We start from the raw sequence: 57,671 nt of genomic DNA on the forward strand, positions 1-57,671 counted from the left end.
CGAGTGCGATCGCCACGTTGGTTAGTAGTTCCATATTAATTGGCTGGCTGCTCGATGTAGAACTTCTCAAAATATTTTTTTGGGGTAGTTCAGGGATCATGACACCGAATACAGCATTATGCTTCGCACTCTGCGGTATTTCTGTATGGCTTTTAGTAACGAAACCGTTGGGGGTATCACATTCCAGACAGAGCCACAAGCTTTACAAAAAACTGTCTAGAGCTTTTAGTTTCTCTAATACCATTATTGCTGCGCTGGCAATTTGCGAATATTTGTGTGGCTGGGAATCGGGAATTGACAAACTGTTTTTGGGTGGTGTGTTTACTACCATCAACACACCACATATGGGGTTGAATACAGCAATTAATTTTCTCCTCATAGGTATAGCTTTAGAACTGCTGAGTTATCCCCGAAATAATCGCAGCTATTGGTATGCTCAGATTCTCACTCTCTTTACCACCGTGATTTCCTTAGAGGTGTTTGTCTGCTATGCCTACAAAGTGAATTTTTTTTACACAATTAACCCGAACTTTACCTCGATGTCTTTGCAGACAGCATTATTATTTATAGTGCTGTGTATTGGCATTTTGTCTGGACAATCAGAAAAAGGGCTAATGAAGATAGTGTTTAGCGATAGCTATGGGGGTTTAATTGCACGTCGCTTATTACTAGCAGCGATTACCGTACCTTTGTTCTTGGGGTGGTTAATCCTCGAAGGACAAAGAGCCGGCAGATACGGCCCAGACTTTGCCGTTTCAGTCTTTGCGGTTATCTTAATTGTCATTTTTGTGATCATCATTTGGCAAAATGCAGTAGTCATCGAACTTTTGAGCCAACAACGCGATCGCGCTCAAGAAAGTTTGAAAGCTTATGAGGAAAAACTGAAAAGCCTTGTCAATGCCAATATTATTGGCATTGCTTTCGCAGATATTTACGGTGGTATTCAACAAGCCAACGAAGCATTTTTGATGATGGTTGGTTATTCTCAGGAAGACTTACTTACAGGCAGACTCAATTGGAAAAATCTCACACCACCAGAATATTTCTACTTAGATGAGCAAGGTATTGCGGAAGCTCAAGCCAACCCCAAAGGAGCTTGTACAACTTATGAAAAAGAGTACATTCGCCAAGATGGTAGCCGCATTCCCGTATTAATTGGTTATGTATTGCTAGGAGAAAAGCGCGAAGAATCCGTTGCCTTTATTTTAGACTTAAGCGAACGCCAACAAGCACAACAGAAAATACTCCAACTTAATAAAGATTTACAGCGTCGCGTCGTCGAATTACAAACTTTATTAGACATGATACCTATTGGCATTGGCATAGCAGAAGATGCAGAATGTCAAAATATTAAAATTAATCCAGCTTTTGCCAAGCAATTGCAACTTTCCACAGATGTAAATGCCTCCCTCAGCGCTCCCCCAAATCAAAGACCAACCACATTTAAAATATTTCACGAAGGTAGAGAGCTTTTACCAGCAGAACTTCCCATGCAGTACTCTGCGGTTCACGGTGTAGAAGTATTAGATTATGAAGTTGATGTAGTTCATGACAATGGCGAAATCATCAAATTGCTAGAGTACGTCGCCCCACTGTTTGATGAAGATGGCAAAATTAGAGGCTGTATTGGTGCATTTGTAGATATTACACAACGCAAGCAAGCAGAAGAATTGCTGCGAAATGAGCAAAAATGGCTAGAAGATGTGTTGAATCTGATGCCAAGACCATTGCTGTTTATTGAACCAGAAACAGCACGCGTCACCTTTGCCAATCGGGCAGCTGATGAATTAGCTGGTGGTCAATTTCCCAGAGGAGTACCAGCCGAAGAGTATCACACTGTATATCATTTCACAGATATCAATGGTAATCCCATACCCAATGAGCAGATGCCTGGAGTACGGGTTGCTAGAGGAGAACGTCTAGAAGGATTAGAGTTAGACTGGCATACCAACAATGAAGTACTATCTTTACTCATATTTGCTGATACCTTGCCAGCCATGCACGGTTATCCAGCTACCTGTGTAGTAGTATTACAAGATGTAACTCAGATCAAGCAGGCAGAAAAAGCTCTATCCTTGGGTTATCAACGGCTAAAACTACTATTTAGTACAGCTAATGACCTGTTATCAAGTCAGGAACCAGTAGCACTGATTGATAGTTGCTTCCAGAAACTGGCACAGCAAATTGGACTGGATGTTTATTTCAACTACCTAGTAGAAGACAATTCTCAGTCCATACGTTTAGCTTCTTATCACGGCATTTGTCCCCAACTGGCTCAAGAAATCAAGTTTTTAGAGTTTGGGGAAGCCATCTGTGGTACAACTGCTCAGGAACGTCGTTCCATCGCTTTAGAGAACGTCCAGCAGTCAACTGACCATAAAACCCAGCTAATCCGCTCTATGGGGATTCATGCTTATTACAGTTATCCATTGATTGCTCAAGGCAGACTTTTGGGGACACTCTCCTTTGGCAGTCGTAGCCGTGCCAGCTTCACCGATAATCAAAAAGGGATGATGCAGGCGGTTTGCGACCAAATTGCGATCGCTATGGAACGAATGGAACTGATTAATTCCTTGCAACGGCAGACAGAACAATTAACAGAAGCCAATCGCATGAAAGATGAGTTTTTGGCTATCTTATCCCATGAATTGCGATCGCCTCTTAACGCCATTCTTGGCTGGGCGCAATTATTACAAGCCCGTAGGCTAAGTGAAGCGCAAACCGCCAAAGGCTTAGAAACCATCGAGCGCAACGCCAAAGCTCAAACCCAACTAATTGAAGACTTACTAGATATTTCGCGGATGATTAGAGGTAAGTTACGTCTCAACGTCGGCACTTGTAACCTGATTCCCATCATTGAAACAACCATCGATAATATTAACCTCGCCGCCCAAGCTAAAGAAATCGATTTAACATTTTTCTTAGAAAATCCAGCTACCGAAAACTTACCATTCCAGGTTTCCGGTGATCCAGAACGCTTACAGCAGGTGATCTGGAATTTACTCACAAATGCCATTAAATTCACACCCTCCGGCGGCAAAGTAGAAGTGAGACTCACCAAAAATCCTGGTTGTGAACAAAATGAACTCATCACTAATAGCTACGCACAAATCCAAGTCATCGATACAGGTATAGGTATTAATTCCAGCTTTCTACCTTACGTATTTGACCGCTTTCGCCAAGCTGACAGTTCCATCACCAGATCCCACGGAGGTTTGGGATTAGGTTTAGCGATTGTTCGCCATCTAGTAGAGTTACATGGCGGTACAGTTCATGTATATAGTCCTGGTGAAGAACAAGGTTCTACATTTACAGTCAAATTACCCCTCCTCTCGGAAAATAAAGCAACTGCTATCGAGCCAATTAGCCCAAGAGGAGAACATCTCACCCCCTTACCTTTATGTCCTTCGCTATTAGGGGTGCGGGTGTTAGTAGTAGATGACGAGTCAGATTCTCGTGATTTCGTCAGCACAGTATTAGAGCAATGTCAAGCTCAAGTCAGATCAGTGGCGACAGCAAAAGAGGCATTACAGATAATTTCCCAATGGAAACCAGATGTTTTGGTCAGTGATATCGGAATGCCAGAAGAAGACGGCTACTCTCTAATTCGCAAACTACGCTCCTTACCGCCAGAACAAGGGGGAAATATTCCCGCCACCGCCTTAACAGCCTACGCCAGAGCCGAGGACAGAACACGAGCCATTCAAGAAGGATTCCAACTACATTTACCAAAACCCATTGAACCCACAGAATTGGCTACAGTCGTCGCCAGTTTAATTAAGCGTGGTCAGAGACGCGATTAATCGCGTCTGTACAATCATCAATCCCCAATCCCTCACTTATCCCCACACAGCAACCCAAACCGAATTAACCCCCGCTCATAACCGCGACGCATTAAGCCTAGTGATAAGGCTCCTTGGATGGTAGTCCAACCGGCGCGGAGTAAGCCGAATATTGCTTGGGGGGTAAAGGCGGAATCGATGACGATGTTCCAAAATTGGGCGACGGATTGCGACCAGTCGGCGGTGCGGAGATTGTTTAATGGTAGTTGACGTGCGATCGCCTCATACTCTGGCAACGAAATTACATAAGGCAAACAATACACCCGATAAATATCTTCTAGGTGCTTTTGTTCATCAGCCGTCAGTGGTGTTTCATCCGTAGGACGATGACACCATGTCACCATGATTAACTTACCACCCGGTTTGAGGACTCGGTAACACTCCTGCAAAAACTTGGTTTTATCTGGCATATGTTCGCCACTTTCCAGCGACCACACCAAGTCAAAAGAATTATCATCAAAAGGCATTGCTTGAGCATTTGCCACTAAAAACTGACTTCTACCACTCAAACCAGCTTCCTTGGCTCTTTCTGTGGCTCTAGCGGCTTGCACTGGACTCAGGGTAATTCCTGTAGCTTTAGCATTCAACTTTCCTGCCAAATATAGAGAACTACCACCAATACCACAACCCACATCTAGTATATTTTCTGCTGTTTGTACCCCTGCCCAAGTGAGTAATTCTTCAATTAAATCAATTTGCGCTTGACGACGGTTTTTTTGTTCAGTACCATCTGCACCATAATAGCCGTGGTGCATATGTTCGCCCCAAATCTCTTCCCACAGCCCAGAGGAAGCGTCGTAAAATTGCTGGATTTGTTGGTATAGTGTTGCACTCATAAAAAAGCAGTGTTAATACAAAACAGAAATTAAAAAAAACATATTCGTAGGCTACCATGTGTGTTTTTAATTAAATAAGAAAGTTTTTGTTTCGTTTCCAGGATCAACCTTATGGCTCTTATTAGGAATAACTTATAAGTCCATCCTTTTAAACCAACCTCCATGAGCTAAAGGATTTGATGATTTTGACCGTTAAATATTGAATTTTTAATTGCTTATGACCGTTTCGCGCACAGTTTGCTTGGGATTTCTAGCTGTCATCGCAGTGGGAACTATCTTGTTGATGATGCCTTTCTCCACTAGCAATGGTAATTGGAATGATCTGATTGTGGCTTTGTTTACATCAACATCAGCAGTTTGCGTCACTGGTTTATCAGTGGTTGACCCTGGTACTTATTTTTCCTTTTGGGGACAGTTGTTCATTGCTTTGTTGGCGCAAATTGGTGGGTTAGGTTATATGACAACTACCACCTTTTTGATTCTGCTGATTGGGCGCAAATTTGACCTACGGCAAAAAATTGCTATTCAACAAGCTTTAGACCGCCCCGGAATGAGTGGTAGCACTCAAGTTATTCGCTCAATTATTGCCACAACGCTAATTTTTGAAATTACAGGTGTCTTTTTATTATTACCAGCTTTTGTCCCTGATTATGGCTGGAATCAAGGACTATGGTTAGCTATATTTCATAGTGTTAATGCCTGGAATAATGCTGGCTTTAGTCTGTTTAAAGATAATCTAATTGGTTATCAATCCTCATTTTTAGTAGTTTTCACAGTTACAGGATTAATTATCTTTGGTGGAATTGGTTATCAGGTAATTTTAGAAACTTACATTTGGTTACGCGATCGCATCCTCAAGAAAAAGGAAACTTTGGTATTTTCATTAGACTTTAAAGTCGCCACTAGCACAACACTAATACTTTTATTTCTAGGCACAATCGCCTTTTTCTGCATAGAAGTAAGAAACCCAGCAACCTTTGGTTCACTTAATTTACGCGATCAATTTTTAGTAGCTTGGTTTCAGTCAGTTACTCCTAGAACTGCTGGCTTTAACACCATTGACATTGGCAAAATGACAACTGCGGGTCTATTTATCACCATTGCCCTGATGTTTATCGGTGCAAGTCCAGGCGGTACCGGAGGAGGAATGAAAACCACCACACTGAGAGTTTTAACTAGCTGTACTAAAACGATTCTTCAAGGTAAAGAAGAAGTTTTATTATATGAACGTAAAATAGCAGTTGCTCTCATCTTAAAAGCAGTTGGTGTTTTAGTTGGTTCTATAGCAACCGTCATTTTAGCCACAATCGTCATATCTCTTACAGACCCACAACTAGATTTTATTCAAATTCTATTTGAAGTAGTATCAGCCTTCGCCACTGTAGGTCTTTCAACTGGTATCACAGCTAGCGTCTCCCCAGCAGCAAAACTCGTTTTAATTATCACCATGTATGTAGGTAGAGTAGGAGTTTTACTACTAATGTCTGCTATATTAGGAGATCCGCGACCGACAAGGATTCACTACCCTGAAGAAAACTTACTTGTAGGGTAACTGAAAAAGACAAGAAGCAGGGGAAGTCAGTAAAAATTATTGGCAACTGACAACTGACAACTGACAACTAACAACTGATAAAATTTGAAAGAATAAGCAAAAGAAAGCTTTGAATTAATTTAGTCTAAGAGTTTTTGCTTTCAATACAGGGATTAATAATAAGGATTTCAACTGTGAATCTGTCATCGCTAGGTTTTTTTCGCAGTTTACGCAAAGATAATAACCAATTTGCTGTAATTGGCTTGGGTCGTTTTGGTCGTTCTGTCTGTTCAACACTGCATAAGTTAGGCTATCAAGTGCTAGCAACAGATATAGATGAAAAACGAGTGTCAGCAGCGTTGACGGAAGAAATAGTTGGTCATGCTTTACAACTAGATTCAACCGAAACAGCCGCCCTTAGGGAAGCGGGTATTCTGGAATTTGATACAGTAATTGTGGCAATTGGTAACTATGTTCAAGAAAGCGTAATCACCACTTTAAATGTGAAGGAAGCTGGAGTCCCTCATGTTGTTGCTAAAGCTTCCAGTGAAGTCCATTACAAGCTATTAAAGCGGGTTGGTGCAGATCATGTTGTTTTTCCTGAATATGAGGCGGGTTGTGCCTTAGCACGGACACTGACGAAGCCATCAATTCTTGATAGATTCGACCTTGATCCAGATAACAGTATTGTAGAGTTAATTGTGCCAGATGAATTCCACGGGAGAACTATCGCAGAATTGCAGTTACGCAATCGTTACGGGTTGAATTTATTAGCTGTGAGTCAAGATGGTAAATTTCAAATTAACCCTAACCCCGGTAAACGTTTAGAACGTGGTACGGCAATGGTGGTTATAGGTTGTGATAGAGATATTAATCGCTTGCCGATTTAAAGCCAAAAAATATGACGGGCAAAATGCTCGTCATACAAAAATTTTATAAGATTATGCAGTTTCCAGCTTCCCCTTTTAACGCAGAGTAGTGCGGAGGTTAGCGCGGAGGCACACAGAGGTTTTCTGGTGATAGCTCGCTAGTGATAAAATAATTGAGCGTTTCTTTATCGAGAATTGGTATTAGGAAATATTGGTGGAAACTGCTTTTGTTCATCCGAGACAGTTACTGCACCAGAATTAGCTGGTTGTTCTTTTGGTGCTGTTAGTTGAGTTAGTTTTTCTAAGAGGTTGTTTGTAGCGTTGTCTGTCGGCTTGGGTGTGGATGCTTGTCTTTGTTGCAGCTTTTGCTCCTCGATTTTCTGAGCAACTTGCTGCATTAACTGTTCCGTCTTCTCTGTTTGCTCCAGGTTCCCTTGTTGGCTGTATTCTTCCTGAGCGCGTTTGAAGGCGTTACTAGCTTTTTGCAGGTCGCCCTGGTTATATAAAGTTATCCCCAAGTTATAGTAAGCTAGGGCATTTTTGGGGTCTTGGCGAACAGCTTGGGTATAAGCGGCTATGGCTTCCTCTGGTCGTCCTTGCATCGCCATTAAGCTACCTAAATTACTGTAAGCTGCCGCATTTTGAGGATCTAACTTCAAAACTTCTCTATAGGCGACGATCGCCTCTTCTATTTTACCTGTTTGTTGCAGGGCGATCGCTAAATTGTGATGAGCGTTGACTTTACTGGGTTCGAGATTAACTGCATCTTGGTAAGCGGCGATCGCTTCCTGCAATAATCCTTGTTCGTATAATACCAAACCCAAGTTATAATGAGCCTCCACCCTTCTTGGGTCTATCACTAAAGCTTGGCGATAAGCTGTAATAGCACCTTCTTTTTTTCCCTGTTGTTGCAATGCTAAACCCAGGTTGTAATAAGTTTCTCCCAAATTTGGGTTAAGTCTAATCGCTTCCCCATATTCCTGAACCGCCACATCTAGACGGTTTTGCATCAGGTAAATATTTCCTAGATAAGCTCTAGCCATTGCCAAATTGGGTTCTCGCTGCAACGCTTGGCGAAAAGCGTTTTCTGCACCTTGCCAGTCACTACGGTTGTAGCGTGTAACACCCTGTTGGTAAAGACTAGCTGTTTCCAAATCCCGCGAGATGGGAGTTTGTGCCAACAACTTGCTTCCTGGTAAATTCACAATCGGTGCAGCCAACACCAAAAAAGCTGATGCAGCACAGAGAACACCCAAATGCGGCTTTTGCCAATCCGAAATATGCGGACAGGTGATTGACGATAAACCGCAAAACCACTGTTTAATTTGCTGTTGTTTATACATAGTGGTATCTCTGTACTTATGGTTAAGATCCTTACAAGTAAGAGTACCCACTACAACATGAAAAATTAAAAGTTCAAAATTAAAAAATTTTGGAGACAGCAATCAAAACTAATGACAGTTGACTCCTCTAGCTTCCGGTAGAATCAACATGGCATCGCCAAAAGAGTAGAACCGATATTGAGAGGCGATCGCTTCCTGGTATATATTTAACAAGCGTTCTCTGCCAATTAGCGCACTTACTAGCATTAATAAACTAGAGCGTGGCAAGTGAAAATTGGTAATTAAACCTTCCACAACTTGCCATTTATAGCCAGGATAGATAAATAAGTTGGTTTTTCCACAAAATTCTTGTAAATCACCAGATGAGGCTGCTCCCTCTAAGGCGCGGACTACTGTAGTTCCTACAGCAATAATTCTACCGCCAGCTGCTTTGGTGGCTTTGATTTGTTCTACTGTAGCGGCGGGGACTTCAATCCATTCCTCGTGCATTTGATGAGTGGCTACATCTTCCACTTCCACAGGGCGAAAGGTTCCCACACCAACGTGGAGGGTAATAAAAGCTTGATTGATATTGCGATCGCGTAACTTCTCTAGTAACTCTGGAGTAAAGTGTAACCCAGCCGTAGGCGCTGCGATCGCTCCTGGTTGCTCAGCATACACAGTTTGATACTGTTCATCTGCCGCTTGAGATGCAGTGATATAAGGTGGTAGGGGTATTTCCCCGAATTTATCTAAAAGTTGCACCAAAGATTGCCCCTCTGGTAAATCAAACTGTAATAAACGCCCTCCTGTGGCTTTGTCGGTTTCTAAAACAGTAGCGGTTAGCTGGTGGGGATTGGGGAAGGTGGGGCCCCCTTTGGGGATAAGGGGTAATGGGGATTGGGGACTATTTCCTGTTTCCAGATTCCTCACACCTAGTCCTTCAAAAATAATCTGCGTGCCTTTTTTAAAGCGTTTTCCTGGTTTAACTAAAGCCAACCAACAGTTAAACTTGCGTTCTTCTAGCAATAAAATTTCTACTTCTGCACCAGAACTTTTACGCCCGTATAATCTTGCGGGGATGACCTTCGTATTATTCATGATTAATAAATCACCAGGACGCAAAATATCCGGTAAATCACGAAAAATTTGATGTAGAGGTGGTGTTTCTTTACCTGTTGTTTGAGAATTGACGACTAGTAGACGGGAACTGTCTCTGGGAACTGCTGGATTTTGGGCAATTCTTTCTGGCGGTAGTACGTAATCATACCCAGCCAACGAACAATCTAAATTTGTATCCTCTGCTGCTGCACTAGAAGTTTGTTCAAGGTTTAATTGTAATGTCTGTCTCTTCATTGAAATTCCCGATGCTTGGAATAAGTTTGTTTACATTTTTTTGACAAAAGTAGTCAATTTTAGACCTAAATTATAAGATTGACATTATGACGTAACACTTAAGCAATTTGATAATAAATGGGTAAACTCCCCCATGCAAAGACGGGGGCATTTACCCTACCGGGATACCAATCAATTGAGGAAGATAGAGATGTAAGATTGGATTTGATCCCAAACACCATGATGGAATACCTATACTATCTGGCAAATGCCAGTTTAACTCTGAGGGTCGTTCAATATCTACACGGTAGACCCCAGTTACCCGTTTCGTTCGTTACCGTGATTCATCAAATAGATGGTTGGGTGGTTAGGATCAAACTTAAAAATCCCGTCTCGTCCCAAGAAGATGGTGATTTTCGAGCCTTCCTAAATGAACTGGGAATTAGCTATGAGCCTCCTATGCGTGTGCAAATGGCACTGTGGAGTTTAGAAGCGGGACAATGTCCTGTAGATGTTATGCGCCGCTATCAAGTTGCGATCGTTTCACATGGTAGCCCAGAAAGGGAAGAAATAGAAGCTTTCCGTCAACAGTTTGTTAGAGGGCTGGGTTACTGTCCAGAAACACTCGCGTAAAATCGATGGTCATAAACTGTGTATTTGCTCATTGGTAATTGGTAATTGGTGGTAGCAAAATATCATTCACAACCAGTTACCAATGTCATGAAAAGATTCATTTTCTGGTAGCAAATATCAAAATAATTATTTTAATAATTAATAATACTAGAGATTTCCAGATAAAAAGATATTTAAAAAGTAGGGTGCGTCAGTATAAATAATTTCAGGGTATAACTATAAGACTCATACTTGATTTTTGAAATTGGGCATTGCCCACCCTACAGATACTGGGAATTTTATGTGCAAGCGCAGGCTACGTCAACAGAAATCACATCGGATTCCTATAGGTCTTATCGCACTGACGCACCCGACCAAACTACCTTTAACTTTGAATTGATTCATTTTTTGTATTCCCTTAATCAATGTAGACAGTCAAAAGCTGCGGGAATATATTCTTGTAACTGAAATTTATATTCTCCCACTGAAGAACTAGTGGCAGATTCCTGAGTTATGGATAACCCATGCTCCTGTTTGGAAATTATCTGACAAGAAACAATCGCTACATCAAAGCGACAGATATACTCAGCTTTATCAGGATATTTGGCTAAAAATATTCTTGCCGTCCGCTCAATTTTTGCTTGTTTTTTCAGTGTAATTGCACCTCGCCCCCCATCATCCCAATTACCTGGACTACGAGTTTTAACTTCGACAAATGCTAGTATGGGTTCTTGATTATTTCTTGTATGTTGGGCAATGATATCAATTTCGCCCCAACGGCAGGAAAATTGGCGATTTAAAATCATCCAACCCGTAGATTGTAACCATTGGGCTACAAAGTCTTCGCCTAAGTTGGCAATATTTAAATGTGACATAAAATAATTGAGTAATCTAGAGTTTTTCTACCAAGTTGCAGTCTAAGATAGTCACTTGGGCTGGAAGTAGGGAGTAGGTAATTAGAACTGCTGCTATATGGCGAAAAAGATTAGTTTTTTGAAAGGATATTTTGCCAGCTTGATTGAGCCGAAGTTTGTGCCAACTGCGTTGAAAGTTGCGTTTGTTGTTGGCTCTATTTTATTTATGATCAATCATGGTAGCGCTTTATTACAAGGAAATATGGGGCGCGATCGCTGGATTTCTGCCGGCATAACTTATCTAGTACCATACTTTGTTAATATTCATGGCCAATATATTAGTATTCATCGCCATAAATCACTGTAAAGTAATCAACTTGTCTAAATTGTAGGGTGGGCAATTCCCACCGTATATCTTCTTGATGGGCATTGCCGACTCTACTAATCATTTGTTTAATTTTTGAATTTTTAAAGCCATTGTCCGCCGCGAAAACGCCAACGAGGAAATATAATTCGCATAATGCTTTGGGATGCAATAAAAACTGCTAACCAAACTATGCTGTAGTGCATTAAAAAAGTATCTGGTGGCAGTTCTTCTTTGGGAATAGGTAATGGTAAAAAGCCAAAAAGTTTAGCTCCACAAAAAACAAATATTAATTCCCAAATACCAGCAATGAATTGATAAGCAGCAGGCCAATCCCTATCCCAACGGAACTTTTGGAGATAGTCATAAAGCACATCCCACCCTAAACCAAAAATGGCGACATAAGCTAGTATCCAAAAATAAACAGAATTAGCACCGGGGCCAATTAAACCCATTGCAAAAGGCAAGGATACTAATACACCGACGGTAGCAAGTAATAACAGTCTAGTTTGCCAACGACCAAATAAAGTTGGAGTCATAGGAGTAATGAGTGCTAATTTCCTAGTAGGTAGGCGCGAATATATATAACTATGTAAAGACAAGTTAAATTAAGGGTAGGGTGTGTTGTCACGCAACGCACCGTGCATAATCCAAGGTGCTTCAACTTGTGGCATAACACACCCACCCTAGAGATAATTTATATTTTATTCATATAAATTGAATTTTTCTCGCCCACTTACTAATTAGTAATAATGAATTTTATGCACAATTTTACTACGGCTTCATTTCTAATAATTCGGGAACTGTCACGAATTTATAACCTTGCTGTTTCAGTCCACTAATAATTTGTGGTAGAGCTTTTACTGTTCTTTGACGATCGCCTCCACCATCGTGCATCAAAACTATATAACCAGGTTTTGCACCTTTGACAACGTTTTTCACAAATACTTCAGGTTTAGCGCGGGGGTCTGTGTCGGCTGAAGTCAAAGACCACATGACCACAGCATTTTTCTGGCTTTTCGCATAAGCGGCTAATCCATTGTTTAAAACTCCTCCAGGAGGACGGAATAAATGAGTTTTTACCCCGGTAGTTTTGTAGATTAGGTCAGATGTGCGTTCAATTTCGCTCTTGGCTGTGGCTTCATTCATGCGTCTATACCAATGATGCCAAGTATGATTACCAATAGCGTGACCTTCAGCTACCACTCGTTTAGCTATGTCGGGATTTGCTTGTATAGCTTGTCCTACCCAAAAGAATGTCGCTTTAATTTGATTTTGTTTGAGAATCTCCAAAATTTCTGGCGTGGTTTTTTGCCAAGGCCCATCATCAAAGGTAAGAGAAATCACTTTCTCATTACTATTGGTTTGTACCTTATAAACTGTTTTCCCTTGGTATGGAATTGGTACAGTAAAGGTCAGCTTGTCTAATTTAGGTGGTGGCGGCGATTGGGGTTGATTGGGGGTAACTGGTAAATCTTGGGTGACGATTACAGGTTGGTTTTTGGGGAAAGTTACAAGAGTACCCACTGTAATAGAACAAGTTACCAAAAAAGTGGCGATCGCCATCACGCCAAGAGATTTTTCTGTTTTCAGGTGGTTGTTGGTCATGTCAAGATTCCCAAAACTCACCCTATGATAGGCGAATATTTTTTATCTGGAGAAAATTGACCTTAGCCCTCTTCTGTCACTTTAGCTGATAGTCCGGTCGGGTATGATAACCAGCTAAGGGTTCCCAATGAATCACATCTTCCAATAAGGATTGATAACCCAGGGTATTGGGGTGGAGACCATCTTCAGTTAAACGTTTATTGCGCCAAGTGTCACCCCGTGCCATCCATTGGTCGAAAATATCTAAATAGGGAATTTGCCGTTGATTGCAAGCAATACGAGTTGCTTCTTTGTAGCGGTATTGATCGGCATGATTAAAATAAAAGCAATTTAAAAAAGGCATTTTGGCTTCATCTACGGGCACCATCCCCACAAACAGCACAGGACAAAGTTGCTGCGCTTGGTCGAGTAGGGAGGCGATTTCCGATTCAAATAAAGCAAAATCCGTACAATTACGTCCATTGAGACGAGTTAACCGCGCTGAATCGTTAACGCCGACAGAAAGGATAATTAAGTCAGGAACACGATTTCGCAATTCGCCACGATGCCGAAATTCTACCTCTAACCTTTGTGCTACTTGCTGGGTGCGATCGCCTCTGACTCCCAAATTGTACAGTACATGACCAGAACTATCAGGCAACATCCACCAGCGCCGCAACTGCTCTACCCAACCCCCCTTTTCTGGGTCACCGAAGCCGTATACTAAACTATCCCCCAGTGCGATAATCTTCAAAGGCTGACATTGAGTTGGTGATAAGGACAGCTGCATTGAGGAATAAGCGGGAAATGTTTGCATCTTAAAAAGACTATATTTTATATCTTTACAAGATTCTATACATTTCTACACCATTACGGGGTATATTTTACTTCTTTTGTCCCGAAAAGCTCCCTACCCCATTAACAGTCTCTAATCCCCTGTATAAACTTTTTTCTAGAAGCGATCGCACAATTACTGCCAAATGTAACGGATTGCAAAGTATAATGAGAACGGCAAAACCATTAAGAAATATTGAAGAACAGTAGGTTTAAATGCGAGTAGCGATCGCTGGCGCTGGTCTAGCAGGACTTTCCTGCGCGAAATATCTCACGGACGCAGGTCACACTCCCATAGTCTTAGAGCGTCGGGACGTATTGGGTGGCCTTGTGGCGGCGTGGAAAGACTCTGACGGCGACTGGTACGAAACCGGGTTACACGCCTTCTTTGGGGCATATCCCAATATGCTGCAATTACTGAAGGAGTTGGGCATTGAAGACCGACTCCAGTGGAAAGAACATACACTGATTTTTAATCAACCAGATAAACCCGGAACACTCTCACGTTTTGATGTTCCTGATATCCCCTCTCCCTTTAACATCATTGCCTCGATCCTTCGCAACAACGATATGTTGACTTGGGAACAGAAGATTAGGTTCGCCATTGGACTGCTTCCAGCAATAGTTCGAGGCCAGAAGTATGTTGAGGAGATGGACAAGTACAGCTTCTCCGATTGGTTGAAAAGGCAAGGTGTGGGTGAGCGGGTAGCAAGTGACGTGTTCATTGCTGCATCTAAAGCCTTAACCTTTATTAATCCCGATGAAGTTTCCTCCACAATTCTATTAACAGCCCTAAATCGCTTTCTGCAAGAGCGATATGGCTCCAAAATAGCCTTTTTGGATGGTTCTCCCACAGAACGACTGTGCCAACCAATCGTTGATTACATCACCGAACGAGGTGGAGAAGTCAGGCTCAACGCCCCACTAAAAGAGATTTTGCTCAATCCGGATGGTACAGTAAAAGGGTTCTTGCTGCGCGGGTTAAATGGAGAACCAGATGAAGTGATTACGGCAGACTTTTACGTGTCAGCTATGGCAGTTGACCCATTAAAAGTCATGTTGCCACAACCTTGGCAGCAAATGGAGTTTTTCCAGAAGCTAGAAGGTTTAGAAGGCGTGCCAGTAATTAACCTCCATCTGTGGTTTGATCGGAAATTAACAGACATTGATCACCTGTTGTTCTCGCGATCGCCCCTCCTCAGCGTTTATGCTGATATGAGTAACACTTGTCGTGAATATGCTAATCCTGACCGCTCAATGCTGGAATTAGTTCTAGCTCCCGCCAAAGATTGGATTAGTAAATCCGACGAGGAAATCGTCTCTGCTACTATGGTCGAATTGGAAAAACTCTTCCCCGACCACTTTAAGGGCGATAATCCAGCAAAATTGCTGAAATCTCACGTCGTAAAAACGCCGCGTTCAGTTTACAAAGCGACTCCTGGTCGTCAACAGTACCGTCCAGCCCAAAAAACCCCCATTGCCAATTTCTTTTTAAGTGGGAGTTACACCATGCAACGCTATTTAGGCAGTATGGAAGGGGCCGTACTTTCTGGTAAGCTAACAGCGCAGGCGATTTGTGAATCGCTGCCAGAGGACAACACCTCAAACCTGCAAACGCTAACCCGACCGCCTGCAACGAATGCTGCAACTGCCTGATTCCCCCCCGCGCATGAAAACGCTGGTCTCTGTAGACGAGTCATATAAACTTTGTCGGCATCTCACAGCCAAGTATGCCAAAACTTTTTATTTGGGTACATTGCTGATGAGTCCGGCAAAGCGCCAAGCCATCTGGGCAATTTACGCCTGGTGTCGCCGTACAGATGAATTAGTGGACGGGCCCGCATCCGCCATTACTACGCCAGAAACCCTAGACCTATGGGAGCAGCATCTGGAAGCGATGTTTGCGGGACACCCCAAAGAAAATTACGACGTAGCCTTGGTGGACGCAATCCAACGCTTTAATCTAGACATTCAACCCTTTCGGGACATGATTGCTGGACAGCGCATGGACTTACATCGTAGCCGCTACCAAACCTTTGAGGAGTTATACCTCTACTGTTACCGCGTCGCTGGGACTGTAGGGTTAATGTCAACAGCCGTGATGGAGGTAGACAAAACCACCAACACAGCACCTTGGCATCAAAGCAAGCCACTATATATTCCCACACAAGAAGCGATCGCCTTAGGTATTGCCAATCAACTTACCAACATTCTGCGGGATGTTGGTGAAGATGCCCGACGAGGACGAATTTACATTCCTCTGGAAGATTTAGCACGATTTAACTACACCGAGCAAGACTTCTGCAACGGCGTTGTAGATGAGCGCTGGCGCTCCCTCATGCGCTTTCAAATAGAGAGAGCGCGGCAATTCTACACCGAAGCAGAAAAGGGCATTACTCACCTGGCCCCCGATGCCCGTTGGCCTGTCTGGGCGGCTTCTATGTTATACGGTCAAATTTTAGATGTGATTGAACGCAACGATTACGATGTCTTCAGTCAACGCGCTTACGTCCCCCAATGGAAAAAGTTACGCACCTTACCCATAGCTTGGATGCGATCGCAAGTTCTCTAAACATTAGTCAATAGTCCGTAGTCAACAGTCCACAGTAAAAACCACTAACAACTGACTACTGACTACTGACTACCAACAAAAACTATTTGACATCAACAAAAATAGCTGCTAGTATTTATTCTTGTCACCTTGGAGAGGTGGCTGAGTGGTCGAAAGCGGCAGATTGCTAATCTGTTGTACGGCAGGCAACTCCGTACCGAGGGTTCGAATCCCTCCCTCTCCGTTTTTATAGCTTTTCAACAGGATTTTAGTGTTAATAAAAAGCACTGATATTAGGGGTAAACACTTCTATATCTAAAGGTGGATGTTATCATTTAACATTTAGAGTCCTGTTAAGATTAAGCTAACCTGAAAATTTAGTTTAAATCTTACTTTTAGGCTCCCGCATCTTTGAGGAGTGAAAGTAATCTATGCAAAGAATTAGTGCTGCCCTCAGTTTAGGTTTAGCTACCTTTACCGCAGGGTTTCTTTTGGCAGCTTGTGAAACAAGTAATACCACACCTAATGGCGCAGCTAACAATGGCGCAACTAGTACCCCAGCCACAGATACCACCACAGCCAGTGGTGGGTCAGGGCTAAAAATCGGTTCTCTCCTGCCAGCAACAGGCGACCTAGCATCTATTGGACAACAAATGGCTGCGGCTGTTCCCTTGGTAGTAGAAACAGTCAACGCCTGTGGTGGTGTCAATGGTCAGCCTGTGAGTCTCGTGGCTGTAGACGACCAAACAGACCCGAAAGCAGGCGCGGCTGGTATGACTAAACTAGCAACTGTAGATAAGGTTGCAGGTGTAGTCGGCTCTTTTGCTAGCAGCGTTTCCACAGCTGCTGTCTCCATTGCGGCTCAAAATAAAGTCCTACTAATTTCTCCTGGTAGTACCAGTCCCGTATTTACCGAAAAAGCACAGAAAGGCGACTTTAATGGCTTTTGGGCGCGGACAGTTCCCCCTGATAGCTATCAAGGCCCAGCTTTAGCCGAACTCGCCAATAAGAAAGGTTTTAAGCGAGTTTCCACCATAGTGATTAATAATGACTATGGAGTTGGTTTTGAAAAAGCATTTGTCCAAGCCTTTGAAAAACTTGGTGGGACTGTAGTTAATAAAAATAATCCTGTACGCTACGACCCCAAAGCAACCACCTTTGAAACCGAAGCGGCGGCAGCCTTTGCTGGTAAGCCAGATGCAGTTCTTGGTGTTTTTTACGTAGAAACAGGTAGCTTACTACTAAAATCAGCCTACCAACAAGGTGTGGCTCAAGGTGTACAAATCATGCTGACAGACGGCATGAAATCCGATGAATTTCCGGGTCAAGTCGGTAAAACTGCTGATGGTAAATTTATCGCATCTGGCATCATTGGTACAGTTCCTGGCTCCGATGGTAAAGGATTAGAAGCCTTAACAAAGCTTTGGCAATCGAAAAAAGGTAGTGCGCCAGGGGAATTCGCGCCCCAAGCTTGGGATGCAACGGCATTATTAGTGTTGGCAGCCCAAGCCGCCAAGGAAAATACTGGTGTGGGTGTTGCTGGTAAAATTCGTGAAGTATCTAGTGCGCCTGGTGTAGAAGTTACCGATGTCTGTGAAGGGCTGAAGTTACTCAAGGAGGGCAAAGATATCAACTATCAAGGAGCTAGTGGTAACGTTGATATTGATGCGAATGGTGATGTTATCGGTGTCTATGATGTTTGGACAGTAGGCGACGATGGCAAGATTAAGACCATTGACAAAGTGACTCCTAAGTAGTTGAAAGAGGTGGGGATTGGGATTAATTTCTCCTAATCCCCAGTCCCCAACCCACGATTCAACTAGAAGCCAGAGAAATTGTAGCCGACACCTATGAGTAAACCGATATCAGTACTATCAAAGAAGCCAGCATTGATGGCAGCTGTGGCGGTAAATTGAGCATTTAGTGGCAGGTCAATACCACCGGAGGCTAAAAACCCTACTTGGGAGTCATCACCAGTTTTAATGGCTGCACCAATACCGATATAAGGTGCGATCGCTAGAGGTTCACTAAAAGCGTCTGCTGCTTGTAGAGTAAAATCGTAGGTGATGGGAACTAAAATTGTGGTGTTGTTTCCAAACACTGCTGATGGTCTAATGGAGATAGCATTCGTCAACCCGATTTTGCTAATCGCTGCGAAGTTACCATCACCCAGAGATGAGTCATCACCACTTATGCCAATATTACCGGCAACACCAATATAGCTTCTACCGCCACGAGTTGCTCTACCTGGGTCAATATCTGATTGTGCAATTGTGGATGTAGATGATGGTATAGCCGATGGTTGAGCAGAAGATTCTACATATTCCGGTGCTAGGGTAGCGGATGTAGTAGCTACTGTACCAGGAACAGGTGTGATGATACGATTAGCTTGCTCCTGTGTATTAACACTGGGAAACTGCTGTAATTCAGTTGCATTAGATACAGGATTGGCGATCACCGATTCTTGACTTTGTGCCTCCGTGTTTGCTGCTACGGTTGCAGAAGATTCGGTCAATTGTTGACTCTCGACAGGACTAACTGTTTGAGCCTGAGCAGAGAAACTAGTACCAACAACTGCCAGAGCAGCTAAACCTGGTAACAACAAAAATTCTTTACGAATAAAAATATTGTTCACGTTCACTCCTAACAAATTAGGTTCCACAATAGATAATTCTAGCAATTGCTCTAAATTCCGAGAATTTCTAGTAATAAGAAAACTCTAGCACCAGAAAATCTATTGTCACATCCTTATATAGGTGGAAATAGGGAATCAATAATTGGTTGTTTACAATAACCCGCGATAACGAATAAACACCAAAATAGCTGCCCACGAACCCAACGCAACTTTGAGCGCGACTAGGATATTCAGCAACGGTATTACCCCACCACTGAAAAGAGCGCCCATCTCTCCGTGGGGTAATTCCAGTCCAGACAAAGTGATTACCGCTAGGATGATGAAGACTAAAACCGAAATCTTCTCCCAGGTGGCGGCGTGCCAACGCTTGTAAATTGCTTCCATACGCTCTGGTGATGAGGTAATTGCCACAAGGCCTATTGCCGTGCCACCGGCTACACCAGCCGCAAAACCACCACCAGGAGTTAAATGTCCGCGAATAGCTAACTCGATACTCACCAACGAGGTAATTGTTGCTCCCAAACGCGCCAACACAATGGATGGTTGATCGGTGAAACGATAGATGGCACAGGATGGCCTTTCATTAGCTAGTAGAAAATAAGCGCCCATGATGGCGATTGTAAATACTATTACCTCGAAGATAGTGTCATACAACCGATTTCTGAGAATAATGACTGTCACGGCATTGGGTATACCACCATCTTTAACTATCGATTCCACAATAGAGAAATCCAGCAGTTGTGGTGCAGGATTGGGCAGGACGAGCATTTTTATATACAGTGCTATCCCGGCGGCAATGTAAATCCATTTCATTTATGTTCCTCCCCTGATTCTAGTGTATTTACGTAGGTGAGGACTGCTGCTGGTGATGAAAGTTCGCTTTGCATAATTTCATAGATGCGTTTCACCCTGATGGCGGTCTGGTAGGAGAGGTCTTCAGATCCGTTGTTGTGTTCCAGTCTGCTACAGGTTGCATGGACTTCTTTGTCTATGAGCGCCCGTTCCAAAGCTTGGGTATTGGGATAGGAAACTAGTTCTAGACGCATATAGCGTTTGCCAAAAATTTTGCGTAACTCATCCATGAGTTGCCCAAAACTACTTCCCGTCTCACTTACTGGGTCTTCGATAATACCAAGACGCATAACTAAGGATGAACGAACAGCGATCGCATACAAAGTTATTGCCAACATTGTACCCACTAATGCTTCTGTCAAAGCCACATCCGCCGCACCCAAAAGCGTATAGGCTAAGGCTGCCACAGCTCCCAAAATTCCCCTAATTACCAAGGCATGGTATGGGTTAACTTGTACTATTAGTAGACAAGCAGACAACGGTAGTAAAGCGGTAATGATGTAGATGAAGAGATCGTATTTAGTCATCTTTACCCCCATTACTAGAACAGTATGCTAATACATACCCCAGCATTGTGTTCCACATCGCCAAGCAAATGATACCGAGAATGAGCAACGGCCATTCTCTAGGTCTTTGCAAGAGCAACCCAAAGACAATACCAATTGAGCCAAGGGTATCCGACACTGAGAGGGTATGCAGCTTGAATAATACCGATCGCTTGCCCAATAGGAAAGATGTTCCCCAAAACCAGAAGATAATGCCTATAAATATGCAGGTATAAGTTAAGACATTGATCATATATCACTCATCCGTTTCAGTACATTTGCTAGCAGCATTAATCCGGCATTACCTACACTGAGGATAATGACTCCAACAATGCCGATCATCCAATCATCACGTAATACGGATACCATCAAGATGAGAACGGCAGATTTGGAGCAGATGCTGGCTAATGCCAACATTTTTTGCCAAATATGCTCATTCTTCCAAGCCTCATAGATGGGTATGAACAAAGCCACAATCATTGCTATCAATAACAGGTTCATGGCTTTTTCCTCCGTTGAATGCGGTGTACTTCATACCAGCCATCTTCGTGGTATTTCACAACAATGGTTTTTGGTGTAAAGGTAATGATGAATATATCTAGGAATATGAGTCCGGGTGTCCTTCTGGCGGGGACACGTTCCATAACTATCACTTCTTCATCATGGGGAGTGAAGATGATTTCCAATGCTTCTTTATAGGCAATGGGAAATGCCATGATGCTTTGCCACAAAGCCCGTAACCAATCCTTTAATTTTTCTTGGGTTTTGTCGTTATGGGGCAATAAGAGGGCAATAGCTACACCTATGATGATATTTGTCACACTCAGATTGGCAGTGAGCAGAAACCAGATAGCCAATCGCAATAAAATATTTAGATATCCAGTCATGCTAATACCATCCAGAAGAGTAGAACTAACATCAGACTCATAAAACCGACCAGATGCTCAAATTGCTCTAGTACACGGGGGAGTTTAACAGCCAATCGTTGAATAATAAACAAATACACTAGCCAGCCAATGCCGATAGTTGCTAGCGGTTTGATAATGTTGGCGACTGTATAAGCGTCGTAATAAACGATATTGGCGACAACCAGCCCACTGAGCAAAAGTATTACCCCTGGCCAGAAACCTGGCTTGACCTCATCTTTTCCTCCACGGGGCAGAAATATGAACTTGGCAAAAGATATAGCAGTTCCTAAGGCTGCAACATTCATAGCGATAACTTGCCAAGGTTCGAGATTCTTAATCGTCAATATTTTTGCTCCAAAGCCGGACAATAAAGGAAAGCCGGATATGGAGAAGCTGGCTATAACTAAGGCAATCCAGACTGAAGTATTGATGGGTTTATGTTGTAATTCCTTAAAGTTGCGGCTCGGTAAAGCACCCGCTATCAAAAAGAGTGCCGATTTGACCAAGCCGTGAGTCAGGGCATAAAAACCGCCAACTACGGGTGCAGCCAGGATAAAACCTAACTGGGAAATAGTGTGAAACGCCAGCATTCGCTTGGTATCTTTTTCAAACATGGCATAAAATACCCCCAGCAGTGCTGTCCCTACACCAAATATCCTGACGATGGGGTCAACTTCATCTAAAATCAGCGCACAACGTACCAGGGGATAGACTCCAGTTTTGACAACAACCCCTGAAAGCAATGCGGAAACTGGTGTTTCTGATTCGGAGTGAGTTAAGGGTAGCCACAATCCCGATACAAATATCCCACCTTTTACCAGTAGCCCCAGAAATATCAGGGCTAGCGCCTCCGGTGGTGCGCCGCGCAAAGAGGAAAAAGCAAAGGAGTGATTGGTTTGATAGGCCAGTACTGCACCTACCAAATAAAACAACATGGCTACGTTGCTGATGAAAAGATAGCGCAAGCCTACCCAAATTGATCTGTCCGTCCGGGGATAGGCAATCAAGAGAAACGCCGCAATCCCGCTTACCTCTAGCGCCACGTATAAACTGATAAAATCTGTGCAGGCAAAAGCGGCATTAACGCTGCCATGTAACATCATGGTTTGGGCGTAAAAAAAAGCCGTCTTATCACTTTGCCAACAGTAGAGGATAACGGCGATCGTTACCAGGGCGTTTGTGAGGATAAAATAGCCGGTTAATTCGTCAAGTGTGAGGGTGACACCGAAGTTATCTAGTAATTTTAGTTCTAGGGGCGATTGAGCCACAAATAACTGCGCTGCGTATCCGGCCGAAGCAAGAGCCGCACCCAGGGCGAGGTATTTGTCAAGTTTGGGAACAAGATAAATGATGAACCCCAGTAAAAACGGTAGTGTAATCCAGATGAGGGTAATAGTAGTCATGGCGTATTATTCTTCTCGATTTCGTTGCTTTCCAATGTGGGATTATCCCGTGCCAACTTCATGACACCAACCAGCATTAAGGCTTGAATCGAAAAGCCGATAACGATCGCCGTCAATATAACCGCCTGGGGAACCGGATCGGCGTAAGTCCCCTTTTGTTCACTTGCTAAAATTGGTGTGAACAAACCTTCTCTGGAGGCTATCAATACGTAATAGGCGATCACCCCTGTACTCATGACATCCATTGAGATGATCTTCATGACAAGGCTTTTTTTGAGGATGATGCCGAAAAATCCACATAAAATTGTGGCGAATACGCTTGCTTCTAACACAGGAATCGTCTTTTTAGTAAGGGTTAAACGCAGTTATTTGTAAAAAAAATCTATTATTTAAACAAGTTTCACCACAATCAGGGATAAAATTCGGTTAGAGCCTTGAAATTGAGTCATTTCTGCAACTTCTAATGAGAAATTTTGTGGTTGCCATTAAGTAAATTTACACAAAATGGTTGTCACACCAATGACCTTTGGTGCTTCTCTGTGATTTTACTGGTGAGTTTACACGGATTTCATATCAAGAATAGGTGGTATCCGGTACCCAAATCAAGAAATTGCCATAGGTAATCCCTATGGACTGCATACATCAATATTAATGATTAAAAAAAATCCCTCAGAATTTCTGAGGGATTTGAGAGAAGGAGCGTTTTTTCGATGAGAAAACTATGCAGGGCTAGGTTGGGTTCCGTTTTGCAATAGCTGGATGATAGCGGCTTTTTCTAAAATGCCTAGTAGTACGCCATTGTCAAGAATTACGGGGAGGGCAGACAATTTTTGTTGTTCTAGTAATTGCACTACTTCTAACAATGGTTGACTAGATTTGATGGTGGTAGATTGAATTGGCCGCATCACTTGTTGAATTTGAGTTTCTGTCCAGGATGCGGTGGGAATGTTTCGCAAGTCATCAAGAGCGATCGCGCCTACTAATTGTCCTGCGTTGTTGGTAACTAAAAACCGTCGCCAGTTCTGTCCTTGAACGATTTGATCATCAGCAAATTCTCTCAGGCTGAGATGGGCAGAAACAATAGGGCTATCTGTCGTTACAGCGTCGGCTGCTGTTAAGCCCGTGAGTTTTTCTTGCACTCTGGCAAATTGGGCTGCGTTACCAGCGTTTTGTAGTAAAAAGAAGCCGATTAACAAATTCCACACGTTGGCGAAGCTACCAAAATATAGTATGGGGAAGATACCAGAAGCGATCGCCACCCAACCAAATACTTGTCCTACGCGACTAGCAAAAGTGACACCTTTATAGGGATTACCTGTTACTTTCCAAACAATGGCTTTAAGGACGTTTCCACCATCCAACGGTAAGCCAGGAATCAGGTTAAACAATGCCAATGCTAAGTTTACAGAAGCCAGAACTCCCAGAATTGCTGCCAATGGCCCTGTAACTGCCGTAGTCACACCAATTGCTGTGACGATACCACACAATAATAAACTGACTAAAGGCCCAGCGATCGCCACCCAAAAGGCTCCGCCTGGTGTTTTGGACTCTTTTTCTAAGCTAGCCAAGCCACCAAAGATAAATAGTGTGATGGAATTAACGTTAATGCCTTGACGGATGGCGACAAAGCTATGTCCTAATTCATGGGCGACGACAGAAGCAAACAATAACAACGCCGTCGCCAGTCCCAGTCCCAAAGCCAACCCCCCAGATAGTTGGGGAAATTCTGCTAAGAGTCCACCGCTATAACTCCAGGTAACTAAGCCTAGAACTAAAAACCACGACGGATGGATATAAAAAGGAATGCCGAAGAGATTACCAACGCGAATTGTGCCATTCATGTCGTTCACCTTGAATTGCAGAGTGCGAGTTTTTGTTTTTGTCTTCACTCGCTGTTATTAGTGTAACGAAGTGTTAAGCGATTTTAATATTTCCAGTGGTAGTGGTGTCCGTCTGTTTAGGTGTGGTTTTTAGGGATTGGGGACTGGGGACTGGGGATTGGGGACTGGGTGAAAAGCAACACATTCTTGGGTGAAGACGCGATTCATCGCGTCTCTACGGATGGTTTATTTGTCGCATTCTTTTTTCAAATTGGTATGACAACCAACAACCAACAACTGACAACTAACTAATTGCTATATTTAAGATTGTGATTTTAGGAGTGTCAGCTTTGCCATTTGTTCGCGTCCGTCAGCACGTCAATCCACTAGCGCAAAAATATCTCACCCCAGCCAATCCTTTGGAATGGGAAAAAGTTTATAGCAGTCCGCACCAACCGCTACACCTGGATATTGGTTGTGCTAGGGGTAGATTCGTATTGCAAATGGCGCAAGTAGAACCCAATTGGAATTTCCTGGGATTAGAAATTAGAGAACCTTTGGTAATAGAAGCGAATCAGTTTCGTTCTCAATTAGGTTTAACCAACCTCCACTATTTATATTGCAACGCCAATAATTCACTACAGCCCCTATTATCCTCTTTGCCTACAGGGATTCTCCAACGTGTAACTATTCAATTCCCTGACCCTTGGTTTAAAACTCGCCACGCTAAACGCCGTGTAGTCCAACCAGAGTTAGTTCAAGATATAGCTAATTATTTAGCAGTGGGCGGCGTGGTATTTTTGCAATCAGACATGGAATTTGTGGCTGTAGAAATGTGCGATCGCTTTGCGGCCAATCCAGCCTTTAAGAAAGTTGGCACAGGAGAATGGTTAACCGAAAATCCGCTCCCCGTGGCTACAGAAAGAGAAACCACCACCCAGAATCGGGGAGAACCAGTTTATCGCGCTTTGTTTGAGAGAATTAGTTAAAAATTCAAAATTCAAAATTAAATAGGATTTACGCACACAGGTTGTCTGTTGAGACCGGGTGTAAGGGTGTAAGGGTTTCAAACATTTATACCCCTACACCCCTATACCCCAATACGGTTCAGTTAAGAGAATGGTAGGTTGGGTGGAGCGATAGCGGAACCCAACAAAGTCTTGAGAATGTTGGGTTCCGTTCCTCCACCCAACCTACATCAGTCTAGATTTTTGCCTTAACTGAACTGTATTGCCCTATACCCCTATACCCTTCTCCAAACCCGTGATATTTCGTTGTCATGCGTAAGTCCTATTAAAGACAGTTGAAGTCGGTGATATTTTACCCTAACCCGCTTAGTGCTGGGGATAGGTGGAAAATACTGGCTACTACGGAAATTAATTTGTTGGGATCGATTGGTTTGCATAAGTGATACTGAAATCCAGCTTCTATAATTTGCTGGCGGTCTTCTTCTCGTGAATATGCAGTTAACGCGATCGCCGGAATTTCTCCACCTTGTTCTGGTGGTAAGGAGCGCAATTTGCGGATGAGAGTATAACCGTCTTGTTCCGCCATACCAATATCGCTAATCAGGATATCTGGTTTTAACTGGTCGATGACGGCTAACGCAGTCTCGACTGATGCACTGGTGGAGGAAATCGCCCCATACTCTTCAAACAAGAAGCCTAAAAAGTTGCGAGTATCGGTTTCATCGTCAACAATGAGAACTTTTAAGCCTGCGAGGGGGGAAGAGTTAGCCCCATCTTCAGAAGAGTTTTCTGTAGGTGCTGGTCGAGGTTCCCGATTTTCTTGGATGAGGGGAAATCTCACGGTAAAGGTGGCTCCTTTGCCCACACCTGGACTTTCTGCCAAAATCGTACCTTTATGCAGTTCCACTAAATGGCGGACAATGGCTAGCCCTAGTCCTAATCCATTATGCGATCGCGTGGTGGTACTATCTGCTTGGCGGAAACGCTCAAAGACCTTAGGGAGAAATTCACGTTCAATGCCAATTCCTGTATCGATAACTTGGATTTGAGCATGAGTCAAATCATCAGATAATCCACCATTTATCCCTTCTAATCGGATTTCCACCTTACCTTCTTTCGGTGTGAACTTAATCGCGTTAGTCAGGAGATTCCAGACAATTTGCTGTAATCTAGCAGAATCACCACTGACAGGACTTAAGGTGTAGTCAAGGGCAGTGTTGATGGTCATACTTTTTGTATCTGCTAGAGGACGCACTGCTTCTAGAGCCGCTTCCACCACAGTTGTCAAGTTGACAGGAGATAAATTTAGCCGCAGTTGGCCGCGTATAATCCGGGATACATCTAAAATATCTTCTATTAATTGCACTTGTGAATTAGCGTTGCGTTCAATTGCTTCCAAAGCTCTGGCTGTGGCTTTTTCATCGAGTTTTTTGGCACGGAGAATTTTTGACCAGCCCAACATGGAAGTTAGGGGGGTGCGGAGTTCATGGGAGAGAACAGCCAAAAATTCATCTTTCATCCGATTCGCCGCCTCTGCTTCTTGTCTGGCGGTTTGTTCGCGGATTACTTGAGCGCGAATTTCTTCGGATTGTTTACGGGCGGTAATATCTTCAAGTGTACCGACATAGCCAAGTAGTTCACCATTACCAGAAACCATTGGTGAGGAGCGTACTTGCACCCATCGCAGGCTACCATCAACTGTTTGAAAGCGGAATTCATCTGAATAGTCGCCGCCGTGATCAATATAAGTAGACCAACTAGCGATCGCTCTTTCCTGATCTTCTAGATGCACAGATTCTAGCCATCTTTTATCTAGACTCTCTGTCGCATCCAAGCCACAAATTGCTTGATAGCGGGGATTTGTATATTTACAACATCCTGCGGTATCAGTTTCAAATATACCTATGGGTGAACAGGTACTCAAGGAACGGAAGCGTTCTTCACTTTGTCTTAGTTCGGCATTAATCGCCGCTAGTTGCGCTGCTTGACGTTGGATGGCTTGAGTTTTCTTAAAAAGTTCCACAAATACTGTCACCTTAGAAGTGAGAATATTTGCATCTATGGGTTTGAGGAGATAATCAACCGCTCCTAGTGCATAACCCTTGAATAGCATTTGGTCACTAGTACTGAAAGCCGTGAGAAAGATAATCGGAGTTTGGCGCGATCGCCCACGATTACGAATAAGGGTGGCAGTTTCAAAACCATCCATCCCCGGCATCTGTACATCTAACAAAATTACTGCAAAATCTTGATGCAGCAGACACCGCAAAGCTTCCTCCCCAGAAGTCGCCCTGACTAAATTAGCGCCTAGACGCTCCAAAATTGCCTCTAGTGCCAGTAAATTTTCCACTTTATCATCCACTAGGAGGATGTTGACTTTGGGTTCTGGCTGCATGAGTTCATTTCCGTGTAGAGTAACCAAGATTTACGAGTAGGGGAGAAATCTCTGAAAGTGACACAATCCAGTCTACTGTAACGGCAGATATTGCTGCTGTCGGCATGATGGCGCTGGCGGCTGTGGAGGGTTCCTGCACAACAGTGATACCCCCCTTAGCTTTGATTTTTTTCAGCCCTTGCATACCGTCCTGATTAGCCCCTGTTAATATTACACCAATGACTTGTTCCCCATAAATATCGGCAGCTGACTCAAACAGTACATCAATAGACGGTCTGGCATAAGAAACAGGCTCATCAGTAGACAACGCAAAATAACCGGGTTCAACCAATAAATGATAATCTGCTGGAGCTAGGTAAACTTGTCCTGGTAAAATTTCATCTTTATCTTCCACCTCTCGAACAGGCAGCAAAATAGATTCTTGGATCATTCCCCTAAGAGTGTCATCAGAATCTTTATGACGATGTTGAACAATCGCCACTGGAAGTTGGAAGTCAGCAGGTAAATTTCCGAGAACAGTTTGCAGTGCTGATAATCCTCCTAAAGAAGTGCCAATAACGACAATTTTATAAGACACTAGTTTAGCCTCCGGTAAAGTTTTTCACCTTTGGCTATTTCTTCATAATACTGCTCGTAAGGAGTGAATCTAATAGATTCTTGCTTTCCTAAACCCAATATGCCAAAGCTGCATAAACTGTTGTAAAAAAGTGTGTGTACGCGTTTTTGCAGTATCTGATTGAAGTAGATTAAAACGTTCCGGCAGAATATGACATTAAACTCATTAAAAGAACTATCCGTAGCTAGATTATGCTGGGCAAAAATAATATTTTCTCGTAATGATGCACGAAATATCGCATGGTCATAAGCCGCCGTGTAGTATTCGGAGAAAGATCGCTTACCACCTGCTTTTAAGTAAAGCTGAGTATATTCCTGCATCATTTTGAGCGAAAAAATCCCACTTTTGGCATTTTGTAATACTTTCTCATTAGTGTCGGTCGCATAAATCCGGCAACGGTGGTAAAGATTTTCTTCCTGTAGGAGGATTGCCATTGAGTAAACTTCCTCTCCACTAGAACAGCCAGCGTGCCAAATGCGAATAAATGGATAAGTGCGGAGGATAGGTACAACTTGATTTCTGAAAGCTAGATAGAAACTGGGGTCACGAAACATAGATGTGACATTTACCGTCAAACTCAGCAAAAATCTTTCCAAGCAAGTGCGATCGTGCAGTAGTTGTTCTTGCAATGCCGAAATGTTATCTATACCCTCCAAGCGCATAAAGCTGTGAATGCGGCGTTTGAGCGAAGACACAGCATAGTTGCGGAAGTCATGACCGTAGTATTGGTAAACACCTTCTAACAACAACTTGATTTCTATATCTTCTAAGCTGGGTTTGGGCAAAATCATAAACAATTCAACATTAAAAATTAAGAAAACACTCACAGAGTGAGTTTTCCAGCTATCTCTTGGAGAGAGTTTCACAGTTCATCGGCTCATGAAAACTTTAAGATATGAATTTGAGCCAACCAAATAATTATTGACCTAAATATCTTGATTAAGAACTTGGTAAAGTATAAATTTTGTCTATTTACACTAAGAAAAATTTATTTATGTGTTTTTTCATGAAGAAAATAGCTGAAAACAGCAAAATCCCCCTGAATAATTCAGGGGGAAAAATTCTAGGAAGGTATCTAATATTTACTTATCAGTCAATAGTATGAAATTTATGCGACTTCAGGATTTTAGTTATAGTTAAGCACAAAGATGCTGATTCTGAACAGTATATTGATGATAAATTAACTACATATTATGATGGTAGCGATCGCTAGCCTCAGCAGTGGTTGGCCAAGAATAATCAAAAGGAAAATATGGTCAAACTCATCCTCATTACTGGTGTCAGCCGAGGTCTGGGTTACGCTTTGACAGAGCGGTTTATTCAAGAAGGACATACGATTATTGGTTGCGCTCGTTCCCAAGTCACAGTCGAGGAATTAAGCCACAAATTCGGTTCACCTCACAACTTCGCGGCGGTGGATGTAGCAGATGAGGCACAGGTAAAAGCTTGGGCAGAACTTATACTCAAGGAATACGAACCACCAGACCTATTAATTAATAACGCGGCAATTGCTAATCAACCAGCACCTTTATGGGAAGTTCCCTCTGCGGGTTTTTCCCAATTGATTGATATCAATATCAAAGGGGTTGTACATATAATTCGCCATTTTGTACCTGCAATGGTACAGAAGCGACACGGCATTATCATTAACTTGAGTTCCGGCTGGGGACGCTCTACTTCACCCTTAGTTGCTCCCTATTGTGCCTCTAAATGGGCAATTGAGGGGTTAACTCGTGCTTTGGCGCAAGAACTACCTGCTGGGATGGCGGCTATTCCCCTCAATCCAGGGATTATTCACACAGATATGTTAGATATTTGTTTCGGAGAAGAAGCCGTCAATTACCCACTGATTTCTCAATGGGTATTAAAAGCCGCTCCCTTCATTCTCCAGTTGAAACCCACCGATAACGGTGTACCCCTGAGTGTTCCCAGTTGAAATTAATGGTTAGGAGCAGGTGGGTAAAGGAAGCAGGGGGAGCAGGGGAAGCAAAGGGGAAGCAGAGGGGAAGAACTAATGACAACTGACAACTGACAACTGACTAACGATACAGCCAAACTCTTAGTAATGAGAGTAACTGTTCAGTATCTACGGGTTTGGTGATGTAATCGGAAGCACCAGCTTCAATGCACTTTTCCCGATCGCCTGGCATAGCTTTGGCTGTTAAAGCGATAATGGGTAAGGTGCGGAATTGCTTTTTTTGACGGATACTCCGGGTGGTTTCGTAACCGTCCATTTCTGGCATCATCACATCCATTAACACGGCGTTGATATCAGGGTTGGCTTGTAGTAGTTCTATGCCGTCTTTACCATTTTCGGCAAATAATACCTGCATTTGATAGCTTTCTAACAAGCTGGTGATGGCGAAGATATTTCGCAGGTCATCATCGATAATTAAGATTTTGCGATTTGCTAAAATTGGGTCGGTTTGATGTAATTGTTCGAGTATTTGGCGTTGTGGCTGGGGTAAATTTGCTTGTACTCGATGCAAAAATAGGGAAGTTTCGTCTAGTAACCGTTCAGGCGATCGCACATTTTTAATAATGATACTCTCTGCTAGTCTCCTAAGTTGCGTTTCTTCTTGACGGCTGATTTCTTTGCCTGTGTACACAATAATTGGTAATTTCAAGAGATTAGGCTCTTGTTTGATTTGCTCTAGCAGTTCTAAGCCACTCATATCAGGTAAACCAAGATCCAGAACTATACAATCAAAGTGCTGCGATCGTAAAATTTCTAAGGCTGCGGCTCCTGTATTCACAGCCATACTCTGCACATCACCATTACCAATAAGTTCGATAATACTTTGGGCTTGCACAGGATCATCTTCTATCACTAAAAGACGTTTTACTTTGCGGTCAATAAAGCTTTTGATTTCTGTTAATGTGTGATTTAGTATTTCTGGAGAGACGGGTTTTTGTAAAAAAGTAATTGCCCCTAGTTGTAACGCCCTTTGTTCGCGGTCATCAACAGAAAGTATATGTACAGGAATATGTCTAGTTTGAGGATCATGTTTGAGGCGGTCTAACAGCGTCCATCCATCCATATCCGGCATATAAATATCTAGAGTAATGGCATTGGGCTGATATTGTTGTGCTAGGGCTAAACCTTGTTTGCTGTTTAAAGAAACAATAGCTTTAAAGCCTTGTTGCCTCGCCATATCTAGTAAAATTCGAGCAAATTTATCGTCATCATCTATGATGAGTAACAGGCGATCGCCTGGTTGAATTATCCCTCGATCATCGGCGATGGTATTAGTAAGAGCAATGGGTTGTAAATTTTCTGGAGATACTGGTGGTAACTGGTGCGGGGGGGATGATGTCTGCTGTTGTGAAATTACTTTTGTTTGATTCTCTGGATAAGTTTGAGGTAAATATAGGGTAAAAGTACTTCCCTGTCCTGGCTGACTGACTAATCCGAGCCTACCACCCAACATTTGAGTTAGTTCCCGGCTGATGGATAAACCTAAACCTGTTCCTCCATACTTGCGGCTGGTTGTACCATCTACTTGCTGAAATGCTTCAAAAATAATTTGTTGCTTCTCCTGGGGAATACCAATACCTGTATCACTAATGGCGAAAGTAATCATAGGATGATTGGTATTAATTTGATCTAAGCCAATTCTTAAAGTTACCCCTCCTTGCTCGGTAAACTTTAAAGCATTAGCTAAGAGATTTTTCAAAATTTGCTGCAAGCGTTTAGGGTCGCTGAATATTGTTGACGGCAATCGCTCATCAAGTTCAATACTAAAACTTAGTCCTTTATCTTGGGCGACTTGCCGGAAAGTCCGTTCTATATAATCATGCAAATCTGCAAAATCTATCGGCTCTAGTTCTACCGATAAAGTACCAGACTCGATTTTTGCTAAATCTAAAATATCATTAATTAACTCTAAAAGATCAGTTCCTGCCGAGTAAATTGTTTGGCTATATTCTACCTGTTTATTACTTAAGTTACCGCTTGAATTATCTGCTAGGAGTTTAGCTAGAATTAACAGACTATTAAGAGGTGTCCGTAACTCATGGGACATATTTGCCAGAAACTCTGATTTATATTTGGAAGATAAGGCTAATTGCTCTGCCTTTTCTTCGATGAATTTTCTCGCTTTTTCAATCTCCTGATTCTTGCGAGCAACTTCACTATTTTGAATTTCCAATAATTCTGCTTTCTCTTCTAGTTCTTCATTCAGTTGCTGTAACTCTTCATTAGATTGTTGCAACTCTTGTTGCTGCTGTTTTAATAGTAATTCCGAATTTTCTAAATCTTGTGTTTGCTGTTCTAGAAGTTGATTACTTTGTCTCAGTTCTGCGGCTAAAGCCACAGATTCATCTAAGAGATTTTGAGTTTGTGCGCTAGCATAGATACTATTTAAAAATACACCGATAACTTCGCTAAATTGGTCTATAAATGCCAAATGTAATTCACTGAACCGATGAAAAGAAGCAATTTCAATTACAGCGATTACTTCTGTTTCAAATAGCACCGGTAACACAATAATATTTAGCGGTAAGGCTGCTCCCAAGCCGGAACTAATACGGATATAGTCACTGGGAACTTCAGTTAAGAGAATTCTTTGTTTTTCTAAGGCGCATTGTCCTACTAATCCCTCACCCAATCGCACCAAATTAGCTAAATGTCGGCGCTCATTATAAGCGTAGCTACCGGTTAATTTGAGTATAATCTCATCATGATTTCTATCAATCACATAAAATACACTTTGCTGAGATTCTACTAGTGGCGTTAGTTTTGACAAAATTAAACTAGACACACTTTCGAGGTTGCGCTGTCCTTGCAATAGCTGAGTAAATTCAGCCAAATTAGATTTGAGCCAATTTTGCTCCTCATTTTTTTGGGTTGTAATGCGTAGGTTAGCCACCATTTGGTTAAATGTACGTGTCAGGATACCAATTTCATCTTGGCGGATGCTATTTGGTAAAGTAACGGCTAAGTCTCCGCTAGACATTCTCTCTGCTGCATGAGAAATTTGCTGTAATGGAAAGGAGATATGTCTAGTCAATAAATACCCAATTAAAGCGAGGATGAAAGAGACAAGTGGAATGCTATAAGTGATAGTGGCAAGAGTACTATTGGCAGCATTTTGTGCCATTGCTGTTCGCTGCTCTAATAATTTTAATTCTTCAGCATTCATCTGCTGGCTGATACTCCTGATTTGTGCCATTATCGCTCTGCCTCTATCTGATAGTATAGATTTTTGAGCAGCTTCAAAACCTTGATTTTGTCGTAAATCAAGCACAGTTTGCATCACAGATATTCTTTCATTAATTAGTGGCTCTAATCTGGAAATATAGCCATGTTGTTGAGGATTGTCTGATGTTAACTTTTGCAGTTCTTTAATTCTTATATCTAAAGACTTTGTGGCTTTTTGATAAGGTTCTAAATAGCGTATTTCCCCAGTAATAATGTAACCCCGTTGCCCACTTTCTGCTGTGGATAACAGACCATTAAGGTCGGCAATTTGCCTGAGTACTTGGTAAGTATGTCGTTCTTTATGGGAAGCAACAATTAGTTCTTGAATACTTTGATAAGAAACAAAACCTATTGTACTCAGAATGGTGATGCTAATAGTAAATCCCGCTCCGATTTTAGAGCCAATTTTGAGACGGTTAAACATTATTACAGGATTATTTTCAAGCTAAGGTTGCTGTTACTAATTAATATCCGCAGTTCACGCAACTACCTAATAACTAAGATATAACGAAAAGGTTGACTAAAAGTATTGATTGTTAATCGCAGATGAGACAAGGCATTTTTTTCAATTAAAAGCTAGAAAATTATAGGTTAAGTAAAATTAACGTTTACGCTTCCTGGTTAAGAATGCTACAAACAAAATTGTATTTTCAGGGTTTTTATGCAGTACAAGCATCGAAACCTTATACAAACACTTGTTTTTCATTATTTGTCAATTAAATATCCAAGTATAAAATTTTGAGGTAATTGATGCTTCATCAGCAGTTTTGCATATCTATTTTGACTAGCTTAGTAACCATTGTTGCTTACCCGGCGTTAACCTATAATCCCTTTCTGACACCATCTACTTTGCCCATAGTCTCAACAGATAGTCCAACTTTGTTAGCAGCAAGTTATCTTTCACCATTAGAACAGCAGGTGATTGAAGAAATGAACAAAGTGCGGACAAATCCTAGATCATATGTACCCATCATAGAAAATTATAGAAAACGTTTCCAAGGTAATCGGGTGAGAATTTCTAGTAATACTTATCTTGTTACCCAAGAAGGAGTCAAGCCGGTAAATGAGGCGATCGCTTTTCTCAAGTCAGCCCGTCCTGTGGGAAAATTAAGAGCATCGAAGGGAATGTCTTTAGGTGCTAGAGACCATACGAAAGACCAAGGCCCAAAAGGTGTAACTGGTCATAATGGTAGCGATGGTAGTACCCCCTTCACTCGCATTAATCGCTATGGAAAATGGCAAACCACGGCGGCGGAGAATATCAGCTACGGCCCAAATACTGCTCAAGATATCGTTATGCAATTGATTATTGATGATGGCGTACCATCACGCGGTCATCGTACTAATATTTTTAATGGTGCTTTTAAGGTCGCGGGTGTTGCTTACGGTGATCACAAAGTTTATAGGACGATATGTGTGATTACTTATGCAGGTGGGTTTTTGGAAAAATAAGGGAATAGAAACTAGAGATTGCTGGAAGTGTTATTTTTTTGTTGGTTCTATCTCTAATTCCCCAGTTCCTAGATTTTCCGAAAAATTTTCCTCATATTGTGGAGCTAAATATATCTTATTTGCTCCCCAGTTATGAAATTACTGAAGAATAAATTGCAATTTTGGAAGTCTGTTCCCGAAGCATCACAAAAAAGCTGGGAAATCTCACCACCAAAATCTACTCTCTCACCCCTAGAACAACGAGTGGTAGAGGAGATGAACAAAGTACGGACAAGTCCCCAAGCATACTTACCAATTTTGCAAAGTTACCGCCAGCGCTTTCAGGGGAACAAAGTTAAGTTGGCTGATTACGTTTATTTGCAAACTCAGGAAGGGGTAAAAGCCGTAGATGAGGCGATCGCCTTTCTCAAGTCAGCCCATCCTGTGGGAACATTAAGCGTATCTGTGGGTATGTCTTCGGCTGCAAGAGATCACGTCCAAGACCAAGGAAAAACAGGTGCTACAGGACATTATGGCAGCGATCGCAGCGATCCTTTCACTAGACTGAACCGCTATGGTAATTGGCTAGTCACCGCAGGCGAAAACATTAGCTACGGTTCCAACACCGCCCAAGATATTATCATGCAGTTAATTATTGATGATGGCGTACCATCACGCGGTCATCGCACCAATATATTTAACCCTGCATTTAAAATTACAGGTGTAGCCTTTGGGATTCACGCCAGTTACAGACAAATATGTGTGATTACCTATGCAGGCGGTTATACAGACCAATAAGCTATTCTGTTGCACAATCCATCTGTTAACAGTCAACAGTCAACAACTCTGATTAGTAGCTATGCTATTTAGACGCGCACTAGCTTAATTTTTGCTTCCCTGCTATTTAATGTTGCTTTTGTTTTCAAAAATTAAACTGATGCGTTTGGCATTTATTATATGCTTATATAACTGTAGAGATATTTAGCTATATAAAGGAGTCTCATGGTTAATTCGCTGACAACTCCAGAGCCTCAAACGCTGAAACCAGGTGTTAAAGCACCTGTGCAGGAAACATTACTAACACCTCGGTTTTATACCACTGACTTCGATGCGGTGGCGAATTTAGACATTTCCGCCAATGAGGCTGAGATTCGCGCAGTTGTTGAAGAACTACGCGCTGACTACAACCGCCATCACTTTGTGCGTGATGAGGAATTTAAACAATCTTGGGATCATATTACTGGAGAGAAGCGCCGCGCCTTTATTGACTTTTTAGAGCGTTCTTGCACCTCAGAGTTTTCGGGATTTCTGTTATTCAAGGAATTGTCACGCCGCATTAAGTCCCGTAATCCTCTGTTAGCGGAAGCTTTTGAGTTTATGGCACGGGATGAGGCTCGCCATGCGGGATTTTTGAATAAATCCATGTCGGATTTAAACCTTTCCCTCGACTTAAATTATTTAACCAAAAATCGTACATATACCTTTTTTCCGCCAGAGTGGGTGATTTACACAGTCTACCTATCGGAAAAAATTGGTTACTGGCGCTATATTTTGGTGCATCAACATATGCAGGAGCATCCCGAATACCAGTTTTATCCATTATTCCGCAAGTTTGAAAGCTGGTGTCAGGATGAAAACCGACATGGTGATTTCTTTAAGGCACTACTGCGATCGCAACCTCAACTATGGAAAAATTGGAAAGCACGGTTGTGGGTGCGGTTTTTTCTATTGACTGTGTTTGTTACTCATACCATGACTGTATTTGAACGGGCATCATTTTACGAATCTATCGGGATTCATCCCAGAAAATACAACAACAGAGTCATTCAAGAGACAAATAACACCTCAGCCAGAGCATTCCCTCTCATCTTGAATACTAATCACCCGCTATTTTTCTGGCGATTAGAACAGTGTTCAGAAAATAACATGAAATTAGCAGCCATTAAAAATAACAAACTGCCCAATTTCGTCAAATTTTTCCAGAGAATACCACCCGCCACGGCTATTTTCTGGAATATGCTGCGGCTTTTTCTGATGAAACCAATTGATACGGAAGCAACACGCGGTACAGTTCTTTGATAGGGGTATAGGGGTGTAGGGGTATAGGGGTTTAGCAATTTAAGAGTTAAAAAGCCTCACACCCTTACACCCTTACACCCTTAAACCCTCACACCCTTACACCCTCACACCCTTACACCCCTATACCCTTACACCCTCAAAACTACTGATTTGCCAGAATTAACTCTGGCTGTGTCTCTTCTGCTTCTGGCAAACCGTATATTGAGCGATAGAGTTTGTCGTATTCCTTAGCGGATTTGTACCAGCTGAAGTCTTGACTCATACCGCGCTTTTGTAGTTCTTGCCATTGGGGTTTGTAGCGGAAGCCTTCCCAAGCGCGAATCATGCAGGTGAATAAGTCTAGGGGTTCGTAGCGGTCAAAGCAATAGCCTGTACCGGCTTCGTTTACGGGGTCGTGGTGGGATACGGTGTCAACTAAACCCCCAGTGCGGCGAACGATGGGGATGGAACCGTAGCGTAAAGCCATCATCTGGCTAATACCGCATGGTTCAAAGCGGCTGGGCATTAGAAAGGCATCAGAACCGGCGTAGATGCGACGAGATAGGGCATCATTGTATAGGAGATAGGTGGCCATACGTCCGGGGTAGCGGGATGCTAATTGCCACATTTGAGTTTCGTAGTAGCGATCGCCTGTTCCTAACAAGACGAACTGAGCATCAGTATAAGCCATAAAGCGATCAAGCATTTGGATGACTAAATCTAAACCCTTCTGCTCGACTAACCTTGTCACCATGCCAATTAAAAAGGCATTGCTGTTAACTTCTAACCCTACTTCTTCTTGTAAAGCAATTTTGTTGGCTTTGCGTTTATCTAAAGTATCAGCAGTAAAAGTTTGAGCAATAAATTTATCGTTAGCTGGGTCATAAACTTCCGTATCTATACCGTTAACAATCCCAGATAATTTACCACTGATGAAGGACAGCAAACCTTCTATTTTCTCACCGTAAGCCGGGGTCTTGATTTGCTCGGCGTATGTGGGAGAAACGGTATTTACCCTGTCAGCAAACTGGACAGCCGCCGCCATTGTGTTGTGTCCCTGCATATACCAAGGACACCAAGTAATTTTATCTAGATACCAACGCCAAGGCCCTTGGTAAGCTAGGTTGTGGATAGTGAAGACTGTGGTGATATCTGGTGATTGGTTCATCCACACAGGAATCATGCCTGTGTGCCAATCGTGACAGTGAATAATTTCTGGTTTCCAGTAATTCCAACAAAATTCCGCCGCACCATTGGAAAACAAGGTGAACCGCCAGTCTTCATCATCTCCCGAATAAATTCGCCGGGGGTTGAAGGCTGGATGTCCAAATAAATACAAGGGAACATCAGTACCAGGCAGAACTGCTTCGTGAACTGTAAAGTCCTGAAACATGGCGTATCCCTTCCAGATTGGATCTTTGGGAATTTCCATTTTGTCTGGCAAAAAGCCGTAATAGGGCAAGAAGATACGTACATCATGCCCCATTTTTCTCAAGACCTTAGGTAATGCACCGACAACATCACCCATCCCTCCTACTTTTGCGATGGGTGCTGCTTCTGCTGCCACAAATAGAATCCGCATGGTATTTTTTGTTTCCCTGATTCTGCCTATACAGTTATCAGTATCAGTTATCAGTTCTTAATTGTTCACTGTTCACTGACTACTGATTACTTATCTAAACATATATAGTTGACCAATCGATTAAGAACCACGTTGGATCTCTGCAAAGATTGTATTTAAAATCTCTTGCGCTCCTTGTTCCCGGAGGAGTTCGGCTAATTTTATACCGATCGCTTCGGCATCACCAGCATCACCAGAAACGGTGTCTTTCACTAAGTTTTGACCGTCTACACTGGCAACCACACCTGTGAGGATTAATTCATCACCATTGATTTCTGTATTTACACCGATGGGTACTTGACAACCGCCCTCTAAACTGCGTAAAAAGGAGCGTTCAGCCAGACAGCGATCGCGTGTTTGGGGGTGTTCAATGGCTTTGAGTATAGTGATTAATTCCGCATCATCAGCACGGCATTCAATCCCTAAAGCGCCTTGACCGACCGCGTGGAGAGAGATTTCTTTGGGGAGGACTTGGTGGATGCGATCGCCCATACCTAAGCGTTGTAACCCAGCAGCCGCTAAAATTAGCCCGTCATACTCGCCTGCATCAAGTTTAGCTAACCGTGTATTCAAATTTCCCCGTACATCTTTAAATGTCAAGTGGGGAAATTGGTTGCGTAACTGCGCCAAACGTCGCAAAGAAGATGTCCCAATTACCGCGCCGGCTGGTAAGGTATCAATTTGCTTATCCTTAAAATTTTCATGCACTACCAGCGCATCGGCGGGGTTTTCCCGTTCTGTAATGGCGGCTAGTGCTAACCCTTCTGGTAAGTTAGTTGGCAAATCTTTGAGGGAATGAACAGCAAAATCAATCTCCTCATTGATCATCCCCACTTCTAGTTCTTTGGTGAATAGTCCTTTATCACCGATTTTGGCTAGTGCTACATCAAGGATTTTGTCGCCTTGGGTAGACATGGTGTGGACTTCAAAATTGATATCAGGGAAACTGTTTTGTAATTGCTCTCTAACCCAGTATGTCTGAACTAGAGCGAGTTGACTTTTACGAGAACCTATACGGATTGTGCGTCTAGCACTGGAAACAACTGAAGTCATAAAACAATATGTCAAACCAGGCGATAATTTCACTCTCATCTAGACTACCGCAGTGGGTGACTCCCTGATTGGTTTCCCTTGATGCAAATTAAGTTTATTTTGGCCTTTCTTTACACTCTTTTACATTATTTAGAATTACTCAACATTTTCTTATTTCTATTGTCAGTTGCTTTTGCTCTGATTTAATCTGATATGCACCTAGATCACATATTCTTGCGTCAGGGCTGTCCATAGTCAAGAGTCCAGAGTCAAAGACTAGCTTGGACTGTGGACTTTGGACTTTTGACAACCTGAGTGCGAAATATACAATTTAAATGCGTAACAGCTTAATACCCTACCCCTTTGTCGATGGAGTTGTTAAAGGTCTGGTTGCAGATATTCTTGTAATTCTTGAGTACGCTGTTGTGTCAGCTTTTCTAAGCAATTTAAATAAACGCTAGGGGCAATACTTCCCCCTTCATACTGACTGGATTCAAACTCACAGCTACTATCACGAAACTTAATCCACGCCTGCTGTGCAGCAACTAACTTTTGTTTTCTAGAACGTTGTAACTTTGGTAAAAGTTGTTTGTAAGCTTGGTTTAATTTTTTATCAGCATTTTGATAGGACTGTTTTGAACATTGATTAATTTCGAGTTGAGTTTGAGCATTATCGCAATTGAGATTTTGAACTAAAAGCATTGATTTGGCATTCGCCACCGTGGAAAAAAGTAAAGTACTGCAAGCGAGAATGGAGATGAGAGATTGGGGAATGGGTGGTTTCATGATGAGAGAGGGTAAGAAGCTGAGAACAATGGGAGAAATATCGTAGGATAATTGTTTTGCGGGAAATCCCTTATACCCTTATACCCCTACACCCTCAAACTAGAGTTTTACGGGCAAAGTACCAGATAAGAAACGTTAACCTACCGCAAGAGGGAAGCCATAATTACCCAATAATGCTAGGAATAAGTTGGAGCTTCAGCGAATAGATACGCTGGGCGCAGTGCCATCGCAACTGATCTACTATTTAATATGAATCGTTCCGCTTGTCTTATTTTTAACCCAGTTGCTGGTCAGGGTGATCCAGAAGTTGATTTAGCAGCAATTCGAGCCATCCTAGAACCAGAAATGGCTCTGGATATTTACCTGACAACAGAGGAACTCGGCGCAGATAAACTGGCGCAGGAAGCCGTAGAACGGGGAGTAGAGACAATTATTGCTTCAGGGGGAGATGGTACATTATCTGCTGCGGCTGTGGCTGTGGCTGGGACTGATATTCCCTTGGGAATTATTTCACGAGGTACAGCCAATGCTTTTGCGGTTGCATTAGGAATCCCTGATACAATTGATGCCGCTTGTCGGACAATTTTGCAGGGAGTAACTCGCAATGTAGATGTAGCCTATTGTAATGACCTGCCGATGATTTTGTTGACAGGCATTGGTTTTGAGGCGGAAACTGTGGAAAGGGCAGATAGAGAAGCCAAAAAACGCTTTGGGATTATGGCCTATGTGCTGGCAGGCTTTCAAGAGTTGAGAGAATTAGAGAGTTTTGATGTAGAAATCGAAACCGAAGACAAAATCATCAAAACTACCGCCTCAGCCGTCACAGTGGCTAATGCTGCGCCTCCTACTTCCGTTTTAGCTCAGGGGCCGGCTGGCATTATTTATGATGATGGCTTACTAGATTTGACAATCGTAGCGCCTAATAGCAAAGCTGGAGCGATCGCTGCTACATATCATTTGTTTCAGTCTGCTTCTTCTGGAAATGCTGCCGAACGTGATGATATCGGTTATCTACGAGCAAAACAGTTTAAAATCACCGCAGACCCACCACAAAAGGTAGTCATTGATGGTGAGGTGGTAGGTAAAACTCCAGTTGATATTAAGTGTTTACCAGCAGCCTTAAAGATTTTTGTTCCGTCAGCACCAGAAGAGGAGCTAGTGGAGAAGCTAGAAGGATTGCCAAATTTGACTATTGAACTGAAAGAACCAGCAGAGGATTAGGGGTGTAGGGGTACAGGGGTATAGGGGTGTAAGGGTTTTAAACATTGTTAAATATTTAGGAGTTAGTAGTATTGAAACTAGTCTCTGATCCACCAATACCTAAAAAAATACGCAAGATGCAGCAACGGGTACGATGGCAAGACCCGTTAATATGGGAACGGAATATAGACCAAACACGACTGGAAATAGAGGATGGTAAAAGGGGAGATGGGGAATTCTCTTTTTTAGTAGTTGGTGATAGTGGTTCTGGGAAACATCGGGGACACAATCCCCAGCGTCAAGTAGCGGAATTGATGTTACCCCATCATCAGGACTGTGGTTTTCTCCTGCATACTGGCGATGTCGTTTATCTGGTGGGGTCTAGTGAATACTACAAGCCAAATTTTATCCAACCCTATCGTGAGTTGATTGTTGGGGGAGAAAATCCCCGACAGATTGCTTACGACAAGATGGTGTTTAAGTTACCGATTCTACCTGTACCAGGGAATCATGATTATTATGAGTTACCTGTTTTATTGAGTTTATTGTCTGTTTCCACCTGGCCGCTTCGCTATTTATTGCGATCGCGTTTAGATATTGATGTTGGTTTCCGTGGTTCGGGTACTGGTGAAGCTTATGCCAAGGCCTTCCTCGATTATCTCAAGGGATTACAACTACCAGGTGATTTACCTCGTCATTTAGATAAGCATTACACCGCCAAGACCGACACAGGGCGTTGTCTTGCTTACCAACCAGGAAATTTTACTCGTCTACCAAATCGTTATTACACTTTTCGTTATAGTGGGATAGATTTTTTCGCCTTAGATTCCAATACATTTAACGATCCAGAACCATTACCAGCCACCAGAGAAGGTGAAAGCGATCGCACAATTCTCACTCAACGCAGGGACGCGTTAGAGCGCGAGAAGATGCAGATGATTGAAACTTCCGCCAAATTGAACCCGGATAACCCCGACGAAGCGGAACGTTTAGATGATCTGCACTCGAATGTGTCCCAAATTGAGGAAATTATTGTTGATATCGATAAGCAATTAACTACTGATTCTCAACCAGCGCAGACTGACACCGAACAACTAAACTGGCTTAAGCAGAGATTAATTGCATCGTGGAAAAATCCAGCAGTCCGGGGAAGGGTAATTTATTTCCATCATCCTCCCTATGTCACCGAGGCGACCAAATGGCTACAATCCCAGACCTTAGCAATTCGCAGTCGCCTACGGAACGTATTGGATGCAGTGGCGCAAGAGATAGGTGACATCAATCAAGGTCGTCCCCTAGTAAATTTAGTATTGAACGGTCACGCCCATTGTTTAGAATATATGCAAACCTTCGACACCGGACATGGTGATGCAAATATGCACTGGATTGTCTGCGGTGGGAGTGGCTATAGCCTACGCCGCCAGCGTCAAGAAGGCGCAGATTTAACAGAAGATGGTAAATTAATGGCGCGATCGCATCTCTTCGTTGGTCGCAATGGTCACGGTTCCCAAAAACACCGTCCCTATTCTTGTTTGCGTATTGATGTGACAGGCGATGAGCAACCAAAATTTATCATCCGTCCTTTAGTCGCCGAATGGTATCAGCGTCACTGGCACAATTATGAGCTTCCGCCTTTAATTATTAGTTAATGAAAGCAAACAGAAAATTAATCCCCAATCCCCAATACCCAGTCCCCAGTCCCCAATCCCCTTTACTGAGAAATCCGATACTGCTGGGCTATGTAATAAAATAGGGGATAGTAATTGGGAAATTCTTGACTGGGGCTTCGTCCTTGCCAGCTATACTTAACTTGGTTTTGCGTCAGTGTTAGCGTCATTGAACTGACAGAATTATTCGCTTCTATCCCTAATATTCCAGTTAAACCTTGACTTGTTTGAAAGTTATATTTCTCTGAGGTTGGAGATTCTATTAGTTGATTACTCGCCCAGGCTCGAATTTCTACTGAGTTGCTCTTGGGTGATACGAAAACAACACCATCAGCGTTTGTCGGTGTTGCTAAAGCATTCCAGTTACTGGGATAAGGAAACTCAAAGCCATAGCGGGTATTTTTGTAAGTTCTCCAGGTGATATCTGTGATGTTGAAGGCCGGGGCAAAGCAACCGTACAAAATCAACAACAAAGCGATCGCTGTACCAATACAAGTAATTTTAGTATAAAAATATTTTCTCCATCTCAAAGTTATTACTAGTAACTTAGACATAATTTTACATTTACTCAAAACTAGAAGTATCTTTATATATGGACTTTTGGAGATAATTTTAGTCATTTGTATCAACTTCAAGCTAATTAATAGTTTAGTCTCTTAAATAACTTATAGAACTTACGCACCCAGATTTTCTGTTGAAACCGGATGTGAGGGTTTCAAACATTTCAACCCCTACACCCCTACACCCTTCTCCAAACCCTTGATCTTTCGTTTTCACGCGTAAATCCTAAACTCAGATTAGTCATGATCTTTGTAACGAACCAAGACCAAATGTAAACAAAAGTAACAAAATAGCCGTCAAAGCGTTTTACCGTCTTGACAACCAAGACAGTAGTCGATACCGTTATATACATACCCGGGTAAGGCCATCGAAAAGTTATATGCAAACTAAGCAAAAGGTTACGTTATATCTATCGCCAGAACTGCACAAAAAGCTGAAGATTCGTTCGGCCATCGATTCCGAACCGATGTCTGAACTTGCTGAACGCGCCCTTGATTTCTACCTAACTAACTCTGACTTAGTTGACGAATTAGAGGCTGCCGCTTACGGACGAACTCACAAAGTTTATTCATGTCCTAATTGTGAAAGTTCAGTAGTATTACGTGATGGGGAACTGGTGGCTTTAGGAAACCAACCAGGACTAATTGGTCAAGACCATCTTCCCATTGATGAAATGGCTGAAGCAGAAACCCATCCCAAGGGTGAGGAAGAATTGGTTCCTTGCTAGATAGGAATTAGATAAGGAAGTCATAATTCTGTTGTTGTCACCAACAAAACGATGTCTTTACTGTACTAGGGTCTCAAGAAGGTCGATTTATGAAAGAAGAGCTCAACATTCTCATTCAAGCTCAATACCCACTAATCTACCTTGTGACCTCCGAGGAAGAGCGGGCAGAGCAGGCAATTTCCACAATCGCCCAAGTGTTAAGGCCCCAACGCCGAGTTTTTGTTTGGACAGTAACTCATGGCATCGTGGAGTATGGTCAACCCCGGAATGTCGGTCAACATAATACTGTCTCGCCAGAGGCAGCAATAGACTGGATCATCCGGCAGAAAGAACCTGGTATATTTATTCTTAAAGATTTACATCCATTTATTGATGCTCCCGCGACTACAAGATCATTACGAGATGCGATCGCCAGTTTCAAAGGTATGCAAAAGAACATCATTTTGATGTCGCCGATGCAGCAAGTGCCTATAGAACTGGAAAAAGAAGTAGTCGTTCTAGATTTCAAACTACCAGATATGTCTGAGTTAAACAAAGTTTTAACTCACCATTTAGACCAGAGTCGTGGCAGACGCTTGACCACAGAAGCGCGGGAAAAGCTCCTCAGAGCAGCTTTGGGCTTAACCAAAGATGAAGCTGAGAAAGTTTATCGCAAAGCCCAAGTAACTACAGGGCGTTTAACCGAAGAAGAAGTAGATATAGTTCTATCTGAGAAAAAGCAACTAATTCGGCGTAATGGCATCTTAGAATACATCGAAGAAGATGAAACCATCGACGCTGTGGGTGGCTTAGAAGAATTAAAAAAATGGCTCAAACAACGCTCAAATGCGTTTACAGAAAGAGCTAGAGAGTATGGCTTACCCCAACCAAAAGGAATGTTAATTTTAGGGGTTCCTGGTTGCGGTAAGTCGTTAATCGCCAAAACAACATCCCGCCTGTGGGGTTTACCACTGTTGCGTTTGGATATGGGGCGAGTTTACGACGGCTCAATGGTGGGGCGGAGTGAAGCTAATCTGCGTAATGCCCTGAAAACAGCAGAATCTATCTCACCAGCCATTCTCTTCATCGATGAACTGGATAAATCCTTTGCTGGTAGTTCAGGTTCTGGTGATTCCGATGGCGGTACATCCAGCCGGATATTTGGTTCTTTCCTCACATGGATGCAGGAGAAAAAATCTCCAGTGTTTGTTATGGCGACAGCCAACCGAGTAGAACGCTTACCTGGGGAATTTTTGAGGAAAGGTCGTTTTGATGAAATTTTCTTTGTGGATCTGCCCACACCTGAAGAAAGGAGTGATATATTCAAGATCCACCTGAATAAACGCCGCGAAGACATCACCCGGTTTGATTTGGAGCAACTTGCCAAGATGTCCGATGGCTTTTCCGGGGCAGAAATTGAACAAGCGTTAGTTGCGGCAATGTACGAAGCCTTTGCCCAAGACCGCGAGTTCACCCAATTAGATATTATTGCTGCGCTTAAAGCTACATTGCCACTGTCTCGCACGATGCAAGAACAGGTAACAGCCCTAAGAGACTGGGCTAGACAGAGGGCAAGACCCGCCGCAGCCTCCGTCGCTGAATACCAGCGCATGGAGTTTTAAAAGCTTTCCCTGCTAACCCAGGGGGAAAGGCTAGCCAAAAAAGCTAGCAGTTACGAGAAAAAAGCCGCTCCCACATTATGCGCGGCTTCCCTGAAAAAAAACGTTGTCCTTTTTCTCAATCTTCTCATTGGAGGAAACCCAAATGTCTCACTTTAGCACTCTCCGCACCAAAATCACCGATGCCGAAATCCTCAAAGCTTCCTTGCGCGACCTGGGCATCAGCGTAAAGACTGAAGCTGATGTTCGTGGTTACAATGGTCAGCGCGTTCGCTCCGACATCGTTGCAGTTTTGGACGGCGAATATGATCTAGGTTGGTCTCGCAACAGCGATGGTTCTTTTGACCTAATCGCTGACCTGTGGGGCGTTGCTAAAAAGCACAACCAAACCGAGTTGATCAACTCCATCAACCAAAAATATGCTGTTAACAAAACCTTGGCTGAAGTAAAACAGCGCGGTTTACAAAACGCCAATGTGAAGTTGGTATTGCAATAACAATTTCTCTGCGCGTTCCCAAAGCTGCACGGGTTAACCACGTCATAGCGGTTAGCCCGCTTTTTTTATGCTTCTTCTACTCCAGCAAATTCCAAAAGTAACCATCTGGTGCAATGAAAGAGAAACTTTTTTCTCGAAATTCATTTTCAATAATACTAGTAAACTTTTGTACAGGACTGGACTTGATGCGATCGCTATATGTTGCCAATCCTCGCACGCGGTAAGTGTAAAGAGACATCCCCAAGCTACCAGGCTGGGCGGCTTCAAAGCGTGACTCTAAATTCATGGCTTCGGGAAAGCGAATCACATAAAGTCTCCCACTACGTGCAGCCATAAAGTCAGACTGGGAAGAACGGGGGTCATCAAAGGTAGTGACAATAAACTTTTCCCCTGGTTTCAGGTCAAATAAATCCCGACCGGCTGGTGAAGATTCATAACTAGTTTCCACATCATCACGCACACGCAACAAGCCCAAAACCTCTTCATAAAATTTCAGGCTTTCCTTGCTGTCATCTTGAACAATAATACCCATATGGGTAAACTGGCTGGTCTTAAATGTGCTAGCTTGGTGAATTTCTCCGTAATGGGGTAGAGTATAGCCAAACCGTTGGAACAATACCTGACGAGTCAAGGGTTGCAAGAGTAACATTTCTCTCACTCCCACGGCTGGATCAATAAGAGGACGGCTTTTTCTCTCTTTGTTATAAATGACTTCCCAATAAGGGTAACTGTACCTCACAGCCCAACCGGAGGACTTTGCATCTTCTGCGTGATTTAAGACTGTTAATATATCCGCAGTTAAGCTAGTAGCCCAGCGATTACCCTTAATTTTCATTGAAGATAAACCCAACCCTGGATTTGTGGGGTTTTGCCAAACCATCAACCGAATCAAACCATGATCTGCATTTTGGTGATAAAGGCGAATTGATCGCAAACCAGAATTTACACCATACAATTGATACGCGGCGGCCTGGGCTAATTCACCAACTTGACCAATACGATAGCCAAATTGCTCCCAATATTGAATCGCAAAAATGGGATCGGGAACGCCTATACATACTTCATATATACCAGCGATCGCCAAAGGCGGGGCGTAGCCCATCGCTGTTTCTTGCCCCTGAGTCATGCCAAATTCATATTGATCTTGCCTAGACTAGTCTACACTTTAGGAAATGGATGGTGTTTGTATCAAGTTAGAAATGCGATTTAAATCTTGTAGGACTGTCGTAGCAGATTGGTAGCGATCGCTAAAATGATAACGCACCATCTTATCTAAAATTAGTGCTAGTTCTTCGCTAACTGTGGCATGACTCCGCCACATCACATTTCCCGTTTCCGGGTCTGGTGGAAGTTCTTGGGGTAATATTCCCGTGAGTGCTTGAATCCCCATCATCCCCACAGCGTAAATATCACTAGCCAAACGGGGATGTCCTGCAAATTGTTCTGGTGGTGCATAACCGCGTGTCCCGATGGCTACCGTAGCTAATTCTGTTTTTTGATCAGTTGGTGGCTGCATCAACTTGACTGCACCAAAATCGATTAATACTAAGCGATTATCTTCCGCCGACCTAATAATATTAGTTGGTTTGACATCCCGATGAATTACCCGATGTTCGTGTACAAATGCCAAAACCTCTAAAACTCCTTTGAGCATTTCTATGACAAAAGCTTCACTCTGTAAACCTGTGACAGGTGGTAATTCCTCATACAAAGTATGCCCAGCAATATACTGTTCTACTAAATAAAATTCTTCATTCACTTCAAAATAAGCCAGCAGCGCCGGAATTTGCTGATGCTGACCCAAAGATTCTAAAATTTCTGCTTCTGTAATAAACAAACGCCGCGCCACTTGCAAAAACTTTGTATCTTTGCGTGCTGGCATTAACTTTTTTACCACACAAGTAGGATTCCCTGGTCTTTGAGTATCTTGTGCTAGATATGTACGACCGAATCCACCAGCACCCAGTACACTGGAAATGGAATAACGACCACCCAATAATAAATCATCAGCTTTTTTTCTGGGTGTGACCACAACAGAATCATGGTGAGAGTGTTGGTCATAGAACGCTGTAGTATCTGCTATTGCTGTTGCTTCGTTCAAGAGGATGTTTAACTGCTCAATTACCTCTTGTTGTTTCTCCACTTGCAACATGATTACCTTAGTTTGTTGCTGAGTGCGGTAAGTTCTATAAGTCATCACACTCACTCCACTCATAACTAAAGTTAAAGCTGGTGGAATTAAAGGTATCCACCCAGCGTGCAGAAATAAACCAGCGCAAATTATTACTAAACCCGTTAAGACTATACCTAAAACTACGACGACTAGTAAAGGATGCTTGAGCCGCCACGCCAAAATGCTACCTACTAATGACCAAGCCCACAGCCAAAGCAATTCAGCCCAGTCAGGCCAGTACCAAATCAGAGGTCGTCCATCTAATACTGTACTCAGTAGCTGACTAGCGATTTGTGTATGTATAAAAACTGATGGGGTTCTGGTTGGTTGCCCTTTTGCGGCACTATAAGGTGTATATAAACCTGGATGAATACTAGATGCAGTGGTGCCAATAATTACCAAACGGTCTTTGACTAAGTTAGGGTTAACTTGGTTGTTTAAAACTTCTGTCAGGGTGAATGTTGGAGCTAGATAATTAGGATGACGATAATTGAGTAATATTTGATAACCTTTAGCATCCACACCTTTGTAACTACCAGAATTAGGTGTCAGGATAGGAAAGGCAGTTTTACCAAGATGAAATTGATGTTTTTCAAAATCGACGTGAATACCTGTTTGTTCTAGGTAGGTAATTGCGGCTAAACCTGCAATTGAGAATTGTGTCGCACATTTACTATCATTGGGTTCAGAAAACACCAAAGCACGGCGAACAACTTGGTCTTCCTCAATATCAGAAATCACATCGTTATAGCCGATATTCTCCGGCGGGAAATTTGGCGGTGGTGGTACTTCTGACCTACCCATACTGCTTGATAAGCAGGCGCTGATAATATTGGTGGGATTTTCCAGTCCCGCCCCTAGATTTGTCTGCTCTGGTCGGTAAAGATTGAGAGCAATGACACGGGGTTGATAGGATGCGAGTTTAGTTAACAGTCGATTGATGGTATCATCAGCTAAAGTCCAACCTTTTTTTGCTAGATCCTCTTCAGTAACTGTGACTAGTAGAATTCGTGAATCAGGTGGTTCAACAGGACGCGATCGCAACATCTGATCATAAGCTTTTAATTCCCAAGACTGTAACCATTTCAGTTCCCTAACTCCCCACACCAAAGCCGTGACTCCCAAACTAGTGACTAAAATTATTTGCCACCAGTTCTTGTTAACAGAAGTGTCACGGTAACTTTTATCCTTAATGAAAGCAGCGCGGAGTTTGTTTGATATTCCAATAATCACAGGATTGGGGCAGTAGCCAAAATTTTGTTACAAGCTGACCAACTAGAGCTTTCTTTAATTTAGCAAGTTACTGGCTACAGGCGATCGATAGTCATTAGTTATTCATCATTAGTCAACTGCTATTCCTCATCTCCCCCAGTCTACTACCTACGCCCCTTCATCTTCTTCAACCAAATTAGAAACTGGGGAGGGTAAATTTAACTGGGGTTCTTCGAGTGAAGCATTAATGCTTACATCAGTGAAATAGTAGCCAATAATCTTGTCATAGTTGGAAGCAACAGCCAAGAAGGCCCCACCAAGTATGTAAATGGGTAATGGTAGGGCAAATCCTTTCACCCAATCAAATAACTCTGCTAGGGCAAACAAAACCACAAAACAAGCAAGCCAAACCCTCATTCTTTCATCCTCCCTGCAAGCATCTCTACTAATAGGGTAAATAGCCTGCATGATACTTGATGTTCAATTTAACCACAACTCTTAGAGAATGTTTTCAAAATTATCCGAGAGAATCGATATTATTTAACAATGACTGACTGTTGACAAGTCAACAACGGTTGAGCCGATCGCAATACTGCATCCAATAAACCAGGAAACAAAGCCTCTAGGTCTTCATACCGCAATCTATTGATGTGCTGTGTCCCTTCTTTACGGGTCAGAACTACTCCTGATTCTCGCAAAATCTTGAAGTGGTTAGACATAGTGGATTTGGCGATCGCAAAATCAAACTCAGCACAACACTGCTCCCCCTTGCTTGCTAACAACCGCACAATCTCCAATCGTGCTGGATCACCTAAGGCATACAGCACTCCTGGTAAAGAAATATCTTTTCGGTCTGGATGATACAGAAATCTCATAGTTGCATTATCTCTGAAAATGAATTATATTTTCATTATTCGATAATATCGAATAAACGAATTAAGGGGCAAGTAATATGTCATCCATTACAAATGTTACAGAAGCCACATTCAAGCAAGAAGTTCTGGATAGCAACGTTCCAGTTCTCGTGGACTTTTGGGCCCCTTGGTGCGGCCCTTGTCGGATGGTAGCGCCGGTTGTGGATGAAGTGGCTAGCGAATACGAAGGACTAGTGAAAGTGGTAAAACTGAATACAGATCAAAATCCCACTGTTGCCAGTCATTACGGAATTCGTAGCATTCCTACACTAATGGTGTTTAAGGGAGGAAGGCAAGTTAATACAGTAGTAGGCGCTGTTTCCAAGACCACATTGACTAAGACTTTAACACAGCATATTCAAGAAGCGTAACCCGCATTTATCACAAGCTTCAGGTGTTTGATGAAGCAGAGAGGCAAAGGGAAATAACCTGTATAAGAACTCTCCTCTGCTCCCTGCTTCTATCTTCCCAGTATCCACACCCCAATTACGAGAAACTGAGATTATGTCTACCAATATCAACCTATTCTCTTCCTACCAATTAGGAGAACTAAAATTACCTAACCGGATAGTGATGGCTCCCTTAACCAGACAAAGAGCTGGTGAGGGTAATGTACCACATCAACTTAATGCTATCTACTATGGTCAACGCGCTTCAGCAGGATTAATTATTGCCGAAGCCACCCAAGTGACACCCCAAGGACAAGGGTATCCCCATACACCAGGCATTCATTCCCCAGAACAAGTAGCAGGGTGGAAACTAGTAACTGATACTGTACATCAGCAAGGTGGCAGAATTTTTCTGCAACTGTGGCACGTCGGCAGAATATCTCATCCTGACTTGCAACCAGATGGAGAGTTACCTGTAGCACCTTCAGCCATTGCGCCTAAAGGTGAGGTGTTAACTTATGAAGGCAAGAAACCCTATGTTACGCCTCGCGCTTTAGAGACATCAGAAATTCCCGGCATTGTCGAACAATATCGCCAAGGAGCAGCAAACGCCCTAGCGGCTGGGTTTGATGGTGTAGAAATTCATGCTGCGAATGGTTATTTAATTGACCAGTTTCTCAGGGATGGGACGAATCAACGTACAGACGAGTATGGGGGTGCGATTGAAAATCGCGCCCGACTTTTATTAGAAGTAACCGAGGCGATAACAAGTGTGTGGGATTCCCAACGGGTAGGAGTCAGACTATCGCCTAGTGGGACATTTAACGATATCCGTGACTCTCATCCTTTAGAAACCTTTGGTTACGTAGCTCAAGCATTAAACCGCTTCAATCTGTCCTATTTACATATCTTTGAAGCTATAGACGCAGACATTAGACATGGTGGCACAATTGTACCTACTAGCCATCTACGCGATCGCTTTACAGGTACACTCATTGTTAATGGTGGTTATACCCGTGAAAAAGGCGATACTGTCATAGCCAACAAAGCAGCAGATTTAGTTGCCTTTGGGACGCTGTTTATCTCCAATCCTGATTTACCTGAACGCCTAGAGGTGAACGCACCACTCAATCAGGCAGACCCCACAACCTTTTATGGTGGTGGCGAAAAAGGCTATACAGATTATCCATTTTTAGAGGTTGCTAGCAAATAGGGATTAATTCTTGTACTCTACTGGCAGGTAAACTTTTACTGCGCTGCGCTTTTCAGTTGTCAGTTATTTTTCATAGCATCATCAATCATACGGGAGAATCTCATGAGTACCATCACCCAAATTCAACCGCTAGATGTACCCAGCGCTATAGTTCAGCGTCGCTCGATTAAAACTTTTAAAACAGACCCCATTGCCCCAGAATTACTGAAACAACTAGTAGACTTGACTGTAGCCGCACCCAGTAGCTTTAACATTCAAGATTGGCGAATTATTTTAGTTCAAGATGAGGCGCAAAAAGCAGCCCTTTCTGCCGCCTCTTGGAACCAAAAACAAATTATCGAAGCACCTGTAACTTTTGTTTTCGCTGCCGATTCCAGCGTCGGCGAAGGAGACTTAACCCCGGTTTTTGAAACAGCGTTAGCCACTGGGGCTTGGAATGAAGGGACTGTGAATTATTTTAGAAATGCTATTCCCCAATTTCAAGCAGGACTGGGAGATAAGCGCCGGGAATATGCGATTAAAGATGCCATTATTGCTGCTACCCATTTGGTATTAGCAGCAGAAAGTTTAGGCTTATCCACCTGCTTTATGAACGGCTGGATTGAAGACCAAGTGAAAGAAGTAATTGGTGCGGCGGATAATTCCGATTTAGCGATCGCTGTTTTAGTTCCTGTAGGCTATGCAGCAGAACCACGTTTAAATCCAGGTCGTCTGCCATTGTCTAACAATGTCTCTGTAGACAGAATTGATAATCCCTATGTAGGTTAGGGAGTAGGGAGGGGGGAAAATTTTTGTGAGTACGTCCTGACGAATACAGACACAAGGCAAAAACAAATGCTATTTGAGGCTTATAGGAGTCCGATTTGATTATTGTTGGCGTAGCCTGTGCTGGCGCATCAAAATCTAAGTATCTGTAGGTAAGGCCACTGGCGTTATCGGGGAACCCGTAAGGGCGCAGTGGCTCCCCTACTTAAGATTTTAGAAATCAAGTATGAATCCTATATATACTGGCTAAAAATTTTTGACTTTTAGAAAAATTCAACCCATGCCAACAACAGCTTTAATAGTAGGAGCAGGTAGTGGACTTAGCGCTTCCATTGCTCGCCTGTTTGCCCAAGAAGGATTTAAAGTAGCTTTAGCGGCTCGACAAATAGATAAACTAGAGCAGTTGAGTAGTGAAATTGACGCAGTTAGTTTTGTTGCGGATGCAGTCAAACCAGACGAGGTAAAGCAGTTATTTATTGATGTTGATCATAAGTTAGGTTCCCCTGGTGTGGTTGTTTATAATCCCAGTTGGCGAGTGCGGGGATCTTTAATTGATCTAGACCCTGTTGATGTGGCGAAAACTTTAGAAGTCTCGGCTTACGGAGGCTTTCTAGTAGCCCAAGAAGCAGCCAAAAGAATGTTACAGCAGGGTAGTGGTGCTATTTTCTTTACCGGAGCCTCAGCTAGCGTCAAAGGTTATCCCCACTCAGCACCCTTTGCAATGGGTAAGTTTGCCCTGCGTGGTTTAGCCCAGAGTATTGCCAGAGAACTTGCACCTAAGAATATTCATGTAGCTCATTTTGTCATCGATGGGGCAATTCGCTCTAGCCAGCGCCCAGATCCAGCAGACAATCCTGATAGTACCCTAGACCCAGATGCGATCGCTCAAACCTATCTCAATATTCTCCGCCAACCCCGTAGCGCTTGGACATGGGAAGTAGAGCTTCGTCCTTGGGTTGAGCGTTTCTAAAAGTTGATTACGCGAGCGCGTGTTAGTTATTATACCAATTCACTGAAATCAAGTAAAACCCAGATAGCATCTGATTTTTTAAATTTTGAATTTTGAATTGGTATGAGTTGCTGTATCCTCAAACTGTTGCGTAAGTTGTAATGTTATATGTCTTCTAGCCACAAACTGCGGCAGTTACTTGCAAATCCTGAAATTATTGTAATTCCTGGTATCTACGATTGCCTGAGTGCCAAACTGGCTGAAAATATCGGTTTTGATGTGGTGGCTACCAGTGGTTTTGGTATTGCTGCATCTACTTTGGGTTTGCCAGATTACGGTTTTCTCACAGCTACGGAAATGCTCTACAGTGTGGGGCGTATTGCTCAGTCTGTGAGTGTTCCCCTCATTGCCGATTTAGATACTGGCTATGGCAATGCTTTAAACGTGATGCGGACTATCAAGGATGCTGTGCAGTTGGGTGTGGCGGGCGTATTGTTAGAAGACCAAGAATGGCCGAAAAAGTGCGGACATTTTGAAGGGAAGCGAGTTATACCCACATCTGAACACGCTGGCAAAATTCGTGCAGCAGTAGAGGCGCGGGGTGAGAGTGGTTTAGTCATTATTGCTCGTACCGATGCCCGTGGCCCATTGGGTTTAGAGGAAGCGATCGCCCGTGGTCATGCTTACATTGAGGCAGGCGCAGATATACTATTTGTGGAAGCTCCCCAGTCTGTGGCAGAATTGAAAGCGATCGCCTCAGCTTTCCCTCACACACCCCTAGTGGCCAATATTGTAGAAGGCGGCAAAACTCCCCCACTATCCGCATCAGAACTACAAGATTTAGGCTTTAAAATTGTGTTTTTCCCCCTTACGGGTTTATTGGCAGTAACGCAAACTTTAACAGCTTGCTTAAGTCATATCAAAGAACAGGGAACCACAGCTAATTTGACTGACATAGTGAACTTTCAAGATTTTCAAGCCCTTGTGGGCGTTCCCCAATTTCTGCAAATGGAACAAAAGTTTAAATCCTAAGTCAAATAATTATCATTTCCCGACTATGGCAAGATTAGCTAGGATCAGCATCTTGCCTGCAAGCTCAGAAGATTAGAGTGGAGTAACATTCAAACAACAAAACCCAGCAGTATCGAGGTTTTGTGATTTTTTCCTATATCTGAAATAAAGCGTATTGCCTTATACCCTTATACCCCTATACCCTTACACCCTTTTTACCCACTATCCATTTTCAATTTTCCTTCTAAATTGTGGGTACTCTATTAAATAAGCCTTATTTTTAGGTCTTTCTGCTAAATTTAACTTACCGTGACACTTTCAGAGTACAGCGTCCGTCCATTTTATGTAAGGTATCTATTAAAGTTATAAATTTGACCAAAAACTTCCCTGATAATTCCAGCATGAGCATGAAATAGCGAATATCAATTATGTATCCGAAAAATTTTTTATGCTTTTAAAACTAGCCAAAAAAAATACTATCCTTCGCTGCTTTAGTTATGTATGTATTACTTTAGCCTCTTTAATTGCAGTCCCTAGTACAAATACTAGTGCCTCAACTCAAGTAGCAGGTAATTCTCAAATTCCACAAAAACCTATAGCCATTCCTATTCCAACTCTTAGTACTAACTTGATTTGGCCTACGCAAGGATATATTTCCCAAGGCTTTCGCAAATATCAACATGAAGGAATTGATATTGCCGGCCCATCTGGAACACCCATTTTCGCGGCGGCGACTGGGAAAGTGGTTAAAGCCGGATGGGATGAATGGGGACTAGGTAATGCTATCGAAATTAAACATCCCAATGGTAGCGTCACTGTTTACGGACATAATCGCCGTTTGTTAGCCAGCAAAGGTCAACAAGTGAAACAAGGACAAATCATCGCAGAAATGGGGTCTACAGGTAATAGTACTGCACCACATTTACACTTTGAATATTATCCCAATGGGAAAGTAGCGGTTAACCCAATGACTGTTTTAGCATCTGCTACCGCCAGCAAAATTCCCTCACAACCTGTTGCTAGTAATACTGCTAAAGTTAATCAAGTCAGGCGAGTACGGGAAAATCCCCCAAGCAAACCTGAAAATAATTCTTCCCCTACTCCCTCCATCCCAATCCCCGTAGAACAGCCAGTTTCACCTGCGCAAAACATTCCCATAGCCTTTGCACCAATAGTTACTGATACGGGATGCAGTGGTTTAACGCTGCTTGAAGGTGAGACAACAAACATAGTAGTCCGAGTCTGCAACGAAAATGGGCAATTGTTTTATATTGGTGAGTTGAAACAAAATCCAACCCAACCCGTCAAAATACCAGCTTGGAGTATTGGTAAAGATAGATATCAGGCAGATAATGGTAGTTTCTCTTACGTAGTTAGTCCGGAACAAGTGGAAATTTGGCGTAATGGTAGTCAGATACGTACCGATAGTTTTTATACTTCTAATAAATAAAAACATTCTGGTTAACTATGAGTAAAAAGATGAGTCTTTGCTGATATTTCTTTAAATTTGATCAATGATAAAAAACGTGCCGACAATTGTTTTTATAAATTTTCTTACTTTTTGCTGATACATAAAGGGAAAAGACTTTATGATCAGTAGTATAAAGTACACAAATCTGGTATTTATTCTCATCTTTTAGCTGTTAGTCATAAGGTGTTCACCAATGGAATTTATTGCTTATTCCTCTATGGTCATTGCTAACCAAGAGGCAAATGGTCAGACTGAATATCTCGAATATGAACTACCAAAGTTTGATTTTAGCTGGGGCAAATTGCTCAAGTCTTCCGCTTGGCTGTCTGTAGCTGGCTTGATGGTATTGTTTACAGCCTTAACTCAAGTTAATGGTGCTTTGGCGGCATACGTGCGTACTAACGGCAGTTGTCTAAATGTGCGTACCTCTCCTAGCACCAATGCCAAAGTCGTAGACTGTATCCCTAACGGAACTCAAATCAATTCCACTGGTAACGTCAACGGTTTTGCTCGCC

The 57,671-nt window shown here is 42.7% G+C and carries 54 protein-coding genes and 1 tRNA gene (2 of these 55 cut by a window edge); 27 read left to right on the forward strand and 28 right to left on the reverse strand.

What is annotated here, in order from left to right:
• A protein-coding gene (locus ACM5QX_RS08285) for an ATP-binding protein (protein WP_414753127.1) crosses the window boundary here: on the forward strand, positions 1–3,803 show its 3' portion. 61 nt of this gene lie to the left of the window's left edge; 3,803 of the gene's 3,864 nt are visible here — the last part of the coding sequence; its start codon lies off the left edge, out of view; its stop codon occupies positions 3,801–3,803.
• Between the two features lie 32 nt (positions 3,804–3,835).
• On the opposite strand, the gene ACM5QX_RS08290 is transcribed toward ACM5QX_RS08285, so the two are convergent.
• Entirely contained in the window at positions 3,836–4,678 is an 843-nt protein-coding gene (locus tag ACM5QX_RS08290) for a methyltransferase domain-containing protein (RefSeq protein WP_414753128.1), read from the reverse strand.
• 217 nt (positions 4,679–4,895) lie between these two features.
• Between ACM5QX_RS08290 and ACM5QX_RS08295 the strand changes: the two genes are divergently transcribed.
• Together ACM5QX_RS08295 and ACM5QX_RS08300 are read left to right on the forward strand one after the other, a co-directional pair.
• Complete coding sequence (locus tag ACM5QX_RS08295) at positions 4,896–6,230, forward strand: TrkH family potassium uptake protein (protein ID WP_414753129.1); 1,335 nt, start codon at positions 4,896–4,898, stop codon at positions 6,228–6,230.
• A gap of 173 nt (positions 6,231–6,403) precedes the next feature.
• Entirely contained in the window at positions 6,404–7,099 is a 696-nt protein-coding gene (locus ACM5QX_RS08300; protein WP_414753130.1) for a potassium channel family protein, read from the forward strand.
• A 164-nt stretch (positions 7,100–7,263) separates the two neighbouring features.
• Here the strand turns inward: ACM5QX_RS08300 and ACM5QX_RS08305 are convergent, their stop codons facing one another.
• Together ACM5QX_RS08305 and queA are read right to left on the reverse strand one after the other, a co-directional pair.
• The gene (locus tag ACM5QX_RS08305) at positions 7,264–8,421 is read right to left on the reverse strand and encodes a tetratricopeptide repeat protein (protein ID WP_414753131.1); all 1,158 of its coding nucleotides are present in this window, start codon (positions 8,419–8,421) and stop codon (positions 7,264–7,266) included.
• 108 nt (positions 8,422–8,529) lie between these two features.
• On the reverse strand, positions 8,530–9,756 hold the full coding sequence (gene queA, locus ACM5QX_RS08310; RefSeq protein WP_414753132.1) for a tRNA preQ1(34) S-adenosylmethionine ribosyltransferase-isomerase QueA: 1,227 nt from the start codon (positions 9,754–9,756) through the stop codon (positions 8,530–8,532).
• 222 nt (positions 9,757–9,978) lie between these two features.
• Between queA and ACM5QX_RS08315 the strand changes: the two genes are divergently transcribed.
• Positions 9,979–10,368 carry a hypothetical protein gene (locus ACM5QX_RS08315; protein WP_041457080.1) on the forward strand — a complete coding sequence of 130 codons (390 nt, stop codon included), beginning with the start codon at positions 9,979–9,981 and terminating at the stop codon, positions 10,366–10,368.
• A gap of 401 nt (positions 10,369–10,769) precedes the next feature.
• Here ACM5QX_RS08315 and ACM5QX_RS08320 read toward each other — a convergent pair whose 3' ends face one another.
• Complete coding sequence (locus ACM5QX_RS08320) at positions 10,770–11,222, reverse strand: YraN family protein (RefSeq protein WP_414753133.1); 453 nt, start codon at positions 11,220–11,222, stop codon at positions 10,770–10,772.
• A 97-nt stretch (positions 11,223–11,319) separates the two neighbouring features.
• Here ACM5QX_RS08320 and nrtS point away from each other — a divergent pair, with 97 nt between their 5' ends.
• On the forward strand, positions 11,320–11,568 hold the full coding sequence (gene nrtS / locus ACM5QX_RS08325) for a nitrate/nitrite transporter NrtS (RefSeq protein WP_414753134.1): 249 nt from the start codon (positions 11,320–11,322) through the stop codon (positions 11,566–11,568).
• A 101-nt stretch (positions 11,569–11,669) separates the two neighbouring features.
• Here the strand turns inward: nrtS and ACM5QX_RS08330 are convergent, their stop codons facing one another.
• From ACM5QX_RS08330 to ACM5QX_RS08340, 3 genes are all read right to left on the reverse strand, one after another.
• Positions 11,670–12,104, reverse strand: coding sequence for a hypothetical protein (locus ACM5QX_RS08330; RefSeq protein ID WP_414753135.1), 435 nt, complete (start codon positions 12,102–12,104; stop codon positions 11,670–11,672).
• A 235-nt stretch (positions 12,105–12,339) separates the two neighbouring features.
• Positions 12,340–13,173, reverse strand: coding sequence for a polysaccharide deacetylase family protein (locus tag ACM5QX_RS08335; RefSeq protein WP_414753136.1), 834 nt, complete (start codon positions 13,171–13,173; stop codon positions 12,340–12,342).
• Positions 13,174–13,249: 76 nt separating this feature from the next.
• The gene (locus ACM5QX_RS08340) at positions 13,250–13,969 is read right to left on the reverse strand and encodes a GDSL-type esterase/lipase family protein (RefSeq protein ID WP_414753137.1); all 720 of its coding nucleotides are present in this window, start codon (positions 13,967–13,969) and stop codon (positions 13,250–13,252) included.
• A 233-nt stretch (positions 13,970–14,202) separates the two neighbouring features.
• On the opposite strand from ACM5QX_RS08340, the gene pds reads away from it, so the two are divergent.
• The 4 genes from pds to ACM5QX_RS08360 all read left to right on the forward strand — a co-directional run bounded on the left by pds (position 14,203) and on the right by ACM5QX_RS08360 (position 18,294).
• A complete protein-coding gene (pds, locus tag ACM5QX_RS08345) occupies positions 14,203–15,642 on the forward strand; it encodes a 15-cis-phytoene desaturase (RefSeq protein WP_010996000.1) in 1,440 nt (479 codons plus the stop codon).
• Complete coding sequence (crtB, locus tag ACM5QX_RS08350; protein WP_414753139.1) at positions 15,626–16,558, forward strand: 15-cis-phytoene synthase CrtB; 933 nt, start codon at positions 15,626–15,628, stop codon at positions 16,556–16,558. Before pds ends, crtB begins: the two co-directional genes overlap by 17 nt.
• A 131-nt stretch (positions 16,559–16,689) precedes the next feature.
• Positions 16,690–16,781, forward strand: a tRNA-Ser gene (locus tag ACM5QX_RS08355).
• 187 nt (positions 16,782–16,968) lie between these two features.
• Positions 16,969–18,294, forward strand: coding sequence for an ABC transporter substrate-binding protein (locus tag ACM5QX_RS08360; RefSeq protein WP_414753140.1), 1,326 nt, complete (start codon positions 16,969–16,971; stop codon positions 18,292–18,294).
• A 62-nt stretch (positions 18,295–18,356) separates the two neighbouring features.
• On the opposite strand, the gene ACM5QX_RS08365 is transcribed toward ACM5QX_RS08360, so the two are convergent.
• The 9 genes from ACM5QX_RS08365 to ACM5QX_RS08405 all read right to left on the reverse strand — a co-directional run bounded on the left by ACM5QX_RS08365 (position 18,357) and on the right by ACM5QX_RS08405 (position 24,721).
• The gene (locus ACM5QX_RS08365) at positions 18,357–19,178 is read right to left on the reverse strand and encodes a hypothetical protein (protein WP_414753194.1); all 822 of its coding nucleotides are present in this window, start codon (positions 19,176–19,178) and stop codon (positions 18,357–18,359) included.
• A gap of 144 nt (positions 19,179–19,322) precedes the next feature.
• Complete coding sequence (locus ACM5QX_RS08370) at positions 19,323–19,985, reverse strand: Na(+)/H(+) antiporter subunit B (RefSeq protein WP_011321449.1); 663 nt, start codon at positions 19,983–19,985, stop codon at positions 19,323–19,325.
• Positions 19,982–20,551 carry a DUF4040 domain-containing protein gene (locus ACM5QX_RS08375; RefSeq protein ID WP_414753141.1) on the reverse strand — a complete coding sequence of 190 codons (570 nt, stop codon included), beginning with the start codon at positions 20,549–20,551 and terminating at the stop codon, positions 19,982–19,984. Before ACM5QX_RS08375 ends, ACM5QX_RS08370 begins: the two co-directional genes overlap by 4 nt.
• Complete coding sequence (locus ACM5QX_RS08380) at positions 20,544–20,822, reverse strand: monovalent cation/H(+) antiporter subunit G (RefSeq protein ID WP_414753143.1); 279 nt, start codon at positions 20,820–20,822, stop codon at positions 20,544–20,546. The genes ACM5QX_RS08375 and ACM5QX_RS08380 overlap by 8 nt, the downstream gene beginning before the upstream one ends.
• Positions 20,819–21,070 carry a hypothetical protein gene (locus ACM5QX_RS08385; RefSeq protein WP_414753144.1) on the reverse strand — a complete coding sequence of 84 codons (252 nt, stop codon included), beginning with the start codon at positions 21,068–21,070 and terminating at the stop codon, positions 20,819–20,821. Before ACM5QX_RS08385 ends, ACM5QX_RS08380 begins: the two co-directional genes overlap by 4 nt.
• Complete coding sequence (locus tag ACM5QX_RS08390) at positions 21,067–21,456, reverse strand: cation:proton antiporter (protein WP_414753145.1); 390 nt, start codon at positions 21,454–21,456, stop codon at positions 21,067–21,069. The genes ACM5QX_RS08385 and ACM5QX_RS08390 overlap by 4 nt, the downstream gene beginning before the upstream one ends.
• A complete protein-coding gene (locus ACM5QX_RS08395; RefSeq protein WP_414753146.1) occupies positions 21,453–22,880 on the reverse strand; it encodes a cation:proton antiporter in 1,428 nt (475 codons plus the stop codon). The genes ACM5QX_RS08390 and ACM5QX_RS08395 overlap by 4 nt, the downstream gene beginning before the upstream one ends.
• Entirely contained in the window at positions 22,877–23,212 is a 336-nt protein-coding gene (locus ACM5QX_RS08400) for a cation:proton antiporter subunit C (protein WP_010996011.1), read from the reverse strand. Before ACM5QX_RS08400 ends, ACM5QX_RS08395 begins: the two co-directional genes overlap by 4 nt.
• Positions 23,213–23,599: 387 nt before the next feature.
• The gene (locus ACM5QX_RS08405) at positions 23,600–24,721 is read right to left on the reverse strand and encodes a site-2 protease family protein (protein WP_414753195.1); all 1,122 of its coding nucleotides are present in this window, start codon (positions 24,719–24,721) and stop codon (positions 23,600–23,602) included.
• Between the two features lie 168 nt (positions 24,722–24,889).
• On the opposite strand from ACM5QX_RS08405, the gene ACM5QX_RS08410 reads away from it, so the two are divergent.
• Together ACM5QX_RS08410 and trmB are read left to right on the forward strand one after the other, a co-directional pair.
• Positions 24,890–25,012 (forward strand): hypothetical protein, encoded by a 123-nt coding sequence (locus tag ACM5QX_RS08410; protein WP_414753147.1) that lies wholly within the window; start codon positions 24,890–24,892, stop codon positions 25,010–25,012.
• 38 nt (positions 25,013–25,050) lie between these two features.
• Positions 25,051–25,689, forward strand: a complete 639-nt coding sequence (trmB, locus tag ACM5QX_RS08415) for a tRNA (guanosine(46)-N7)-methyltransferase TrmB (RefSeq protein WP_414753148.1) — start codon at positions 25,051–25,053, stop codon at positions 25,687–25,689.
• Positions 25,690–26,020: 331 nt separating this feature from the next.
• Here trmB and ACM5QX_RS08420 read toward each other — a convergent pair whose 3' ends face one another.
• Genes ACM5QX_RS08420 through ACM5QX_RS08430 form a run of 3 tightly spaced genes read right to left on the reverse strand, consistent with a single transcriptional unit; the run spans position 26,021 to position 29,470 of the window.
• The gene (locus tag ACM5QX_RS08420) at positions 26,021–28,063 is read right to left on the reverse strand and encodes a response regulator (protein ID WP_414753149.1); all 2,043 of its coding nucleotides are present in this window, start codon (positions 28,061–28,063) and stop codon (positions 26,021–26,023) included.
• A gap of 4 nt (positions 28,064–28,067) precedes the next feature.
• Positions 28,068–28,640: a chemotaxis protein CheB gene (locus tag ACM5QX_RS08425; RefSeq protein WP_414753150.1), complete on the reverse strand. Its 573-nt coding sequence runs from the start codon at positions 28,638–28,640 to the stop codon at positions 28,068–28,070.
• Complete coding sequence (locus ACM5QX_RS08430) at positions 28,640–29,470, reverse strand: CheR family methyltransferase (RefSeq protein ID WP_414753196.1); 831 nt, start codon at positions 29,468–29,470, stop codon at positions 28,640–28,642. Before ACM5QX_RS08430 ends, ACM5QX_RS08425 begins: the two co-directional genes overlap by 1 nt.
• Positions 29,471–29,931: 461 nt before the next feature.
• Between ACM5QX_RS08430 and ACM5QX_RS08435 the strand changes: the two genes are divergently transcribed.
• Positions 29,932–30,615, forward strand: a complete 684-nt coding sequence (locus ACM5QX_RS08435; protein ID WP_414753151.1) for an SDR family oxidoreductase — start codon at positions 29,932–29,934, stop codon at positions 30,613–30,615.
• A gap of 103 nt (positions 30,616–30,718) precedes the next feature.
• On the opposite strand, the gene ACM5QX_RS08440 is transcribed toward ACM5QX_RS08435, so the two are convergent.
• On the reverse strand, positions 30,719–34,306 hold the full coding sequence (locus tag ACM5QX_RS08440; RefSeq protein WP_414753152.1) for a response regulator: 3,588 nt from the start codon (positions 34,304–34,306) through the stop codon (positions 30,719–30,721).
• Between the two features lie 326 nt (positions 34,307–34,632).
• On the opposite strand from ACM5QX_RS08440, the gene ACM5QX_RS08445 reads away from it, so the two are divergent.
• The 3 genes from ACM5QX_RS08445 to acsF all read left to right on the forward strand — a co-directional run bounded on the left by ACM5QX_RS08445 (position 34,633) and on the right by acsF (position 37,392).
• Positions 34,633–35,334, forward strand: coding sequence for a CAP domain-containing protein (locus ACM5QX_RS08445; RefSeq protein ID WP_414753153.1), 702 nt, complete (start codon positions 34,633–34,635; stop codon positions 35,332–35,334).
• Positions 35,335–35,466: 132 nt separating this feature from the next.
• A complete protein-coding gene (locus tag ACM5QX_RS08450; RefSeq protein WP_414753154.1) occupies positions 35,467–36,111 on the forward strand; it encodes a CAP domain-containing protein in 645 nt (214 codons plus the stop codon).
• A gap of 204 nt (positions 36,112–36,315) precedes the next feature.
• Positions 36,316–37,392, forward strand: a complete 1,077-nt coding sequence (gene acsF / locus ACM5QX_RS08455) for a magnesium-protoporphyrin IX monomethyl ester (oxidative) cyclase (RefSeq protein WP_414753155.1) — start codon at positions 36,316–36,318, stop codon at positions 37,390–37,392.
• 142 nt (positions 37,393–37,534) lie between these two features.
• On the opposite strand, the gene glgA is transcribed toward acsF, so the two are convergent.
• From glgA to ACM5QX_RS08470, 3 genes are all read right to left on the reverse strand, one after another.
• Positions 37,535–38,953 carry a glycogen synthase GlgA gene (glgA, locus tag ACM5QX_RS08460; RefSeq protein ID WP_414753156.1) on the reverse strand — a complete coding sequence of 473 codons (1,419 nt, stop codon included), beginning with the start codon at positions 38,951–38,953 and terminating at the stop codon, positions 37,535–37,537.
• Positions 38,954–39,073: 120 nt separating this feature from the next.
• Positions 39,074–40,045: a hydroxymethylbilane synthase gene (gene hemC, locus ACM5QX_RS08465; RefSeq protein WP_414753157.1), complete on the reverse strand. Its 972-nt coding sequence runs from the start codon at positions 40,043–40,045 to the stop codon at positions 39,074–39,076.
• Between the two features lie 357 nt (positions 40,046–40,402).
• A complete protein-coding gene (locus ACM5QX_RS08470; protein ID WP_414753158.1) occupies positions 40,403–40,810 on the reverse strand; it encodes a lysozyme inhibitor LprI family protein in 408 nt (135 codons plus the stop codon).
• Positions 40,811–41,059: 249 nt separating this feature from the next.
• Here ACM5QX_RS08470 and ACM5QX_RS08475 point away from each other — a divergent pair, with 249 nt between their 5' ends.
• Together ACM5QX_RS08475 and ACM5QX_RS08480 are read left to right on the forward strand one after the other, a co-directional pair.
• A complete protein-coding gene (locus tag ACM5QX_RS08475; protein ID WP_414753159.1) occupies positions 41,060–42,031 on the forward strand; it encodes a YegS/Rv2252/BmrU family lipid kinase in 972 nt (323 codons plus the stop codon).
• 71 nt (positions 42,032–42,102) lie between these two features.
• The gene (locus tag ACM5QX_RS08480; protein ID WP_414753160.1) at positions 42,103–43,659 is read left to right on the forward strand and encodes a metallophosphoesterase family protein; all 1,557 of its coding nucleotides are present in this window, start codon (positions 42,103–42,105) and stop codon (positions 43,657–43,659) included.
• Between the two features lie 62 nt (positions 43,660–43,721).
• On the opposite strand, the gene ACM5QX_RS08485 is transcribed toward ACM5QX_RS08480, so the two are convergent.
• Entirely contained in the window at positions 43,722–44,297 is a 576-nt protein-coding gene (locus ACM5QX_RS08485; protein ID WP_414753161.1) for a hypothetical protein, read from the reverse strand.
• Positions 44,298–44,617: 320 nt separating this feature from the next.
• On the opposite strand from ACM5QX_RS08485, the gene ACM5QX_RS08490 reads away from it, so the two are divergent.
• The 3 genes from ACM5QX_RS08490 to ACM5QX_RS08500 all read left to right on the forward strand — a co-directional run bounded on the left by ACM5QX_RS08490 (position 44,618) and on the right by ACM5QX_RS08500 (position 47,059).
• Positions 44,618–44,965: a hypothetical protein gene (locus ACM5QX_RS08490; protein ID WP_010996037.1), complete on the forward strand. Its 348-nt coding sequence runs from the start codon at positions 44,618–44,620 to the stop codon at positions 44,963–44,965.
• Between the two features lie 89 nt (positions 44,966–45,054).
• Positions 45,055–46,566 carry an AAA family ATPase gene (locus ACM5QX_RS08495; RefSeq protein WP_011321427.1) on the forward strand — a complete coding sequence of 504 codons (1,512 nt, stop codon included), beginning with the start codon at positions 45,055–45,057 and terminating at the stop codon, positions 46,564–46,566.
• A gap of 142 nt (positions 46,567–46,708) precedes the next feature.
• A complete protein-coding gene (locus ACM5QX_RS08500; RefSeq protein WP_011321426.1) occupies positions 46,709–47,059 on the forward strand; it encodes a DUF1257 domain-containing protein in 351 nt (116 codons plus the stop codon).
• 76 nt (positions 47,060–47,135) lie between these two features.
• Here the strand turns inward: ACM5QX_RS08500 and ACM5QX_RS08505 are convergent, their stop codons facing one another.
• The 4 genes from ACM5QX_RS08505 to ACM5QX_RS08520 all read right to left on the reverse strand — a co-directional run bounded on the left by ACM5QX_RS08505 (position 47,136) and on the right by ACM5QX_RS08520 (position 51,319).
• On the reverse strand, positions 47,136–48,185 hold the full coding sequence (locus tag ACM5QX_RS08505) for a VOC family protein (RefSeq protein ID WP_414753162.1): 1,050 nt from the start codon (positions 48,183–48,185) through the stop codon (positions 47,136–47,138).
• A gap of 39 nt (positions 48,186–48,224) precedes the next feature.
• Positions 48,225–50,465 carry a CHASE2 domain-containing protein gene (locus ACM5QX_RS08510; RefSeq protein WP_414753163.1) on the reverse strand — a complete coding sequence of 747 codons (2,241 nt, stop codon included), beginning with the start codon at positions 50,463–50,465 and terminating at the stop codon, positions 48,225–48,227.
• A gap of 147 nt (positions 50,466–50,612) precedes the next feature.
• Complete coding sequence (locus ACM5QX_RS08515; protein WP_414753164.1) at positions 50,613–50,861, reverse strand: hypothetical protein; 249 nt, start codon at positions 50,859–50,861, stop codon at positions 50,613–50,615.
• 119 nt (positions 50,862–50,980) lie between these two features.
• Complete coding sequence (locus tag ACM5QX_RS08520; RefSeq protein WP_011321422.1) at positions 50,981–51,319, reverse strand: ArsR/SmtB family transcription factor; 339 nt, start codon at positions 51,317–51,319, stop codon at positions 50,981–50,983.
• 77 nt (positions 51,320–51,396) lie between these two features.
• Between ACM5QX_RS08520 and trxA the strand changes: the two genes are divergently transcribed.
• From trxA to ACM5QX_RS08555, 7 genes are all read left to right on the forward strand, one after another.
• The gene (trxA, locus tag ACM5QX_RS08525) at positions 51,397–51,729 is read left to right on the forward strand and encodes a thioredoxin (RefSeq protein ID WP_010996030.1); all 333 of its coding nucleotides are present in this window, start codon (positions 51,397–51,399) and stop codon (positions 51,727–51,729) included.
• Between the two features lie 133 nt (positions 51,730–51,862).
• Positions 51,863–52,960: an alkene reductase gene (locus tag ACM5QX_RS08530; RefSeq protein ID WP_414753165.1), complete on the forward strand. Its 1,098-nt coding sequence runs from the start codon at positions 51,863–51,865 to the stop codon at positions 52,958–52,960.
• 102 nt (positions 52,961–53,062) lie between these two features.
• Positions 53,063–53,728, forward strand: coding sequence for a nitroreductase family protein (locus tag ACM5QX_RS08535; RefSeq protein WP_414753166.1), 666 nt, complete (start codon positions 53,063–53,065; stop codon positions 53,726–53,728).
• A gap of 253 nt (positions 53,729–53,981) precedes the next feature.
• Positions 53,982–54,695 carry an SDR family NAD(P)-dependent oxidoreductase gene (locus ACM5QX_RS08540; protein WP_414753167.1) on the forward strand — a complete coding sequence of 238 codons (714 nt, stop codon included), beginning with the start codon at positions 53,982–53,984 and terminating at the stop codon, positions 54,693–54,695.
• A 147-nt stretch (positions 54,696–54,842) separates the two neighbouring features.
• Positions 54,843–55,706: an isocitrate lyase/PEP mutase family protein gene (locus tag ACM5QX_RS08545; protein ID WP_414753168.1), complete on the forward strand. Its 864-nt coding sequence runs from the start codon at positions 54,843–54,845 to the stop codon at positions 55,704–55,706.
• Positions 55,707–56,133: 427 nt separating this feature from the next.
• Positions 56,134–57,135, forward strand: a complete 1,002-nt coding sequence (locus tag ACM5QX_RS08550) for a M23 family metallopeptidase (protein ID WP_414753169.1) — start codon at positions 56,134–56,136, stop codon at positions 57,133–57,135.
• A 214-nt stretch (positions 57,136–57,349) separates the two neighbouring features.
• Positions 57,350–57,671, forward strand: partial view of a peptidoglycan-binding protein gene (locus ACM5QX_RS08555; RefSeq protein WP_414753170.1) — the start only. 488 nt of this gene lie beyond the right edge of the window; the window shows 322 of its 810 coding nt (coding positions 1–322); the start codon lies at positions 57,350–57,352; the stop codon falls past the right edge of the window.

The sequence above is a fragment of the Anabaena sp. CCY 9910 genome, assembly GCF_963920875.1.
GTDB lineage: Bacteria > Cyanobacteriota > Cyanobacteriia > Cyanobacteriales > Nostocaceae > Trichormus > Trichormus variabilis.

Coding starts and splice junctions, on each gene's coding strand:
- ACM5QX_RS08375 (WP_414753141.1), bottom strand. CDS start 20,551: ATGACTAAATACGATCTCTTCATCTACATCATTACCGCTTTACTACCG.
- ACM5QX_RS08405 (WP_414753195.1), bottom strand. CDS start 24,721: ATGAATGGCACAATTCGCGTTGGTAATCTCTTCGGCATTCCTTTTTAT.
- ACM5QX_RS08440 (WP_414753152.1), bottom strand. CDS start 34,306: ATGTTTAACCGTCTCAAAATTGGCTCTAAAATCGGAGCGGGATTTACT.
- ACM5QX_RS08490 (WP_010996037.1), top strand. CDS start 44,618: ATGCAAACTAAGCAAAAGGTTACGTTATATCTATCGCCAGAACTGCAC.
- ACM5QX_RS08380 (WP_414753143.1), bottom strand. CDS start 20,822: ATGATCAATGTCTTAACTTATACCTGCATATTTATAGGCATTATCTTC.
- ACM5QX_RS08330 (WP_414753135.1), bottom strand. CDS start 12,104: ATGACTCCAACTTTATTTGGTCGTTGGCAAACTAGACTGTTATTACTT.
- ACM5QX_RS08550 (WP_414753169.1), top strand. CDS start 56,134: ATGCTTTTAAAACTAGCCAAAAAAAATACTATCCTTCGCTGCTTTAGT.
- ACM5QX_RS08530 (WP_414753165.1), top strand. CDS start 51,863: ATGTCTACCAATATCAACCTATTCTCTTCCTACCAATTAGGAGAACTA.
- ACM5QX_RS08450 (WP_414753154.1), top strand. CDS start 35,467: ATGAAATTACTGAAGAATAAATTGCAATTTTGGAAGTCTGTTCCCGAA.
- ACM5QX_RS08535 (WP_414753166.1), top strand. CDS start 53,063: ATGAGTACCATCACCCAAATTCAACCGCTAGATGTACCCAGCGCTATA.
- ACM5QX_RS08520 (WP_011321422.1), bottom strand. CDS start 51,319: ATGAGATTTCTGTATCATCCAGACCGAAAAGATATTTCTTTACCAGGA.
- ACM5QX_RS08445 (WP_414753153.1), top strand. CDS start 34,633: ATGCTTCATCAGCAGTTTTGCATATCTATTTTGACTAGCTTAGTAACC.
- glgA (WP_414753156.1), bottom strand. CDS start 38,953: ATGCGGATTCTATTTGTGGCAGCAGAAGCAGCACCCATCGCAAAAGTA.
- ACM5QX_RS08360 (WP_414753140.1), top strand. CDS start 16,969: ATGCAAAGAATTAGTGCTGCCCTCAGTTTAGGTTTAGCTACCTTTACC.
- ACM5QX_RS08430 (WP_414753196.1), bottom strand. CDS start 29,470: ATGATTTTGCCCAAACCCAGCTTAGAAGATATAGAAATCAAGTTGTTG.
- ACM5QX_RS08315 (WP_041457080.1), top strand. CDS start 9,979: ATGGAATACCTATACTATCTGGCAAATGCCAGTTTAACTCTGAGGGTC.
- ACM5QX_RS08500 (WP_011321426.1), top strand. CDS start 46,709: ATGTCTCACTTTAGCACTCTCCGCACCAAAATCACCGATGCCGAAATC.
- acsF (WP_414753155.1), top strand. CDS start 36,316: ATGGTTAATTCGCTGACAACTCCAGAGCCTCAAACGCTGAAACCAGGT.
- ACM5QX_RS08390 (WP_414753145.1), bottom strand. CDS start 21,456: ATGACTGGATATCTAAATATTTTATTGCGATTGGCTATCTGGTTTCTG.
- ACM5QX_RS08305 (WP_414753131.1), bottom strand. CDS start 8,421: ATGTATAAACAACAGCAAATTAAACAGTGGTTTTGCGGTTTATCGTCA.
- ACM5QX_RS08335 (WP_414753136.1), bottom strand. CDS start 13,173: ATGACCAACAACCACCTGAAAACAGAAAAATCTCTTGGCGTGATGGCG.
- ACM5QX_RS08395 (WP_414753146.1), bottom strand. CDS start 22,880: ATGACTACTATTACCCTCATCTGGATTACACTACCGTTTTTACTGGGG.
- crtB (WP_414753139.1), top strand. CDS start 15,626: ATGCTGCAACTGCCTGATTCCCCCCCGCGCATGAAAACGCTGGTCTCT.
- ACM5QX_RS08470 (WP_414753158.1), bottom strand. CDS start 40,810: ATGAAACCACCCATTCCCCAATCTCTCATCTCCATTCTCGCTTGCAGT.
- ACM5QX_RS08295 (WP_414753129.1), top strand. CDS start 4,896: ATGACCGTTTCGCGCACAGTTTGCTTGGGATTTCTAGCTGTCATCGCA.
- trxA (WP_010996030.1), top strand. CDS start 51,397: ATGTCATCCATTACAAATGTTACAGAAGCCACATTCAAGCAAGAAGTT.
- hemC (WP_414753157.1), bottom strand. CDS start 40,045: ATGACTTCAGTTGTTTCCAGTGCTAGACGCACAATCCGTATAGGTTCT.
- ACM5QX_RS08340 (WP_414753137.1), bottom strand. CDS start 13,969: ATGCAAACATTTCCCGCTTATTCCTCAATGCAGCTGTCCTTATCACCA.
- ACM5QX_RS08475 (WP_414753159.1), top strand. CDS start 41,060: ATGAATCGTTCCGCTTGTCTTATTTTTAACCCAGTTGCTGGTCAGGGT.
- ACM5QX_RS08505 (WP_414753162.1), bottom strand. CDS start 48,185: ATGACTCAGGGGCAAGAAACAGCGATGGGCTACGCCCCGCCTTTGGCG.
- nrtS (WP_414753134.1), top strand. CDS start 11,320: ATGGCGAAAAAGATTAGTTTTTTGAAAGGATATTTTGCCAGCTTGATT.
- ACM5QX_RS08485 (WP_414753161.1), bottom strand. CDS start 44,297: ATGACTAAAATTATCTCCAAAAGTCCATATATAAAGATACTTCTAGTT.
- queA (WP_414753132.1), bottom strand. CDS start 9,756: ATGAAGAGACAGACATTACAATTAAACCTTGAACAAACTTCTAGTGCA.
- ACM5QX_RS08385 (WP_414753144.1), bottom strand. CDS start 21,070: ATGAACCTGTTATTGATAGCAATGATTGTGGCTTTGTTCATACCCATC.
- ACM5QX_RS08435 (WP_414753151.1), top strand. CDS start 29,932: ATGGTCAAACTCATCCTCATTACTGGTGTCAGCCGAGGTCTGGGTTAC.
- ACM5QX_RS08545 (WP_414753168.1), top strand. CDS start 54,843: ATGTCTTCTAGCCACAAACTGCGGCAGTTACTTGCAAATCCTGAAATT.
- ACM5QX_RS08290 (WP_414753128.1), bottom strand. CDS start 4,678: ATGAGTGCAACACTATACCAACAAATCCAGCAATTTTACGACGCTTCC.
- pds (WP_010996000.1), top strand. CDS start 14,203: ATGCGAGTAGCGATCGCTGGCGCTGGTCTAGCAGGACTTTCCTGCGCG.
- ACM5QX_RS08320 (WP_414753133.1), bottom strand. CDS start 11,222: ATGTCACATTTAAATATTGCCAACTTAGGCGAAGACTTTGTAGCCCAA.
- ACM5QX_RS08420 (WP_414753149.1), bottom strand. CDS start 28,063: ATGCAGCCAGAACCCAAAGTCAACATCCTCCTAGTGGATGATAAAGTG.
- ACM5QX_RS08515 (WP_414753164.1), bottom strand. CDS start 50,861: ATGAGGGTTTGGCTTGCTTGTTTTGTGGTTTTGTTTGCCCTAGCAGAG.
- ACM5QX_RS08370 (WP_011321449.1), bottom strand. CDS start 19,985: ATGAAATGGATTTACATTGCCGCCGGGATAGCACTGTATATAAAAATG.
- ACM5QX_RS08495 (WP_011321427.1), top strand. CDS start 45,055: ATGAAAGAAGAGCTCAACATTCTCATTCAAGCTCAATACCCACTAATC.